The 54,823-nt window shown below is 62.3% G+C and carries 58 protein-coding genes and 7 pseudogenes (2 of these 65 cut by a window edge); 51 read left to right on the top strand and 14 right to left on the bottom strand.

Features of this window, described 5'->3' with window-relative positions:
• A protein-coding gene (gene rpoC / locus ACVDG8_RS01140; protein WP_447253042.1) for a DNA-directed RNA polymerase subunit beta' crosses the window boundary here: on the top strand, positions 1-3,410 show its 3' portion. 787 nt of this gene lie to the left of the window's left edge; the window shows 3,410 of its 4,197 coding nt (coding positions 788-4,197); its start codon lies off the left edge, out of view; the stop codon is at positions 3,408-3,410.
• Positions 3,411-3,490: 80 nt separating this feature from the next.
• Positions 3,491-4,153 (top strand): annotated as a pseudogene (locus tag ACVDG8_RS01135) (O-methyltransferase).
• A 24-nt stretch (positions 4,154-4,177) separates the two neighbouring features.
• Here ACVDG8_RS01135 and ACVDG8_RS01130 read toward each other — a convergent pair.
• The 3 genes and pseudogenes from ACVDG8_RS01130 to ACVDG8_RS01120 all read right to left on the bottom strand — a co-directional run bounded on the left by ACVDG8_RS01130 (position 4,178) and on the right by ACVDG8_RS01120 (position 5,819).
• Positions 4,178-5,106: pseudogene (locus ACVDG8_RS01130) on the bottom strand (Gfo/Idh/MocA family protein).
• A gap of 107 nt (positions 5,107-5,213) precedes the next feature.
• On the bottom strand, positions 5,214-5,495 hold the full coding sequence (locus ACVDG8_RS01125) for a transcriptional regulator (RefSeq protein WP_447253039.1): 282 nt from the start codon (positions 5,493-5,495) through the stop codon (positions 5,214-5,216).
• A 12-nt stretch (positions 5,496-5,507) separates the two neighbouring features.
• Positions 5,508-5,819 carry a hypothetical protein gene (locus tag ACVDG8_RS01120; protein WP_447253038.1) on the bottom strand — a complete coding sequence of 104 codons (312 nt, stop codon included), beginning with the start codon at positions 5,817-5,819 and terminating at the stop codon, positions 5,508-5,510.
• A gap of 136 nt (positions 5,820-5,955) precedes the next feature.
• Between ACVDG8_RS01120 and rpsL the strand changes: the two genes are divergently transcribed.
• The 38 genes and pseudogenes from rpsL to ACVDG8_RS00930 all read left to right on the top strand — a co-directional run bounded on the left by rpsL (position 5,956) and on the right by ACVDG8_RS00930 (position 34,272).
• On the top strand, positions 5,956-6,327 hold the full coding sequence (gene rpsL, locus ACVDG8_RS01115) for a 30S ribosomal protein S12 (protein ID WP_006202128.1): 372 nt from the start codon (positions 5,956-5,958) through the stop codon (positions 6,325-6,327).
• A gap of 9 nt (positions 6,328-6,336) precedes the next feature.
• Positions 6,337-6,807 (top strand): 30S ribosomal protein S7, encoded by a 471-nt coding sequence (gene rpsG, locus ACVDG8_RS01110; protein ID WP_112099612.1) that lies wholly within the window; start codon positions 6,337-6,339, stop codon positions 6,805-6,807.
• Between the two features lie 29 nt (positions 6,808-6,836).
• Positions 6,837-8,927 (top strand): elongation factor G, encoded by a 2,091-nt coding sequence (gene fusA / locus ACVDG8_RS01105; RefSeq protein ID WP_447253037.1) that lies wholly within the window; start codon positions 6,837-6,839, stop codon positions 8,925-8,927.
• Between the two features lie 65 nt (positions 8,928-8,992).
• Complete coding sequence (gene tuf, locus ACVDG8_RS01100) at positions 8,993-10,168, top strand: elongation factor Tu (RefSeq protein ID WP_447253036.1); 1,176 nt, start codon at positions 8,993-8,995, stop codon at positions 10,166-10,168.
• Between the two features lie 69 nt (positions 10,169-10,237).
• Positions 10,238-10,546 carry a 30S ribosomal protein S10 gene (gene rpsJ / locus ACVDG8_RS01095; protein WP_010909272.1) on the top strand — a complete coding sequence of 103 codons (309 nt, stop codon included), beginning with the start codon at positions 10,238-10,240 and terminating at the stop codon, positions 10,544-10,546.
• A gap of 61 nt (positions 10,547-10,607) precedes the next feature.
• Positions 10,608-11,324: a 50S ribosomal protein L3 gene (gene rplC / locus ACVDG8_RS01090; RefSeq protein WP_447253035.1), complete on the top strand. Its 717-nt coding sequence runs from the start codon at positions 10,608-10,610 to the stop codon at positions 11,322-11,324.
• The gene (gene rplD, locus ACVDG8_RS01085) at positions 11,324-11,944 is read left to right on the top strand and encodes a 50S ribosomal protein L4 (RefSeq protein ID WP_371012101.1); all 621 of its coding nucleotides are present in this window, start codon (positions 11,324-11,326) and stop codon (positions 11,942-11,944) included. Before rplC ends, rplD begins: the two co-directional genes overlap by 1 nt.
• Complete coding sequence (locus ACVDG8_RS01080) at positions 11,941-12,234, top strand: 50S ribosomal protein L23 (protein WP_371012100.1); 294 nt, start codon at positions 11,941-11,943, stop codon at positions 12,232-12,234. Before rplD ends, ACVDG8_RS01080 begins: the two co-directional genes overlap by 4 nt.
• Positions 12,235-12,256: 22 nt before the next feature.
• A complete protein-coding gene (gene rplB / locus ACVDG8_RS01075) occupies positions 12,257-13,090 on the top strand; it encodes a 50S ribosomal protein L2 (protein ID WP_027170366.1) in 834 nt (277 codons plus the stop codon).
• Positions 13,091-13,106: 16 nt separating this feature from the next.
• Positions 13,107-13,385: a 30S ribosomal protein S19 gene (gene rpsS / locus ACVDG8_RS01070; RefSeq protein WP_006205463.1), complete on the top strand. Its 279-nt coding sequence runs from the start codon at positions 13,107-13,109 to the stop codon at positions 13,383-13,385.
• A 2-nt stretch (positions 13,386-13,387) separates the two neighbouring features.
• On the top strand, positions 13,388-13,777 hold the full coding sequence (rplV, locus tag ACVDG8_RS01065; RefSeq protein ID WP_010909277.1) for a 50S ribosomal protein L22: 390 nt from the start codon (positions 13,388-13,390) through the stop codon (positions 13,775-13,777).
• A complete protein-coding gene (gene rpsC / locus ACVDG8_RS01060) occupies positions 13,777-14,505 on the top strand; it encodes a 30S ribosomal protein S3 (RefSeq protein WP_371012099.1) in 729 nt (242 codons plus the stop codon). The genes rplV and rpsC overlap by 1 nt, the downstream gene beginning before the upstream one ends.
• A 27-nt stretch (positions 14,506-14,532) precedes the next feature.
• A complete protein-coding gene (gene rplP, locus ACVDG8_RS01055) occupies positions 14,533-14,946 on the top strand; it encodes a 50S ribosomal protein L16 (RefSeq protein WP_371012098.1) in 414 nt (137 codons plus the stop codon).
• 14 nt (positions 14,947-14,960) lie between these two features.
• Complete coding sequence (gene rpmC / locus ACVDG8_RS01050) at positions 14,961-15,161, top strand: 50S ribosomal protein L29 (RefSeq protein ID WP_371012097.1); 201 nt, start codon at positions 14,961-14,963, stop codon at positions 15,159-15,161.
• Between the two features lie 4 nt (positions 15,162-15,165).
• Positions 15,166-15,405 carry a 30S ribosomal protein S17 gene (gene rpsQ / locus ACVDG8_RS01045; protein ID WP_140815876.1) on the top strand — a complete coding sequence of 80 codons (240 nt, stop codon included), beginning with the start codon at positions 15,166-15,168 and terminating at the stop codon, positions 15,403-15,405.
• A 74-nt stretch (positions 15,406-15,479) separates the two neighbouring features.
• Positions 15,480-15,848, top strand: a complete 369-nt coding sequence (rplN, locus tag ACVDG8_RS01040) for a 50S ribosomal protein L14 (protein WP_006205457.1) — start codon at positions 15,480-15,482, stop codon at positions 15,846-15,848.
• A gap of 12 nt (positions 15,849-15,860) precedes the next feature.
• Positions 15,861-16,175: a 50S ribosomal protein L24 gene (gene rplX, locus ACVDG8_RS01035; RefSeq protein ID WP_371012096.1), complete on the top strand. Its 315-nt coding sequence runs from the start codon at positions 15,861-15,863 to the stop codon at positions 16,173-16,175.
• On the top strand, positions 16,168-16,746 hold the full coding sequence (gene rplE / locus ACVDG8_RS01030) for a 50S ribosomal protein L5 (protein ID WP_371012095.1): 579 nt from the start codon (positions 16,168-16,170) through the stop codon (positions 16,744-16,746). The genes rplX and rplE overlap by 8 nt, the downstream gene beginning before the upstream one ends.
• Before the next feature lie 26 nt (positions 16,747-16,772).
• Positions 16,773-17,078: a 30S ribosomal protein S14 gene (gene rpsN / locus ACVDG8_RS01025; RefSeq protein ID WP_447253034.1), complete on the top strand. Its 306-nt coding sequence runs from the start codon at positions 16,773-16,775 to the stop codon at positions 17,076-17,078.
• A 12-nt stretch (positions 17,079-17,090) separates the two neighbouring features.
• Positions 17,091-17,489: a 30S ribosomal protein S8 gene (rpsH, locus tag ACVDG8_RS01020; RefSeq protein WP_371012093.1), complete on the top strand. Its 399-nt coding sequence runs from the start codon at positions 17,091-17,093 to the stop codon at positions 17,487-17,489.
• A gap of 89 nt (positions 17,490-17,578) precedes the next feature.
• The gene (gene rplF / locus ACVDG8_RS01015; protein WP_371012092.1) at positions 17,579-18,112 is read left to right on the top strand and encodes a 50S ribosomal protein L6; all 534 of its coding nucleotides are present in this window, start codon (positions 17,579-17,581) and stop codon (positions 18,110-18,112) included.
• A gap of 136 nt (positions 18,113-18,248) precedes the next feature.
• Complete coding sequence (rplR, locus tag ACVDG8_RS01010) at positions 18,249-18,611, top strand: 50S ribosomal protein L18 (protein ID WP_371012091.1); 363 nt, start codon at positions 18,249-18,251, stop codon at positions 18,609-18,611.
• Between the two features lie 151 nt (positions 18,612-18,762).
• A complete protein-coding gene (gene rpsE / locus ACVDG8_RS01005) occupies positions 18,763-19,326 on the top strand; it encodes a 30S ribosomal protein S5 (RefSeq protein ID WP_006333394.1) in 564 nt (187 codons plus the stop codon).
• Positions 19,327-19,350: 24 nt separating this feature from the next.
• Complete coding sequence (rpmD, locus tag ACVDG8_RS01000; RefSeq protein ID WP_006205449.1) at positions 19,351-19,548, top strand: 50S ribosomal protein L30; 198 nt, start codon at positions 19,351-19,353, stop codon at positions 19,546-19,548.
• Between the two features lie 22 nt (positions 19,549-19,570).
• Positions 19,571-20,044, top strand: coding sequence for a 50S ribosomal protein L15 (gene rplO, locus ACVDG8_RS00995; protein WP_447253033.1), 474 nt, complete (start codon positions 19,571-19,573; stop codon positions 20,042-20,044).
• A 191-nt stretch (positions 20,045-20,235) separates the two neighbouring features.
• Complete coding sequence (gene secY, locus ACVDG8_RS00990) at positions 20,236-21,576, top strand: preprotein translocase subunit SecY (protein WP_447253032.1); 1,341 nt, start codon at positions 20,236-20,238, stop codon at positions 21,574-21,576.
• Positions 21,573-22,163, top strand: coding sequence for an adenylate kinase (locus ACVDG8_RS00985; protein WP_447253031.1), 591 nt, complete (start codon positions 21,573-21,575; stop codon positions 22,161-22,163). The genes secY and ACVDG8_RS00985 overlap by 4 nt, the downstream gene beginning before the upstream one ends.
• 228 nt (positions 22,164-22,391) lie before the next feature.
• Complete coding sequence (rpsM, locus tag ACVDG8_RS00980) at positions 22,392-22,760, top strand: 30S ribosomal protein S13 (RefSeq protein WP_027170351.1); 369 nt, start codon at positions 22,392-22,394, stop codon at positions 22,758-22,760.
• 138 nt (positions 22,761-22,898) lie between these two features.
• A complete protein-coding gene (gene rpsK, locus ACVDG8_RS00975; protein WP_006205444.1) occupies positions 22,899-23,288 on the top strand; it encodes a 30S ribosomal protein S11 in 390 nt (129 codons plus the stop codon).
• Positions 23,289-23,392: 104 nt separating this feature from the next.
• Positions 23,393-24,403, top strand: coding sequence for a DNA-directed RNA polymerase subunit alpha (locus ACVDG8_RS00970; protein WP_040983001.1), 1,011 nt, complete (start codon positions 23,393-23,395; stop codon positions 24,401-24,403).
• Between the two features lie 104 nt (positions 24,404-24,507).
• The gene (gene rplQ, locus ACVDG8_RS00965; RefSeq protein ID WP_371012087.1) at positions 24,508-24,939 is read left to right on the top strand and encodes a 50S ribosomal protein L17; all 432 of its coding nucleotides are present in this window, start codon (positions 24,508-24,510) and stop codon (positions 24,937-24,939) included.
• A gap of 191 nt (positions 24,940-25,130) precedes the next feature.
• Complete coding sequence (locus ACVDG8_RS00960) at positions 25,131-26,624, top strand: DegQ family serine endoprotease (RefSeq protein WP_447253030.1); 1,494 nt, start codon at positions 25,131-25,133, stop codon at positions 26,622-26,624.
• Between the two features lie 103 nt (positions 26,625-26,727).
• Positions 26,728-28,038 (top strand): replication-associated recombination protein A, encoded by a 1,311-nt coding sequence (locus tag ACVDG8_RS00955; RefSeq protein WP_447253029.1) that lies wholly within the window; start codon positions 26,728-26,730, stop codon positions 28,036-28,038.
• Between the two features lie 172 nt (positions 28,039-28,210).
• Entirely contained in the window at positions 28,211-29,038 is an 828-nt protein-coding gene (locus ACVDG8_RS00950) for an aspartyl/asparaginyl beta-hydroxylase domain-containing protein (protein WP_447253028.1), read from the top strand.
• A gap of 246 nt (positions 29,039-29,284) precedes the next feature.
• On the top strand, positions 29,285-30,265 hold the full coding sequence (locus ACVDG8_RS00945; protein ID WP_447253027.1) for an RluA family pseudouridine synthase: 981 nt from the start codon (positions 29,285-29,287) through the stop codon (positions 30,263-30,265).
• 210 nt (positions 30,266-30,475) lie between these two features.
• Positions 30,476-31,392: pseudogene (locus ACVDG8_RS00940) on the top strand (DMT family transporter).
• A 23-nt stretch (positions 31,393-31,415) separates the two neighbouring features.
• A complete protein-coding gene (locus ACVDG8_RS00935; RefSeq protein WP_447253025.1) occupies positions 31,416-32,207 on the top strand; it encodes an ATP12 family chaperone protein in 792 nt (263 codons plus the stop codon).
• A gap of 175 nt (positions 32,208-32,382) precedes the next feature.
• A complete protein-coding gene (locus tag ACVDG8_RS00930; protein ID WP_447253024.1) occupies positions 32,383-34,272 on the top strand; it encodes an MFS transporter in 1,890 nt (629 codons plus the stop codon).
• A gap of 76 nt (positions 34,273-34,348) precedes the next feature.
• On the opposite strand, the gene ACVDG8_RS00925 is transcribed toward ACVDG8_RS00930, so the two are convergent.
• Complete coding sequence (locus ACVDG8_RS00925; protein WP_447253023.1) at positions 34,349-34,543, bottom strand: DUF2735 domain-containing protein; 195 nt, start codon at positions 34,541-34,543, stop codon at positions 34,349-34,351.
• Positions 34,544-34,856: 313 nt separating this feature from the next.
• Between ACVDG8_RS00925 and ACVDG8_RS00920 the strand changes: the two genes are divergently transcribed.
• A complete protein-coding gene (locus tag ACVDG8_RS00920) occupies positions 34,857-35,897 on the top strand; it encodes a glutamine synthetase beta-grasp domain-containing protein (RefSeq protein ID WP_447253022.1) in 1,041 nt (346 codons plus the stop codon).
• Between the two features lie 111 nt (positions 35,898-36,008).
• On the opposite strand, the gene ACVDG8_RS00915 is transcribed toward ACVDG8_RS00920, so the two are convergent.
• The gene (locus ACVDG8_RS00915; RefSeq protein ID WP_455707487.1) at positions 36,009-36,194 is read right to left on the bottom strand and encodes a P1 family peptidase; all 186 of its coding nucleotides are present in this window, start codon (positions 36,192-36,194) and stop codon (positions 36,009-36,011) included.
• A gap of 70 nt (positions 36,195-36,264) precedes the next feature.
• On the opposite strand from ACVDG8_RS00915, the gene ACVDG8_RS00910 reads away from it, so the two are divergent.
• Positions 36,265-36,690 (top strand): hypothetical protein, encoded by a 426-nt coding sequence (locus tag ACVDG8_RS00910; protein WP_447257437.1) that lies wholly within the window; start codon positions 36,265-36,267, stop codon positions 36,688-36,690.
• Positions 36,691-36,776: 86 nt separating this feature from the next.
• Here the strand turns inward: ACVDG8_RS00910 and glnA are convergent, their stop codons facing one another.
• Together glnA and ACVDG8_RS00900 are read right to left on the bottom strand one after the other, a co-directional pair.
• Entirely contained in the window at positions 36,777-38,186 is a 1,410-nt protein-coding gene (glnA, locus tag ACVDG8_RS00905) for a type I glutamate--ammonia ligase (protein ID WP_447253021.1), read from the bottom strand.
• A 49-nt stretch (positions 38,187-38,235) separates the two neighbouring features.
• Positions 38,236-38,574, bottom strand: a complete 339-nt coding sequence (locus tag ACVDG8_RS00900; protein ID WP_018428041.1) for a P-II family nitrogen regulator — start codon at positions 38,572-38,574, stop codon at positions 38,236-38,238.
• A gap of 347 nt (positions 38,575-38,921) precedes the next feature.
• Between ACVDG8_RS00900 and ACVDG8_RS00895 the strand changes: the two genes are divergently transcribed.
• Together ACVDG8_RS00895 and ACVDG8_RS00890 are read left to right on the top strand one after the other, a co-directional pair.
• Positions 38,922-40,445 carry an NAD(P)H-hydrate dehydratase gene (locus ACVDG8_RS00895; RefSeq protein ID WP_447257196.1) on the top strand — a complete coding sequence of 508 codons (1,524 nt, stop codon included), beginning with the start codon at positions 38,922-38,924 and terminating at the stop codon, positions 40,443-40,445.
• On the top strand, positions 40,442-40,648 hold the full coding sequence (locus ACVDG8_RS00890) for a hypothetical protein (protein WP_447253020.1): 207 nt from the start codon (positions 40,442-40,444) through the stop codon (positions 40,646-40,648). The genes ACVDG8_RS00895 and ACVDG8_RS00890 overlap by 4 nt, the downstream gene beginning before the upstream one ends.
• Positions 40,649-40,707: 59 nt before the next feature.
• On the opposite strand, the gene waaF is transcribed toward ACVDG8_RS00890, so the two are convergent.
• The gene (gene waaF / locus ACVDG8_RS00885; protein WP_447253019.1) at positions 40,708-41,733 is read right to left on the bottom strand and encodes a lipopolysaccharide heptosyltransferase II; all 1,026 of its coding nucleotides are present in this window, start codon (positions 41,731-41,733) and stop codon (positions 40,708-40,710) included.
• Positions 41,734-41,766: 33 nt separating this feature from the next.
• Positions 41,767-43,297 (bottom strand): annotated as a pseudogene (locus ACVDG8_RS00880) (acyl-CoA carboxylase subunit beta).
• A gap of 407 nt (positions 43,298-43,704) precedes the next feature.
• Here ACVDG8_RS00880 and ACVDG8_RS00875 point away from each other — a divergent pair.
• Positions 43,705-45,153 (top strand): DEAD/DEAH box helicase, encoded by a 1,449-nt coding sequence (locus ACVDG8_RS00875; RefSeq protein WP_447253017.1) that lies wholly within the window; start codon positions 43,705-43,707, stop codon positions 45,151-45,153.
• A 61-nt stretch (positions 45,154-45,214) separates the two neighbouring features.
• Here ACVDG8_RS00875 and ACVDG8_RS00870 read toward each other — a convergent pair whose 3' ends face one another.
• Positions 45,215-46,204, bottom strand: coding sequence for an alpha/beta hydrolase (locus tag ACVDG8_RS00870; protein WP_447253016.1), 990 nt, complete (start codon positions 46,202-46,204; stop codon positions 45,215-45,217).
• 69 nt (positions 46,205-46,273) lie between these two features.
• Positions 46,274-47,122 carry an SDR family oxidoreductase gene (locus ACVDG8_RS00865; RefSeq protein WP_447253015.1) on the bottom strand — a complete coding sequence of 283 codons (849 nt, stop codon included), beginning with the start codon at positions 47,120-47,122 and terminating at the stop codon, positions 46,274-46,276.
• A gap of 280 nt (positions 47,123-47,402) precedes the next feature.
• Here ACVDG8_RS00865 and ACVDG8_RS00860 point away from each other — a divergent pair.
• From ACVDG8_RS00860 to ACVDG8_RS00840, 5 genes and pseudogenes are all read left to right on the top strand, one after another.
• A pseudogene (locus tag ACVDG8_RS00860) lies at positions 47,403-48,436 on the top strand (cysteine synthase A).
• A pseudogene (locus tag ACVDG8_RS00855) lies at positions 48,436-49,180 on the top strand (alanyl-tRNA editing protein). The pseudogenes ACVDG8_RS00860 and ACVDG8_RS00855 overlap by 1 nt, the downstream one beginning before the upstream one ends.
• A 114-nt stretch (positions 49,181-49,294) precedes the next feature.
• Positions 49,295-50,146, top strand: coding sequence for a 3-mercaptopyruvate sulfurtransferase (sseA, locus tag ACVDG8_RS00850; RefSeq protein WP_447253013.1), 852 nt, complete (start codon positions 49,295-49,297; stop codon positions 50,144-50,146).
• Positions 50,146-50,709, top strand: a complete 564-nt coding sequence (locus ACVDG8_RS00845) for a GNAT family N-acetyltransferase (RefSeq protein WP_447257195.1) — start codon at positions 50,146-50,148, stop codon at positions 50,707-50,709. The genes sseA and ACVDG8_RS00845 overlap by 1 nt, the downstream gene beginning before the upstream one ends.
• Before the next feature lie 143 nt (positions 50,710-50,852).
• Positions 50,853-51,319 (top strand): annotated as a pseudogene (locus ACVDG8_RS00840) (DUF1203 domain-containing protein).
• 421 nt (positions 51,320-51,740) lie between these two features.
• Here ACVDG8_RS00840 and ald read toward each other — a convergent pair.
• Complete coding sequence (ald, locus tag ACVDG8_RS00835; RefSeq protein WP_447253011.1) at positions 51,741-52,859, bottom strand: alanine dehydrogenase; 1,119 nt, start codon at positions 52,857-52,859, stop codon at positions 51,741-51,743.
• A gap of 210 nt (positions 52,860-53,069) precedes the next feature.
• Here ald and ACVDG8_RS00830 point away from each other — a divergent pair, with 210 nt between their 5' ends.
• Positions 53,070-53,543 carry an Lrp/AsnC family transcriptional regulator gene (locus tag ACVDG8_RS00830; protein WP_371012060.1) on the top strand — a complete coding sequence of 158 codons (474 nt, stop codon included), beginning with the start codon at positions 53,070-53,072 and terminating at the stop codon, positions 53,541-53,543.
• Positions 53,544-53,624: 81 nt separating this feature from the next.
• Here ACVDG8_RS00830 and ACVDG8_RS00825 read toward each other — a convergent pair whose 3' ends face one another.
• Together ACVDG8_RS00825 and ACVDG8_RS00820 are read right to left on the bottom strand one after the other, a co-directional pair.
• On the bottom strand, positions 53,625-54,452 hold the full coding sequence (locus ACVDG8_RS00825; RefSeq protein WP_455707486.1) for a peptidoglycan-binding domain-containing protein: 828 nt from the start codon (positions 54,450-54,452) through the stop codon (positions 53,625-53,627).
• Positions 54,453-54,454: 2 nt separating this feature from the next.
• Positions 54,455-54,823: the 3' portion of a hypothetical protein gene (locus ACVDG8_RS00820; RefSeq protein WP_447253009.1), read on the bottom strand. Its footprint extends 258 nt past the window's final position; the window shows 369 of its 627 coding nt (coding positions 259-627); the start codon falls outside the window, past its right edge; the stop codon is at positions 54,455-54,457.

Genomic DNA, 54,823 nt, shown 5'->3' with positions numbered 1-54,823 from the left:
CCACGTCCGACCTGAACGACCTCTATCGCCGCGTCATCAACCGCAACAACCGCCTGAAGCGGCTGATCGAGCTGCGCGCGCCCGGCATCATCGTGCGCAATGAAAAGCGCATGCTGCAGGAAGCCGTCGATGCGCTGTTCGACAACGGCCGTCGCGGCCGCGTCATCACCGGCGCCAACAAGCGTCCGCTGAAGTCGCTGTCCGACATGCTCAAGGGCAAGCAGGGCCGGTTCCGCCAGAACCTGCTCGGCAAGCGCGTCGACTATTCCGGCCGCTCGGTCATCGTGACCGGTCCCGAGCTCAAGCTGCATCAGTGCGGCTTGCCGAAGAAGATGGCGCTGGAGCTGTTCAAGCCCTTCATCTACGCCCGCCTCGACGCCAAGGGTTTCTCCTCGACCGTCAAGCAGGCCAAGAAGCTGGTCGAGAAGGAGCGTCCGGAAGTCTGGGATATCCTCGACGAAGTCATCCGCGAGCATCCGGTGCTGCTGAACCGCGCGCCGACGCTGCACCGCCTCGGCATCCAGGCGTTCGAGCCGATCCTGATCGAAGGCAAGGCGATCCAGCTGCATCCGCTGGTCTGCACGGCCTTCAACGCCGACTTCGACGGCGACCAGATGGCGGTCCACGTGCCGCTGTCCTTGGAAGCGCAGCTTGAAGCCCGCGTGCTGATGATGTCGACCAACAACATCCTGCACCCGGCTTCCGGCGCGCCGATCATCGTGCCGTCGCAGGACATGGTTCTCGGTCTCTACTATCTCTCGATCGTCAACCAGAACGAGCCGGGCGAAGGCATGGTGTTTGCCGACATGGGCGAGCTCCAGCATGCGCTCGAGACCAAGGCCGTGACGCTGCACGCCAAGATCAAGGGCCGCTTCCGCACTGTCGATGCCGAAGGCAAGACGGTGTCGAAGATCTATGACACCACGCCTGGCCGCATGATCATCGGCGAGCTTCTGCCGAAGAACGTCAACGTGCCTTACGAGACCGCCAACCAGGAGATGACCAAGAAGAACATCTCCAAGATGATCGACACCGTCTACCGCCACTGCGGTCAGAAAGAGACGGTCATCTTCTGCGATCGCATCATGGCGCTCGGTTTCGCCCATGCCTGCCGTGCCGGCATTTCGTTCGGCAAGGACGACATGCTGATCCCGGACGCCAAGATCAAGCTGGTGTCCGACACCGAGGCTTTGGCCAAGGAATACGAGCAGCAGTACAATGACGGTCTGATCACGCAGGGCGAGAAGTACAACAAGGTCGTCGACGCCTGGGCCAAGTGCTCGGAAAAGGTCGCCGACGAGATGATGGCCCGCATCAAGGCGGTCGAGTTCGAGGACAACGGCCGTCAGAAGCCGATGAACTCGATCTACATGATGTCGCATTCGGGTGCGCGCGGTTCGCCCACCCAGATGCGCCAGCTCGCCGGCATGCGCGGCCTGATGGCGAAGCCCTCGGGTGAAATCATCGAGACGCCGATCATCTCGAACTTCAAGGAAGGCCTTACCGTGCTCGAGTACTTCAACTCGACCCACGGCGCCCGCAAGGGTCTGGCCGACACCGCCTTGAAGACGGCGAACTCGGGTTACCTCACCCGTCGTCTGGTCGACGTGGCGCAGGACTGCATCGTCAACTCCGTGGATTGCGGCACCGATAAGGGCCTCACCATGCAGCCGATCGTCGATGCCGGTCAGGTCGTCGCGTCGGTTGGCCAGCGCGTGCTGGGCCGCACCTCGCTCGACGACATCAACCATCCGGTGACCGGCGAGCTGCTGGTCAAGGCCGGTACGTTGATGGACGAGCGCGACGTGGAGCAGATCGAAAAGGCCGGCGTGCAGTCGGTTCGTATTCGCTCGGCACTGACCTGCGAGGTCAGGATCGGCGTCTGCGCGGTCTGCTACGGACGCGATCTTGCCCGCGGCACCCCGGTCAACCAGGGCGAGGCCGTTGGCGTCATCGCGGCGCAGTCCATCGGCGAGCCGGGCACCCAGCTCACCATGCGTACCTTCCATATGGGCGGTACCGCACAGGTGGTGGACTCTTCGTTCCTCGAAGCCTCGTATGAAGGCAAGGTCGAGATCCGAAACCGCAACGTGGTGCGCAACTCCGACGGCCAGCAGATGGTCATGGGCCGCAACATGGCGGTGCTGATCCTCGATGAAGCCGGCAAGGAGCGCGCCACTCACCGTGTCACCTATGGTTCGCGTATCTTCGTGGACGATGGCGACAAGGTGAAGCGCGGCCAGCGTATCGCCGAGTGGGATCCCTATACCCGCCCGATCCTCACCGAAATCGAGGGCAAGGTGGCGTTCGAGGACCTGGTCGACGGCATCTCCGTTCAGGAAACGGCCGACGAGTCGACCGGCATCACCAAGCGTGAGGTCATCGACTGGCGTTCGACGCCGCGCGGCAGCGACCTGAAGCCGGCGATGATCGTTCAAGACGCCAAGGGCAAGGTCGGCAAGCTGTCGAAGGGCGGCGATGCGCGCTTCCTGCTCTCGGTCGAGGCCATCCTCTCGGTCGAGCCGGGCGCGCATGTCCGTCCGGGCGACGTGCTGGCGCGTATCCCGATGGAAAGCGCCAAGACCAAGGACATCACCGGTGGTCTGCCGCGTGTTGCGGAACTGTTCGAGGCTCGCCGTCCGAAGGATCACGCCATCATCGCCGAGATCGATGGCACGATCCGCTTCGGCCGCGATTACAAGAACAAGCGCCGCATCATCATCGAGCCGCATGACTCGACGCTTGAGCCGGTCGAGTACCTGATCCCGAAGGGCAAGCCGTTCCATCTTCAGGACGGCGACGTCATCGAGAAGGGCGACTACATCCTCGACGGCAATCCGGCGCCGCACGACATCCTGGCGATCAAGGGCGTGGAAGCGCTTGCTTCCTACCTCGTCAACGAAATCCAGGAGGTCTACCGACTGCAGGGCGTGTCGATCAACGACAAGCACATCGAGGTGATCGTTCGCCAGATGCTGCAGAAGGTCGAGATCACCACGCAGGGCGACTCGACCTATATCCCGGGCGACCACGTCGACGTGATCGAGCTGGAAGAGGTCAATGATCGCCTGGTCGAGGACGGCAAGAAGCCGGCCGAAGGCCTGCCGGTGCTCCTGGGCATCACCAAGGCGTCGCTGCAAACGCCGTCCTTCATCTCGGCCGCCTCCTTCCAGGAGACGACCAGGGTGCTGACGGAAGCCGCGGTTGCCGGCAAGACCGACATGCTGCAGGGCCTGAAGGAAAACGTCATCGTCGGCCGTCTGATCCCGGCTGGTACGGGCGGCACGATGAGCCAGATAAGGCGCATCGCCACCTCGCGCGACGAGCTCATCATCGACGAGCGCCGAAAGGCCTCTGGTGTCGAGGTCGCCGAGCCGATGCTGACCGACATGGTCAACGCCGCGCAGTAAGCGGTATGAAATGAGAAAACAAGAAAAGGGGCCCGCGCGGCCCCTTTTCGCAACCTGGCTTTCATGAACGAGGAAGAACCATGAGCAGCAAGACCTGGACAGAAGTCGACGACTACATCGTCTCATCGCTTTTCGAAGCCGATCCCGTGCTTGACGCGGTGATCAAGGCCAATCGCGACCAGGGCCTGCCGGCGATCGACGTCTCGGCCGCGCAAGGCAAGCTCTTGTCGTTGCTGGTGCGCATCCGCGGCGCCAGGAAGGTGCTCGAGGTCGGAACGCTCGGCGGCTACTCGACCATCTGGATGGCCAGGGGCTGCCGGACGACGGCAGGATCGTCACGCTGGAGCTCGATCCGCACCACGCCAAGGTCGCGCGTTCGAACTTCGAGCGGGCAGGGGTTGCCGACAAGGTCGACCTGCGCATCGGCCCGGCGCTGCAATCGCTCGGCATCCTGGAGAGCGAAAAGGCCGGACCGTTCGACCTGATCTTCATCGACGCCGACAAGCCCAACAACGCAAACTACCTGTCCTTGGCGATGCGACTGGCGCGCTCCGGCACGGTTATCATCTGCGACAACGTCATCCGCGACGGCGCGGTGATCAGGCAAGACGGCCGCGACCCTTATGTCGAGGGCGCGCGCCGCGTTTTCCTTCATCGGCGGCGACAAGCGGCTGGACGGCACGGCCATCCAGACCGTCGGAGCCAAGGGCTATGATGGGTTTGCCATCGCGATCGTCGATTGAGCGGCCCGCCTTCTTCGCGATGACTTAATCGAAGAACGCCTCGACCACATTGCGCTTGCCCAGCATGAAGGCATCCGCAACGTGCTGCAGCGGCGCGAGATCGACGTCGGAAATGCCGGCGCGGACGATCTCGGCGAAGCGCTTATAGAGCATCGGGTATTCCGCTTCCGGCTCGTCATGGGCGAGCTTGCCGTCGATGGAGAGCTTCGAGCCGCCCCCGGAAAGCTGCATCCGGCCCTTGTCGGTCTCGGCCAGGATGTCCCAGCTTTGCGGGCCGGTCTGCAGCCAGTCGAGCTCCATCGTCACCGGTAGTCCGGTCGAGGTGCGGAAGACGACATGCGCAGCAACGGGCGCAGCTCTGTTCTCGGGAAAATCGAGCACGGCCGAGGTGATGAACATCGGCGGCAGGATGTGGGTCACGATCGAAAGCGCGTTGATGCCAGGATCGAAGACGCCGAAGCCCCCGGCTCCCAGATCCATTCCTGGTTCGGGTGCCAGCGGCGCACGTCTTCCTTCCAGTTGATCGCAGCCGAGCTGATCTTGGCCGAGGCGAGGAAGGCGCGCGCGGCCTCGACAGCCGGTGCATAGCGTGAATGCCAGCTGGCGAAGAGCGAGACGCCGCTCTTTGCTGCAAGCGCCTTCAGGTGCTCGACCTCGCTGACAGTGGCGCCCGGCGGCTTTTCCAGGAAGACATGCTTGCCCGCTTCGAGCGCGGTGCGCGCGGCATCGTAGCGGAACTTCGGCGGCATGCAGAGCGAGACCGCATCGAGGCTAGGCTCCGCGGCAAGCATCGCCTCGATCGTCGGGTAGTTGGGAATCCCGTCGACCTTGCCGTGCCGGCTGGCCGCCGCGGTGAGCTGAAAGTCGCCATCCTTGGCGACCGCAGGCAGGTGCTGGTCGCGCACGATCTTGCCCACGCCGACGATACCGAGCTTGATGGGACTGCTGGTCATGGGAGCTCCAGGTGATGCAAGAGTGGGCGTTCTAGGCAGGAGAATCTTGTCCGGCAAGCCGGCGGGGCGTTATCGCGCGCGGGTGCGAAACGCGCGCGGGTGCGAAATCAGATCGGCTCGTCGAAAGTGACGATCGAGACTTCGCCCTCGAGCGCGCCCTGATAGGCCGACAGATGCGGTTCCTCGTCGGGCACGCCGTCCATGTCGCCGATCTGGTCGAGCTCGGCTTCAGCGAATCCTTCCGCCGCGAGCGATTCGAGCGCGCGCCGTACGGCCGAATCATCGTCGGGCGCCACCAGCATCACATGGACGCCTTCGGACTTGCCGCCTTTCTTCTTCCAGACCCGTCCGGTGATGATGGTCACCGGTCGTTCTTCGTTGTCGTTCACAGGTCGATTCCTTCATTGCCGGGAAATTGCCCCGCATAACCGGCCTTTTGCCATGAAGCCGGCAAGGAGGACAGTCGAAAGCCGGTCACTTTCTTCCTCGTCCTTGAAAAAAGGCGCAAGAAAATTACATGCGTTTTCCGCATGGCTGCCAAGACCCGAACCGAGCGCAATATTTGGCGTTCCGGGGTTGACGGTTGGTAGGGTTGCGAGTAGAAGCCGCCCAGTCAGAACCGATGTGAGGCTTTCCTGTCCGAAGCGACACGCTTTGGAGTTTGCCTCAAACAGGGTTCGTTTTACGAGCGAAAAGACATTTCCGGCGCGCATGAAGCGGCTTCCGCTTCCTCTGCATTTGTTCGGGCAGGACCGCGAGGCGCGGTGTTTTGCCCGAATTTGCGTATGGAAAAGACGCTTTGAGCGGCCCTGACAGGGCAGACACGGAATTGAGAGACAAGAGGGTTTAATGCCTACCGTCAACCAGCTGATCCGCAAGCCGCGCCTGGCGCCGGTGAAGCGAAACAAGGTCCCGGCCATGCAGCAGAACCCGCAGAAGCGGGGCGTCTGCACGCGCGTCTACACCACGACGCCGAAGAAGCCGAACTCGGCGCTGCGCAAAGTGGCCAAGATCCGCCTGACCAACGGTTTCGAAGTGATCGGCTACATCCCCGGCGAAGGTCACAACCTTCAGGAGCACTCGGTGGTCATGATCCGCGGCGGTCGCGTCAAGGATCTGCCGGGCGTCCGCTACCACATCATCCGCGGCGTGCTCGACACGCAGGGTGTGAAAAACCGCAAGCAGCGTCGTTCGAAGTACGGCGCCAAGCGTCCGAAGTAAGGGTTTCCCATGTCCCGTCGTCACAGTGCAGAAAAGCGTGAGATCAATCCGGACCCCAAGTTCGGCGATCTCGTCGTCACCAAGTTCATGAACGCCGTCATGTATGACGGCAAGAAGTCGGTTGCCGAGACCATCGTCTACGGCGCGCTCGACCAGGTTCAGTCGAAGACCAAGCAGGAGCCGGTCACCGTCTTCCATCAGGCGCTCGACAATGTCGCGCCGCATGTGGAAGTGCGCTCGCGTCGCGTCGGCGGCGCCACCTACCAGGTTCCGGTCGACGTGCGCCCCGAGCGCCGTCAGGCGCTGGCCATCCGCTGGCTGATCGCCGCGGCCCGCAACCGCAACGAGACCACGATGGTCGATCGCCTCTCGGGCGAGCTGATGGACGCGGCCAACAACCGCGGCACGGCTGTCAAGAAGCGTGAAGACACCCACAAGATGGCAGAAGCCAACCGCGCCTTCGCGCACTACCGCTGGTAAAGCGCGAACAGGACTGAGAGGCAGCTACGATGGCCCGCGAATACAAAATCGAAGACTACCGCAATTTCGGTATCATGGCGCATATCGACGCCGGCAAGACGACGACCACCGAGCGCGTCCTCTATTACACGGGCAAGTCGCACAAGATCGGCGAAGTGCACGACGGCGCTGCCACCATGGACTGGATGGAGCAGGAGCAGGAACGCGGCATCACCATCACCTCGGCCGCGACCACGACCTTCTGGAAGGGCCGTGACGGCAAGATGCGCCGCTTCAACATCATCGACACCCCCGGACACGTCGACTTCACCATCGAGGTCGAGCGTTCGCTGCGCGTCCTCGACGGCGCCATCGCGCTGCTCGACGCCAACGCCGGTGTCGAGCCGCAGACCGAGACCGTGTGGCGCCAGGCCGACAAGTACCACGTGCCGCGCATGATCTTCTGCAATAAGATGGACAAGATCGGCGCCGACTTCTACCGCTCCGAGGAAATGATCGGCTCGCGCCTTGGCGCCCAGGCCGTCGTCATGCAGCTGCCGATCGGCGCCGAGACCGAGTTCAAGGGCGTTGTCGACCTCGTCGAGATGAACGCGCTTGTCTGGCGCGACGAGACCCTGGGCGCTGCCTGGGACGTCGTCGAGATCCCGGCCGACCTCAAGGAAAAGGCCGAGCAGTACCGCGAGAAGATGATCGAAGCCGCCGTCGAGATGGACGAGACGGCGCTCGAGAATTACCTCGAAGGCAAGATGCCGTCGAATGACGAGATCCGCGCGCTGATCCGCAAGGGCACGATCGCCGTGAAGTTCTACCCGATGTTCTGCGGCTCGGCCTTCAAGAACAAGGGCGTGCAGCCGCTGCTCGACGCCGTTGTCGAATACCTGCCGTCGCCGATCGACGTGCCGGCCATCAAGGGTGTCGACGCCAAGACCGACGCCGAGATCGAGCGTCATGCCGATGACAATGAGCCGCTTTCGATGCTGGCGTTCAAGATCATGAACGACCCGTTCGTCGGTTCGCTGACCTTTGCCCGCATCTACTCGGGCAAGCTCGCCAAGGGCGTCTCGGTCGACAACACCGTCAAGGGCAAGAAAGAGCGCATCGGCCGTATGCTGCAGATGCATGCGAATTCGCGCGCCGACGTCGAAGAGGCTTTTGCCGGCGACATCGTCGCGCTTGCCGGCCTCAAGGACACGACCACCGGCGACACGTTGTGCGATCCGCTGCATCCGGTCATCCTCGAGCGCATGGAATTCCCCGATCCGGTCATCCAGATCGCCATCGAGCCGAAGACCAAGAACGATCAGGAAAAGATGGGCCTCGCCCTTCACCGCCTGGCCGCCGAGGATCCGTCCTTCCGCGTCAAGACCGACGAGGAATCGGGCCAGACCATCATCTCCGGCATGGGCGAGCTTCACCTGGACATCATCGTCGACCGCATGCGTCGCGAGTTCAAGGTCGAGGCCAATGTCGGCGCGCCGCAGGTGGCCTATCGCGAGACGATCACCCGCAGGCACGAGCAGGACTACACGCACAAGAAGCAGACCGGCGGTACCGGCCAGTTCGCTCGCGTCAAGATCGTGTTCGAGCCGAATTCCGAGAGCGAAGAGTTCGTGTTCGAGTCCAAGATCGTCGGCGGTGCTGTTCCGAAGGAATACATCCCCGGCGTCGAAAAGGGCATCAACAGCGTCATGGGTTCCGGCCCGTTCGCAGGTTTCCCGATGATCGGCGTCAAGGCGACGCTCATCGACGGCGCCTTCCACGATGTCGACTCCTCGGTGCTGGCGTTCGAAATCGCGTCGCGTGCGTGCTTCAAGGAAGCCGCGCCGAAGCTCGGCGTTCAGCTGCTGGAGCCGATCATGAAGGTCGAGGTCGTGACGCCGGAAGACTATGTCGGCGGCGTCATCGGCGACCTCAACGGCCGTCGTGGCCAGATCCAGGGCCAGGAAGCGCGCGGCGTTGCCGTCGTCATCAACGCGATGGTGCCTTTGGCCAACATGTTCAAGTACGTCGACAATCTGCGTTCGATGTCGCAGGGCCGCGCCCAGTACACGATGCAGTTCGACCACTATGAGCCGGTTCCGACCGCGGTCGCCCAGGAAGTCCAGAAGAAATACGCGTAACTCGAGCGGGTTGCACGAGACCTTAATTCAAGCCCCGCACGGGCAAGCAGGAATGGAGAGATCACATGGCAAAAGGTAAATTCGAGCGCACCAAGCCGCATGTGAACATTGGCACGATCGGCCACGTCGATCATGGCAAGACGTCGCTGACGGCGGCGATCACGAAGTATTTTGGCGAATACAAGCGCTATGACCAGATCGACGCGGCGCCCGAAGAGAAGGCGCGCGGCATCACCATTTCGACGGCGCATGTCGAGTATGAGACGGCTGCCCGCCACTATGCCCATGTCGACTGCCCCGGCCACGCCGACTATGTGAAGAACATGATCACCGGTGCCGCCCAGATGGACGGCGCGATCCTGGTTGTCTCGGCCGCCGACGGCCCGATGCCGCAGACCCGCGAGCACATCCTGCTTGCCCGTCAGGTCGGCGTGCCGTCGATCGTGGTGTTCCTGAACAAGGTCGACCAGGTCGACGACGCCGAGCTGCTCGAACTGGTCGAGCTCGAGGTTCGCGAGCTTCTGTCGAAGAACGAGTTCCCCGGCGACGACATTCCGATCGTCAAGGGTTCGGCGCTTGCCGCGTTGGAAGATTCCAACAAGACCATCGGCGAGGACGCGATCCGCGAGCTGATGGCTCAGGTCGACGCCTACATCCCGACGCCGGTTCGTCCGCTCGACAAGCCGTTCCTGATGCCGATCGAAGACGTGTTCTCGATCTCGGGCCGCGGCACGGTCGTGACCGGCCGCGTCGAGCGCGGCATCGTCAAGGTTGGCGAGGAACTGGAAATCGTCGGCATCCGCCCGACCACCAAGACGACCTGCACGGGCGTCGAGATGTTCCGCAAGCTGCTCGACCAGGGCCAGGCCGGCGACAACATCGGCGCGCTGCTGCGCGGCGTTGACCGTGAAGGCGTTGAGCGCGGCCAGGTTCTGGCCAAGCCCGGCACCGTCAAGCCGCACAAGAAGTTCGTGGCCGAAGCCTACATCCTGACCAAGGACGAAGGTGGCCGTCACACGCCGTTCTTCACCAACTACCGTCCGCAGTTCTACTTCCGCACCACGGACGTGACCGGCATCGTGACGTTGCCGGAAGGCACCGAGATGGTCATGCCTGGCGACAACATCACCGTCGATGTCGAGCTGATCGTGCCGATCGCCATGGAAGAGAAGCTGCGCTTCGCCATCCGTGAAGGCGGCCGCACCGTCGGTGCCGGCATCGTCGTCACCATCAAAGAGTAATTTGGACTTAAACCGATCTGTCGCGGGCGCGGGAGCTGCCCGCGCCGCGCCAGAACAAGGAATTGACGCATGAACGGACAGAATATCCGCATCCGCCTTAAGGCGTTTGACCACCGCGTGCTCGACGCCTCGACGAAGGAAATCGTGTCGACGGCCAAGCGTACCGGCGCAAACGTTCGCGGGCCCATTCCGCTGCCGACGCGGATCGAAAAATTCACGGTCAACCGGTCGCCCCACGTCGACAAGAAGAGCCGCGAGCAGTTCGAGATGCGCACGCACAAGCGGTTGCTCGACATCGTCGATCCGACCCCGCAGACCGTCGATGCTTTGATGAAGCTCGATCTGGCCGCCGGTGTCGACGTCGAGATCAAGCTCTAAGGGAACGAGAGCGCGGTAAGGGGCGGTGCCCCTGGCCCGGAACTCTAAAGGAATTGAACCGATGCGTTCAGGTGTGATTGCAAAGAAGGTGGGAATGACCCGCATCTATAACGATGCCGGCGAACACGTTCCCGTCACCGTTCTCCAGATGGAGAACTGCCAGGTCGTGGCTCAGCGCACGCAAGAGAAGAACGGCTACACCGCCGTCCAGCTCGGCGTTGGCCTTGCCAAGGTGAAGAACACGTCGAAGGCGCTGCGCGGCCATTTCGCTGCCGCCTCCGTCGAGCCGAAGGCGAAGCTCGCCGAGTTCCGCGTCTCCGCCGACAACATGATCGATGTCGGCGCCGAGATCACCGTCGAGCACTTCGTCGCCGGCCAGAAGGTCGACGTCACCGGCACCTCGACCGGTAAGGGTTTCCAGGGCGTCATCAAGCGGCACCACATGGGTGGCGGCCGCGCCACGCACGGTAACTCGGTCTCGCACCGCACGCACGGTTCGACCGGTCAGCGCCAGGACCCCGGCAAGGTGTTCAAGGGCAAGCATATGGCCGGCCACATGGGCGACACCCGCGTCACCACGCAGAATGTCGAGGTTGTCTCGACTGACGCCGATCGCGGTCTGATCCTGATCCGCGGCGCCGTCCCCGGCGTCAAGGGCGCCTGGATCCTGGTTCGCGACGCTGCCAAGGTTGCGCTGCCGGCCAACGCGCCGAAGCCCGCCGCGATCCGTGCCGCCGCCGCCAAGAATGAAGCCCCGGCCACCGAGGGAGCGGAATAATGGACATCAAGATCACAACGCTGGGCGGCAAAGACGCCGGCAAGGTGGAACTCTCCGAGGAGATTTTCGGCCTTGACCCACGCGAGGACATCCTGCAGCGCGTCGTGCGCTGGCAGCTCGCCAAGAAGCAGCAGGGCACGCACAAGGCCAAGGGCCGCGCCGAGATCGCGCGCACCGGCGCCAAGATGTACAAGCAGAAGGGTACGGGCCGCGCTCGTCACCACTCGGCTCGCGCTCCGCAGTTTCGCGGCGGCGGCAAGGCGCACGGCCCGGTCGTTCGCAGTCACGAGCATGAGCTGCCGAAGAAGGTTCGCGCTCTGGGCTTGAAGCATGCTCTCTCGGCCAAGGCCAAGAGCGCGTCGATCATCGTCATCGACGAGCTGAAGCTGACCGAGGCCAAGACCAAGGCGCTGATTGCGAATTTCGCGACGCTGGGCCTGACCAACGCTTTGGTCATCGGCGGCGCCGAGCTTGACAAGAACTTCAAGTTGGCGGCGACCAACATCCCGAACATCGACGTGCTGCCCATCCAGGGCATCAACGTCTACGACATTCTGCGCCGCGGCACGCTGGTCCTTTCGAAGGCCGCCGTCGAGGCTCTCGAGGAGCGCTTTAAATGACCGACCTTCGTCATTACGACGTGATCGTCTCGCCGGCGATCACCGAAAAGTCGACCATGGCTTCCGAGAACAACCAGGTCGTCTTCAACGTCGCCAAGAAGGCGTCGAAGCCGGAAATCAAGGCCGCGGTCGAAGCGCTGTTTGGCGTCAAGGTCACGGCTGTGAACACGCTCGTCCGCAAGGGCAAGATCAAGCGCTTCCGCGGCACCGTTGGCCGCCAGGGCGACGTCAAGAAGGCGGTAGTGACGCTGGCCGATGGCCAGTCGATCGACGTCGCGACGGGTCTCTGAGCAAGGCCGCGAGGACAGAACAATGGCACTTAAGAAATTCAACCCGGTAACGCCGAGCACCCGCCAGCTGGTCATCGTCGACCGCTCGGGCCTCTACAAGGGCAAGCCCGTCAAGGGCCTGACCGAAGGCCTGACCAAGTCGGGCGGCCGCAACAATTACGGCCGCATTACGGCCCGCTTCATCGGCGGCGGTCACAAGCGTTCGTACCGCATCATCGACTTCAAGCGTAAGAAGTACGATGTCGTCGGCACGGTCGAGCGTATCGAATACGATCCGAACCGCACCGCCTTCATCGCGCTGATCAAGTATGACGATGGCGAGCTGTCCTACATCATCGCCCCGCAGCGCCTTGCCGCCGGCGACAAGATCGTGGCCGGCGAAGCGGTCGACGTGAAGCCGGGCAATGCGATGCCGCTGGCCTCGATGCCGGTCGGCACGATCGTCCACAACATCGAGCTGAAGCCGGGCAAGGGCGCCCAGGTCGCCCGTTCGGCGGGTGGCTACGCCCAGCTCGTCGGTCGCGACCAGGGCATGGCGATCCTGCGCCTCAACTCGGGTGAGCAGCGTGTCGTTCACGGTTCCTGCATGGCCACGGTCGGCGCCGTGTCGAACCCCGACCACGGCAACATCAACGACGGCAAGGCCGGCCGCACGGTTTGGCGTGGCAAGCGCCCGCACAATCGCGGCGTGACCATGAACCCGGTCGACCATCCGCATGGCGGTGGTGAAGGCCGCACCTCGGGTGGCCGTCATCCGGTCAGCCCATGGGGCAAGCCGACCAAGGGCAAGAAGACGCGGTCCAACAAGGCGACCGATAAGTTCATCCTGCGCTCGCGCCATCAGCGCAAGAGCTAAGAAGAGGTAACGCCAAGTGACTCGTTCTATTTGGAAAGGCCCCTTCATCGACGGCTACCTTCTCAAGAAGGTAGACAAGGTTCGTGAAGGTGGTCGCAATGAGGTGATCAAGATGTGGAGCCGTCGCTCCACCATCCTGCCGCAGTTCGTCGGCTTCACCTTCGGTGTCTACAACGGCCAGAAGCACGTCCCGGTCTCGGTGAACGAGGACATGGTCGGCCACAAGTTCGGTGAATTCGCTCCGACCCGGACCTATTACGGTCACGGCGCGGATAAGAAGGCGAAGAGGAAATAATCATGGGCAAGGCCAAAGCTCCGCGCAGGCTTGCTGACAACGAAGCGCGCGCCGTTCTGCGCACGATCCGTATCAGCCCGCAGAAGCTGAACCTGGTTGCCGCGCTGATCCGCGGCAAGAAGGTCGCGACCGCGCTCTCCGACCTCGAATTCTCGGCCAAGCGGATTTCCGGCACGGTCAAGAAGACGTTGGAATCGGCGATCGCCAACGCGGAAAACAATCACGACCTCGACGTCGATGCGCTGGTGGTGGCGGAAGCCTATGTCGGCAAGTCGATCGTCATGAAGCGTTTCCACGCTCGTGGCCGCGGTCGCGCCAGCCGTATCGAGAAGCCGTTTTCGCACCTCACGATCGTCGTTCGTGAAGTCGAGGAAAAAGGGGAGGCCGCATAATGGGCCAGAAAGTCAATCCGATCGGGCTGCGTCTCGGCATCAATCGTACCTGGGATTCGCGCTGGTTCGCGAACACCGGCGAGTACGGCCAGCTGCTGCATGAGGACATCAAGATCCGCAAGTATCTTGAGAAGGAACTCAAGCAGGCCGCGATCTCCAAGGTCGTGATCGAGCGTCCGCACAAGAAGTGCCGCGTCACCATACATGCGGCGCGTCCGGGCCTGATCATCGGCAAGAAGGGCGCCGACATCGAGAAGCTTCGCAAGAAGCTGACCGAGATGACGAAGTCCGAGACGCACCTCAACATCGTTGAAGTGCGCAAGCCGGAAATCGACGCCACGCTGATCGCGCAGTCGATCGCCCAGCAGCTTGAGCGCCGCATCGCGTTCCGCCGCGCCATGAAGCGTGCCGTTCAGTCGGCCATGCGTCTCGGCGCCGAAGGCATCCGCATCAACTGCTCCGGTCGTCTCGGCGGCGCCGAAATCGCGCGCATGGAGTGGTACCGCGAAGGCCGCGTGCCGCTGCATACGCTGCGCGCCGATGTCGACTACGGCACGGCCGAGGCCAACACGGCTTACGGTATCTGCGGCGTCAAGGTGTGGGTGTTCAAGGGCGAGATCCTCGAGCACGACCCGATGGCTTCCGAGCGTCGCGCCACCGAAGGTGATGCAGCGCATGGCGGCGGCGGTGGTGAGCGCGAACGCGGTCGCCGTCGCGAGAACGCCTGAGACATTTGAGAATTTGGAGTTAGAACGATGCTGCAGCCAAAGCGCACAAAGTTCCGTAAGCAGTTCAAGGGCCGTATCCACGGTACCGCCAAGGGCGGCACCAACCTGGATTTCGGCGGTTTCGGGCTGAAGGCGCTTGAGCCGAACCGCGTTACCGCGCGCGAGATCGAGGCGGCCCGCCGCGCGATCACTCGCGAGATGAAGCGCGCCGGCCGCGTCTGGATCCGGGTGTTCCCGGATCTGCCGGTCACCTCGAAGCCGACCGAAGTGCGTATGGGTAAAGGCAAGGGCGCCGTCGATTATTGGGCGGCCCGCGTCAAGCCTGGCCGCATCATGTTCGAGATCGACGGCGTCAGCGAGGAGATCGCGCGTGAAGCGCTGCGTCTCGGCGCCGCCAAGCTCTCGGTTAAGACGCGCTTCGTACAGCGCATCGCAGAATAAGGACGGGCTGAACCATGAAAGCCGAAGACATCCGGACCAAGACCCAGGATCAGCTGACCGACGACCTGGCGGCCCTCAAGAAGGAGCAGTTCAACCTGCGCTTCCAGAAGGCGACTGGCCAGCTCGAGAAGACCGCGCGCGTGAAGCAGGTCCGCAAGGACATCGCGCGCATCAAGACCATTGCCGCGCAAAAAGCCGCGGCCAAGAAGGGTTAAGACCATGCCAAAGCGCATCCTGCAGGGCACCGTCGTCAGCGACAAGAACGAGAAGACGGTCGTCGTCAAGGTCGAGCGTCGCTTCACGCATCCGGTCATGAAGAAGACCGTGCGCATGACCAAGAAGTACAAGGCGCACGACGAAACCAACGCCCACAAGGTTGGCGATGAGGTGTTCATCCAGGAATCGAAGCCGATTTCCAAGGACAAGCGCTGGATCGTCATCACCTCGGACCAGGCGTAAACAACGAATTTTGGACAGACCGGGGAGGGGGCGTCGCGCGCCTGTCCCGTTAGAAAAGAAGAAGGCGGCCAGTCATGATTCAGATGCAAACAAACCTCGACGTCGCGGACAATTCCGGCGCCCGTCGTGTCATGTGCATCAAGGTGCTGGGCGGTTCGAAGCGGAAGTATGCCTCCGTCGGCGACATCATCGTGGTGTCGATCAAGGAAGCCATTCCGCGCGGCCGCGTTAAGAAGGGCGATGTGATGAAGGCGGTCGTGGTTCGCACGGCCAAGGACATCCGCCGCCCGGACGGCAGCGTGATCCGTTTCGACAAGAACGCGGCCGTTCTCGTCGACAATAAGAAAGAGCCGATCGGCACGCGTATCTTCGGGCCGGTTCCGCGCGAGTTGCGCGCCAAGAACCACATGAAGATCATCTCGCTCGCGCCTGAAGTGCTGTAAGGAGCCGGACCAATGCAAAAGATCAAAAAAGGCGACAAGGTCGTCGTGCTTGCCGGCAAGGACAAGGGCCGTTCGGGCGAAGTCCTGTCGGTTCAGCCGAAGGAAGACACCGCGCTGGTGCGCGGCGTCAACATGATCCGTCGTCACCAGAAGCAGACCCAGTCCCAAGAGGGCGGGATCATCACCAAGGAAGCGCCGATCCACCTGTCGAATATCGCGCTGGCCGACCCCAAGGATGGCAAGCCGACCCGCGTCGGCTTCACCACCCAAAAGGACGGCAAGAAGGTGCGCGTCGCCAAGCGTTCGGGAGAAGTCATCAATGGCTAAGGCTGCAAGCAAGCAGGCAACTGCAAAGAACGAGCCCCGCCTCAAGAAGGTCTACAACGAGACCATCCGCAAGGCGATGCAGGAGCAGTTCGGCTACGACAACGACATGCAGGTTCCGCGCATCGACAAGATCGTGCTGAACATGGGTGTCGGCGAAGCGACCGCGGACTCCAAGAAGCCCTCGGTCGCCGCCGAGGATCTCGCGATGATCGCCGGCCAGAAGGCCGTCGTCACCCGCGCCCGCAACTCGATCGCGGGCTTCAAGGTGCGCGAGAACATGCCGATCGGCGCCAAGGTCACGTTGCGCAAGGAACGCATGTACGAGTTCCTCGACCGCCTCGTGAACATCGCGCTGCCGCGCGTTCGCGACTTTCGCGGACTGAACCCGAAGAGCTTTGACGGCCGTGGCAACTACGCCATGGGCATCAAGGAACACATCGTGTTCCCGGAGATCAACTACGACAAGGTTGATCAGGTCTGGGGCATGGACGTCATCGTTTGTACGACGGCGAAGACGGACGACGAGGCCAGGGCATTGCTCAAGGCTTTCAACTTCCCCTTCCGCCAGTAACGGCAGCGAAAAAGGAAAAATCTGAAATGGCAAAGACCAGCTCAGTCGAGAAGAACAACAGGCGCCGCAAGCTTGCCGACCAGTACGGTCCCAAGCGCGCTGCGCTGAAGGCGATCATCATGGATCAGTCGAAGCCGATGGAAGAGCGCTTCCGCGCTCAGCTGAAGCTCTCGGCAATGCCGCGCAATTCGGCAAAGATCCGCATCCGCAACCGTTGCGAAGTGACGGGCCGCCCGCGCGCCTATTACCGCAAGCTCAAGCTTTCGCGTATCGCGCTTCGTGATCTCGGCAATAACGGCCAGATCCCGGGCCTGGTCAAGTCGAGCTGGTAAGGAGACACTGAGATGTCATTGAGCGATCCCCTCGGCGATATGCTGACCCGCATCCGCAACGCCTATGGCCGCAAGAAGTCGACCGTTTCGACTCCGGCCTCGCGTTTGCGTACCCGTGTTCTCGACGTGCTGAAGTCGGAAGGCTACATCCGCGATTACAGCCAGACCGACTTCGACAACGGCAAGTCCGAAATCGAAATCGAGCTGAAGTATTTCGACGGTGCGCCGGTCGTGCGCGAAATCGCCCGCGTCTCGAAGCCGGGCCGCCGCGTCTATGTGTCGGCCAAGTCGATTCCGCATGTCGCCAACGGCCTCGGCATCGCCATCCTTTCGACACCGAAGGGCGTGATGGCCGACCACGAAGCGCGCGAACAGAACGTCGGCGGTGAGATCCTCTGCCAGATCTTCTGATCTGGCAGCTGACCGCAAAGTGGAATCCGGTCTTCGGATCGTTCCCGAAGACAGAGACCTGAAACAAGAGAAGTGACGAGGACAACAAAATGTCTCGTATTGGAAAGAAACCCGTTTCGCTGCCGCAGGGCGTGACCGCGACCGTCAACGGCCAGACCGTGACGGCGAAGGGCCCCAAGGGCGAGTTGAAGTTCGTGGTCAATGACGAAGTGCTGGTCAAGATGGAAGGCAGCGAGATCGCTGTCCAGCCGCGCGACCAGACCAAGACCGCACGCTCCAAGTGGGGCATGTCGCGCACGCAGATCGTCAACATCCTGCAGGGCGTCAAGGACGGCTTCGAGAAGAAGCTCGAGATCACCGGTGTCGGCTACCGCGCGGCGTTGCAGGGCAAGAACCTGCAGCTGGCACTTGGCTTCAGCCATGACGTCGTCTACGAGACGCCGGCTGGCATCACGATCACCGTGCCGAAGCCGACGGAAATCACGATAACCGGCATCGACAAGCAGCAGGTCGGCCAGGTTGCAGCCGAGATCCGCGAGTATCGCGGTCCCGAGCCTTACAAGGGCAAGGGCGTGCGCTATGCCGGCGAGCGCATCGTGCGCAAGGAAGGCAAGAAGAAGTAATAGCTTGGCCCCGAAAAGTTGCAGACTTTTCGGAAGAGGCCTAGTCGGAGAATACAACGCCGCGGGGCGCAACCGCGGGAGGCTCGGCCTACCGCACAGGGTTAGCCCCGTTTACTGAAGGCAAGGAACTGACATCATGGCTAGCCCAAAAGAAACCATCCAGCGTCGCGCGCAGCGCGTCCGCCGCCAGCTCAAGAAGGTCGCCGGCGAGCGTCCTCGGCTTTCGGTGCACCGCACCTCGAAGCATATCTACGTCCAAGTCATCGACGACGCGAACGGCCACACGCTGGCTGCCGCCTCGACGCTTGAGAAGGACCTCAAGGGTTCGCTCAAGACCGGCGCCGACACCGCTGCCGCGGCCGCGATCGGCAAGCTGATCGCCGAGCGCGCCACCAAGGCCGGCGTCAAGGAAGTCGTCTTCGACCGTGGCCCGTACATCTATCACGGCCGCGTCAAGGCGCTGGCCGAGGCTGCCCGCGAAGGTGGTCTGAGCTTCTAATGGCTTGATCCCGAAAAGTTGCAGACTTTTCGGACAAGATCAGGCAAAGGAAAATAATTCGCCCCCGGCGACCGTTTCCCGTTTTTTCGGGGCACAGAGGCGCCGGATCTTATCATCAACCGTGCTTCCGGAAAAAAACAAGGAACAGGATATGGCACAGGAACGTAGGGATGGCGGCCGCGGCCGCGATCGTGAAGAACGCGATGACGGCATGGTGGACAAGCTCGTCCACATCAACCGCGTCGCCAAGGTCGTCAAGGGCGGCCGTCGCTTTGGTTTTGCAGCACTCGTCGTCGTCGGCGACCAGAAGGGCCGCGTCGGCTTCGGTCACGGCAAGGCGCGCGAAGTGCCGGAAGCCATCCGCAAGGCGACCGAATCTGCCAAGCGCGACATGATCTTCGTGCCGCTGCGCTCGGGCCGCACGCTGCATCACGATGTCGAAGGCCGCTGGGGCGCGGGACGCGTCCTGCTGCGCGCTGCCAAGCAGGGTACCGGCATCATCGCCGGTGGTCCGATGCGCGCCGTCTTCGAGACGCTCGGCATGCATGACGTGGTCGCCAAGTCGATGGGTTCGTCGAACCCCTACAACATGGTCCGCGCCACCTTCGACGCGCTGAAGAGCCAGATGCATCCGAAGGATGTGGCCGCCGCTCGCGGCATCAAGTACTCGACCCTTCAGGCCCGCCGCGGCACCGCCGTTGCGGCTGAAGAATAGTCGATCTGACCAGGGATTTTGACCATGGCCAAGAAAGCTACCAAGACCATCACCGTTGAGCAGATCGGTTCGCCGATCCGCCGCCCGAAGGAACAGCGCGCAACGCTGGTCGGCCTCGGCCTCAACAAGATGCACAAGCAGCGCACGCTGGAAGACACCCCTTCCGTGCGCGGCATGATCGCTGCCGTCCAGCACCTCGTCCGCGTCGTGGACGAGGGCTGAACAGAAGCGCAGGAGAACTCAGATGAAACTCAACGATCTGCGTGACAAGGACGGCGCGACGCACTCCAAGAAGCGTCTTGGCCGCGGCATCGGTTCCGGCTCGGGCAAGACAGCCGGTCGCGGCGTCAAGGGCCAGAAGGCGCGCTCGGGCGTCGCCATCAACGGCTTCGAGGGTGGCCAGATGCCGCTCTACCGGCGCCTGCCGAAGCGTGGCTTCAACAACATCTTCGCCAAGAGCTTCACGGTCGTGTCGCTGGCCCGTATCCAGGCCGCCGTCGACGCCAAGAAGCTCGACGCCAAGGCGACCGTGACGGCCGAGACCCTGGTTGCCGCCGGCGTCATCCGCCGCGTCAAGGACGGCGTGCGCGTGCTGTCCGACGGCGAGCTCAAGGCCAAGCTCTCCTTCGACGTCGCCGGCGCCTCCAAGGCCGCGATCGAGAAGATCGAAAAGGCCGGCGGTTCGGTGAAGTTGCCCGAAGCGGCCGCCGCCGAGTAACGGCGATTTGAAGCGCGGCCGGCCCGAATGCATTCGCATTTGCCGCCGAACCGCGCTTTGCTCCGTTGAATTGAGCGGCCGCGTCAACGCGGCCGCTTGCATGTTTACAGTCCGGAGCTTATCTCGTGAGCTTCGGTGACACGCGCCGCCTGAGCTGCGGACATCGAGCGTGACCTAGCGGAGAATCAGGCATGGCTTCGGCTGCTGAACAACTAGCCTCCAATCTGAATTTTGCGGCCTTCGCCAAGGCCGAGGATCTGAAGAAGCGCATCTGGTTCACGATCGGTGCGCTGCTCGTCTATCGCCTCGGCACCTACATCCCGCTTCCCGGCATCAACCCCGACGCCTTCGCCCAGGCCTTCTCCTCGCAGAGCAAGGGCGTGCTCGGCATGTTCAACATGTTCGCCGGCGGCGCCGTGCAGCGCATGGCGATCTTTGCGCTGGGCATCATGCCCTACATCTCCGCCTCCATCATCATGCAGCTGATGACGTCGGTCATTCCGTCGCTGGAAGCGCTGAAGAAGGAAGGCGAGCAGGGCCGCAAGATCATCAACCAGTACACGCGCTACGGCACCGTGCTTCTGGCGCTGGTCCAGGCCTATGGCATTTCGATCGGCCTCGAAGGCGGCGCCGGCATCGTCAACGATCCGGGCATCTTCTTCCGGCTCTCGACCGTCTGCACGCTGGTCGGCGGCACCATGTTCCTGATGTGGCTCGGCGAGCAGATCACCGCGCGCGGCATCGGTAACGGCATTTCGCTGATTATCTTTTCCGGCATCGTCGCCGGCCTGCCACGGGCAATCTCCGGCACACTGGAACTTGGCCGCACCGGCGCCTTGTCGACTGGCCTGATCCTGGCGATCATCGTGCTCGCCATCATCGTTATCGGCCTGATCGTCTTCTTCGAGCGCGCGCAGCGCCGCCTGCTGATCCAGTATCCGAAGCGCCAGGTCGGCAACCGCATGTTCCAGGGCGACACCTCGCATTTGCCGCTGAAGCTCAACACGTCGGGCGTCATTCCGCCGATCTTCGCGTCTTCGCTGCTGCTTTTGCCGGCAACTGTCGCCGGCTTCTCGCAGTCGACCAACCTGCCGGGCTGGGCAAGCACCATCCTGGCCTCGCTCGGCCACGGCCAGCCGCTCTACATGATCTTCTACGCGAGCATGATCGTCTTCTTCGCCTTCTTCTACACGGCGATCGTCTTCAACCCGAAGGACACTGCCGACCAGCTCAAGAAGCATTCCGGCTTCATCCCGGGCTATCGTCCGGGCGAGCGCACCGCCGATTACATCGACTATGTGCTGACGCGCGTCACCGTCATCGGCGCCATCTACCTAGTGCTTGTCTGTCTGCTGCCGGAGTTCCTGATTTCGGCGACTGGCGTACCTTTCTACCTCGGTGGCACATCGCTTCTGATCGTGGTCAGTGTCACGCTCGACACGGTGGCGCAGATTCAGGGTCACCTGATCGCGCACCAATATGAGGGCCTGATCAAGAAGTCGAAGTTGCGCGGGGGGAAGAGGAGCAGATGAGGCTGATATTGCTTGGGCCGCCAGGGGCGGGCAAGGGGACGCAAGCACAAAGACTGGTAGAAAAACACGGCATACCCCAGCTCTCGACGGGTGACATGCTGCGTGCAGCAGTCCAGGCAGGAACCGAAGTCGGCAAGCGCGCCAAGGCGGTGATGGACGCCGGCGAGCTGGTGTCCGACGCCATCGTCAACGCGATCGTCGCCGAGCGCATCGACCAGCCCGACTGCGCCAATGGTTTCATCCTCGACGGCTATCCGCGCACGCTGGTGCAGGCTGACGCGGTCGAGGCCATGCTCGCCGAGCGCGGCATTGCCCTCGACACCGTCATTGAGCTCGTCGTCGACGACAAGGCGCTCGTGGGGCGGATCATCAAGCGGGCTGAGGATGCCAAGGCCGCCGGCCAGCCGGTGCGCAAGGACGACAACCCCGAGGTGTTCGAGGAGCGCCTGCGCGAATATTACAAAAAGACGGCGCCGCTGACCGGCTACTACTACGCCAAAGGCAAGCTCAAGACCGTCGACGGCATGGCCGGTATCGATGCGGTGACCGCGGAGATCGGCAAGGTGCTCGCGGCTGCGGTGAAGTAGGCCGCGGCAACAATTAAAGATTGCGCTTGACTGGAGAGAGCCGCTGGGGTATGGCGGCCCGTCTTCCTGTCAGGCATGGAGTTTGCTTGCCCCAAAAGGGCAGGGCATCCGTTTTGAACCAGGAAACTCCCGCAAGGGCCGGCCTCCACCGGACGCGGGGCAACTTTGACAGTGCCGGCCTGCCTTGTTTGTCAGGGTTGTCCGGCCCATATGGAGAAAGAGAAGAATATGGCTCGTATAGCCGGCGTCAACATTCCGACCAACAAGCGCGTCGTCATTGCGCTTCAGTACATTCACGGCATCGGCAAGAAGTTTGCCCAGGAGATCGTCGACAAGGTCGGCATCCCGGCGGACCGTCGCGTCAACCAGTTGACCGACGCGGAAGTGCTGCAGATCCGCGAGACGATCGACCGCGACTACCAGGTCGAAGGCGACCTGCGCCGCGAAGTCTCGATGAACATCAAGCGGCTGATGGACCTCGGCTGCTACCGTGGCCTGCGTCACCGCCGCTCGCTGCCGGTCCGCGGTCAGCGCACGCATACCAATGCGCGCACCCGCAAGGGCCCGGCCAAGGCGATCGCCGGCAAGAAGAAGTAATTAGGGCAGTAAGGGAGTAGGGCAGTAAGGCAATAGGATCGGCAGACATACTGCCCTACTGCCATATTCCCCTACTGCCTTCTCCCTGGTGTAGCCGCTGGCATTACGGCGGTGTAGAGATCAACTGAAAGGACTATTATGGCCAAGGAAGCCGCTCGTGTTCGCCGTCGCGAACGCAAGAACATCTCGTCGGGCGTCGCCCACGTCAATTCGACCTTCAACAACACCATGATCACCATCACCGACGCGCAGGGCAATTCGATTGCCTGGTCGTCGGCCGGTGCCCAGGGCTTCAAGGGTTCGCGCAAGTCGACCCCGTTCGCCGCCCAGATGGCTGCCGAGGACGTCGCCAAGAAGGCGCAGGAGCACGGCATGCGCATGCTCGAGGTCGAGGTCTGCGGACCCGGCTCCGGTCGCGAATCGGCGCTGCGCGCCCTGCAGGCCGCTGGCTTCACCATCACCTCGATCCGTGACGTGACGCCGATCCCGCACAATGGCTGCCGCCCGCGCAAGAAGCGTCGCGTCTAACAATTACTGAACGCCGCGCGAACGCTCCTGAGGGCGGTCCTCCACGGTATTTCCAGGCTGCCCGCCACGATTGGATGGTGGCGGGTCCAAGGAAGGAAGACACTATGATCCAGAAAAACTGGCAGGAACTGATCAAGCCGAACAAGATCGAGTTCTCGTCGAAGAAGAAGACGCTGACCACGCTCGTGGCCGAGCCGCTCGAGCGCGGTTTTGGCCTGACGCTGGGCAACGCGCTGCGGCGCGTGCTTCTGTCTTCGCTGCGTGGCGCGGCTGTGACCGCCGTGCAGATCGACGGCGTGCTGCATGAATTCTCGTCCATCGCCGGCGTGCGCGAGGACGTGACCGACATCGTCTTGAACATCAAGGAAATCGCCATTCGCATGGAAGGCGATGGTCCCAAGCGCATGGTCGTGCGCAAGCAGGGCCCGGGCGCCGTGCTCGCAGGCGACATCCAGACGGTTGGCGACGTCGAGATCCTCAACCCCGACCACGTGATCTGCACGCTGGACGAGGGTGCGGAGATCCGCATGGAGTTCACCGTCGACACCGGCAAGGGCTACGTTCCGGCCGAGCGCAACCGCGCCGAGGACGCGCCGATCGGCCTGATCCCGGTCGACAGCCTCTACTCGCCGGTCAAGAAGGTCTCCTACAAGGTCGAGAATACCCGCGAGGGCCAGGTTCTCGACTATGACAAGCTGACCATGACGATCGAGACCAACGGCTCGATCTCGGGCGAGGACGCGGTGGCTTTCGCCGCTCGCATCCTGCAGGACCAACTCGCGCTGTTCGTCAACTTCGACGAGCCGCAGAAGGAAGTCGCCGCCGAAGCCGTCACCGAGCTCGCCTTCAACCCGGCGCTGCTCAAGAAGGTCGACGAGCTCGAGCTTTCGGTGCGTTCGGCCAACTGCCTGAAGAACGACAACATCGTCTATATCGGCGACCTGATCCAGAAGACCGAAGCCGAGATGCTGCGCACCCCGAACTTCGGCCGCAAGTCGCTGAACGAGATCAAGGAAGTCCTGGCGGCAATGGGCCTGCACCTCGGAATGGAGGTGCCGGACTGGCCGCCGGAAAACATCGAAGATCTCGCCAAGCGTTACGAAGACCAATATTGAGCATGAATTCCAAGGATCGGCGGCGTGAGCCGCTCGATCCGACGGTCATGCGGAAAACCATCAGGGGCCATGGCCTCTTGAACAACTGAAGAAGGAAAAGAGCCATGCGCCACGGTTTCAAAGGCCGTCGCTTCGCCCGCAGCGTAAGCCACCGCAAGTCGATGTTCGCCAACCTCGCCGTGTCTCTGATCGAGCACGAGCAGATCGTCACCACCCTGCCGAAGGCGAAGGACCTGCGTCCGATCGTTGAGAAGCTGGTGACGCTCGGCAAGCGCGGCGACCTGCACGCCCGCCGCCAGGTGATCGCGCAGATCGGCAATGAAGGCGTCGTCAAGCGCCTGTTCGAAACCATCGCCCCGCGCTACGCCACCCGCAACGGCGGCTATTTGCGCATCATGAAGGCGGGCTTCCGCAAGGGCGACAACGCCGCGATGGCGGTCATCGAGTTTGTCGATCGCGACACCTCGGCCAAGGGCGCCGCCGACCGCGCTCGCGTCGAAGCTGAAGGCGCCAACGAAGAAGCGGCGGCCGCCTGAGGCCAAGCGTTTCTTCAACGAGTTCAAGGGGCCTTCGGGCCCCTTTTGCTTTTTTGAGGCGCGGACCGTTGAGGGTGAATTTTCGACCTGGCGCGCACTCTTTTGCGCGACAAGGGCCGTATTTGCGTGCATTAGCCTTTCATTCTGCACAATCGTCGGGACAATGGCGCCCGTTCAGGAGGGATTCGAAAATGCACCTCAAACGGCTGTTTCTTGTTGCCATTTGCGCGCTCGCAGCCTTCGCCGCGGCGCCGGCCGTGCGGCAGGCGCTGGCAGAGAATGCCGCCAAGCCGGCCGATCCCGGTCTCTCCGATGTGCTGACCGACCTGCTGCATGGCGTCGAAGGCGAGAACGGCACGTCCGGTCCCGACAAGCGCGTGCCGTTCGGCCGCGAGGAGGTGCAGCTCTCCTTCGCGCCGCTGGTCAAGCAGACCGCGCCGGCGGTGGTCAACGTCTACGCTTCGCAGACCGCCAAGGTGACGTCGCCGTTCGAGGGCGATCCGTTCTTCGAGGAATTCTTCGGCCGCGCCCAGCCGCGCGCACAGTCCTCGCTGGGCTCCGGCGTGCTGGTCGACCCAAGCGGCGTCATCGTCACCAATTACCACGTCATCAAGGATGCCGATGAGGTGAAGGTGGCGACCGCCGACGGCCGTGAGTTCACCTCCAAGGTGATGCTCAAGGACGAAACGCTCGATCTCGCCGTGCTCAAGATTTCCGCCGACAAGCCGTTGCCGGTGATCGCCATCGGCGATTCCGACGCGCTCGAGGTCGGCGACCTGGTGCTTGCCATCGGCAACCCGTTCGGCGTCGGCCAGACCACCACCAGCGGCATCGTTTCGGCGCTTGCCCGCAGCCATATCGGTGTCTCGGATTCGGGCTATTTCATCCAGACCGACGCCGCCATCAATCCCGGCAATTCCGGTGGCGCGCTGATCAACATGGGCGGCCAGTTGGTCGGCATCAACACCGCCATCTACAGCCGCAGCGGCGGCTCAATCGGCATCGGCTTTGCCATTCCGTCGAACATGGTGCGCGCCTTCGCCGACGCCGCCAAGGCGGGGCTCGACTTCTTCGAGCGGCCCTATATCGGCGCCGAGTTCGAAATGGTGACGCCGCAGATCGCGGAATCGCTTGGCATGGAAAAGCCGACCGGCGCGCTGGTCTCATCGGTCGAGGGCGCCGGCCCGGCCGGTAAGGTCGGTCTGAAGCCGGGCGATGTTGTCCTGTCGCTCAACAACACGCCGGTCGAGAGCATCGAAGCGCTCGACTACCGCATGGCGACGCTGTCGATCGGCACCAAGGCGACCTTCGCTATCCTGACCAAGGGCCAGCAGGCGACGCTGGAAATCCCGCTGGAGCGCGCGCCGGAAGGCGCCAGGGCGGTCGAGGTCACGCTGCATGGCCGCAGCCCGTTCTCCGGCGCCAAGGTGACGGAACTGTCGCCGCGTCTCGCCCAGCGGCTTGGCCTGCGCACCGACCTCAAGGGTGTCACCGTGGTCGACGTCAACCGCGATTCGCCGGCCGCCGATTTCGGCTTCCAGGCGGGCGATATCGTGCGCGAGGTGAACGGCACCACCATCGACACCGCGGCAACGCTGGCGCAGGCTGCCCAGCAGGACACGCGCTGGTGGCGCTTTACCGTCGAGCGCGGCGGGCAGATACTGCGCCAGGTGTTGCGTTATTGAGGCAGTCTTCCCATTTAGAGCATGATCCCGAAAAGTGGGAACCGGTTTTCGGATAAGATCATGCTCTCAAATGAGCGGGATTGCGTTCCAACCAAAGATTTCTATGGCCGATCTGTTCAGTTCCGATGAGCCGGAGAAAGTGGCGCCTGGCCGGCCGCTTGCCGACCGCTTGCGCCCTAAGAACCTCGGCGAGGTCGTCGGCCAGGAGCACCTGACAGGACCCGACGGCGCGCTGACCAGGCTGATCGATTCCGGTTCGCTTGGATCGATGATCTTCTGGGGTCCGCCCGGCACCGGCAAAACGACCGTGGCGCGGCTGCTCGCCGGCGAGACCGATCTTGCCTTCGAGCAGATATCGGCGGTGTTTTCCGGTGTGGCCGACCTCAAGAAGGTGTTCGAGACGGCAAAGCTGCGCCGCAGCAACGGCCGCCAGACGCTGCTCTTCGTCGACGAGATCCACCGCTTCAACCGCGCCCAGCAGGACGGTTTTCTTCCCGTGATGGAAGACGGCACCGTCGTGTTGGTCGGCGCCACCACGGAAAACCCGTCCTTCGAGCTCAATGCAGCGCTTCTGTCGCGGGCGCGCGTACTCGTGTTCCGCTCGCTCGGCGAAGACAGCATCGCCAAGTTGTTGGCGCGAGCGGAAGAGACGGAGGGCAGGGCGCTGCCGCTCGACGACGAAGCGCGCGCGATGCTGATCCGCATGGCGGATGGCGACGGCCGCGCCTCGCTGACTTTGGCCGAGGAAGTCTGGCGCGCCGCCAAGAAAGCCGAAGTGTTCACTCCGGAAGGCTTGCAGCGCGTCATCCAGCGCCGGGCGCCGATCTACGACAAGGGCCAGGATGGCCACTACAATCTGATCTCGGCGCTGCACAAATCGGTGCGCGGCTCCGATCCGGATGCAGCGCTCTATTATCTCGCCCGCATGTTCGACGCCGGCGAGGATCCGCTCTATCTCGGCCGCCGGCTGGTGCGCATGGCGGTGGAAGATATCGGGCTTGCCGATCCGCAGGCGCTGGTCGTCGCCAACGCCGCCAAGGATGCCTATGATTACCTGGGCTCCCCCGAAGGCGAGCTCGCCTTCGCCCAGGCGGCCGTCTATCTCGCCACCGCGCCGAAATCGAACGCGGTCTACAACGCCTTCAAGGCCGCGACGGCCGCCGCCAAGGAATTCGGCTCGCTGCTGCCGCCGAAACACATCCTCAACGCGCCGACCAAGCTGATGAAGCAGGAAGATTACGGCGCCGGCTATCGTTACGACCACGACCAACCGGACGCATTTTCCGGCCAGGACTACTTCCCCGAAAAGATGGGGCGGCGGACGTTCTACGATCCGCCCGAGCGCGGCTTCGAACGCGATATCCGCAAGCGGCTGGACTACTGGGCAAAATTGCGCAGCGAACGGAACGGCTGAGCATTGAATTGAAGTGGAGTGAATTACTCCAAATATTTGTGTTGGCCGGCGGTCCGGAGCGTGTGACGGCATTGTGCCGGGAAACAAAAAATCCTATCAAGGCGCACGGCCGGCGGGGGTCGCCGTGATTTTGGCTCATGGAAATAGGATCGCGCATCCGCGCGTAACAAGAATGACAAAGCAAACCATCAAGACCCTTCGCAAGGCTGCGATTGCAGTCGTGGTTCTCGCGCTCGCTTTCTATTTCATCCCGATCCTGACCGCGATTTGGGTGGTCTGCGGCCTGATCGACGTGATGCGCAACGACCAGAAGGACCGCAACCTTTTCGAACGCTATTTCCTCGGCAACGGCCTGTTCACCTGGTTGCTGTCGCCGTTCAACCTGATCGTCGACTTGCTCTGCTACCGGAACCCCGGCGTGTGGAAGCCCGAGCAGTTCCCGGAAGACTATCAGCGCGAGATCAACGAGATTCTCGGCGTCTTCAAGGCGCGCCAGGACGAGATCATCACCGACATCGACGCCAATTTCGGCGCTGGCCGGCGCGGCATGTATGTCTACCAGTGGTATGGCAAGCACAAGATCGACAACGTCCCGGAATTCAACAAGGATTACAAATACATCAAGACGATCGCTGTCTCGGTTTTCAGCAAGCGTGAATCGACATCCTGGCATTTCGGCCCGCTGCGGCTCAGCCTACGCATCCTCTACAATTTGATCCCGGTGCAGGCGGAGATCTTCGTCCAGTGCGGCAGCAAGAAGAACTATTGGTTCGACAACCCGCTGTTCATCTTCGACGACACGCTGTTCCACCGCTCGGTCAACGAGTATGACGGCCGCCGCTACTGCGTCTTTGTCGACATCATCCGGCCGTCTCCGTTCCCCGGCCTGATCGCGGGCCTTCTCGCCATCGTCTCGGTCAGCGTCGAGCGCATCAATTCCATGTTCTACAAGAACTGGAAGATGATCGGCTCATCCAAGCCGAAGGCTGCCGCCAACTGATCCTGGCGATCGCCGCTTATTTCGACGGTTCGGCCGCTGTCCGGCCGAACCGTCGAAACCTTCTGTTGCAGCGTCGAAAAGCGCTTCCTGACACGCTCGACGATCCGCGCCGCGCCACCGCCGGCGGATCACTAACTGCATTGCAGCGACGACGATTGGGGCAATCGTCGCGCTAAGTTGGGTCTTTGGCTCGCAACCTGGCTGTCTTAGTGCTATGGCGCCGCTTTCAAATGGAAAAGCGAAGTCATGGCAGGCGTTGAACAGATCACGGTGGAGGCCGGCGAGGCGGGCATGCGGCTCGATCGCTGGTTCAAGACCCATTTCCCGGGCCTTGGCTTCGGCCACCTGCAGAAGTTGCTGCGCTCCGGCCAGATCCGTGTCGATGGCGGCCGGGTCAAGGCCGACAGCCGCGTCGAGCCTGGACAGGTGGTGCGCATCCCGCCACTCGAGGTGGACAAGAAGGGCGAGAGCGCGCTGACCGGCCACTCGATCCGTAACCAGGGCGATGCCGATGTCCTGGCCAAAATGCTGATCCATGAGGACCCGAAGGTCTTCGTCTTCAACAAGCCGGCGGGCTTGGCAGTGCAGGGCGGTTCCGGCGTCACCCGCAATGTCGACGACATGCTGGAAGCCTGGCGCAACCAGAAAGGTGAGAAGCCGCGCCTGGTTCATCGGCTCGACCGCGATACGTCCGGCGTGCTGGTCGTCGCGCGCACGCGCCTCGCCGCCATGAAGCTGTCGGAAGCATTCCGGGCGCGTGAGACGAAGAAGACCTATTGGGCGCTGGTCAAGGGCGTGCCGCCGAAGCGCGAGGACAAGATCTCGACCTGGCTGATCAAGGAGCCGACCGAGGATGGCGACCGCGTGCGCGTGGCGGCACACGGCGAAAAAGGCGCCGACCACGCCGTGTCGTTCTACCGCATCATCGAGCAGGCGGCGCAGACGATGACCTGGCTGGAAATGGAGCCTTATACCGGCCGCACGCACCAGCTTCGCGTTCATGCCGCCTATATCGGCTGCCCGATCATCGGCGACCCGAAATATTTCGAGGCCGATACCAACTGGGATTTCCCGGGTGGCATCCAGAACCGACTGCATCTGCATGCGCGCCGCATCGTCATTCCGCACCCGGACAAGGGCGTCATCGACGTCACCGCGCCGATGCCGCCGCATATGCGCCAGAGCTGGAACCTGATCGGTTTCGACGACGCCAGCGCGGAGGAGTGAATGAGAGAGTTCATTGCTCAACTCATCTTTTGGCTGCCCCTCATTGTGATTTTTATCGTCTGGCTGGCTTTCACCAGCGGCTCTGCGCGTCGGCAGAGATCGTCGGCAGAGATCGTTGGTCGAGATCGGCCGCGAGAACACTGAAGCAGTCAGGCAAAATACCGCGGCGCTGAAAGCCCTGCTGGCTAAACTGGAAAGTCAATCGAAGCAATGACCGCCACGACCGGATTGGATCGCCGTGATGCGGTTGATCTCGCGGCTGCGTCCATCATGGTCGGGCTCACTCTGTCCTGGGGCCTGAACTACGTCGCCGCGAAAATCTCCTATGCCGGCTTCGATCCTGTCTTCGTCTCGATCGCGCGTTCGATCATCGGCGGGCTCTGCGTGTTCGCCTGGTGCCGTCTGCGCGACATCAGGCTGTTCGAAGCCGACGGCACGCTGACCGCGGGCATCGTCGTCGGCGTGCTCTTCGGCGTCGAGTTCCTGTGCCTCTATATCGGGCTGGAATACACCACCGTTGCCCGCAACACACTGCTGGTCAACACCATGCCGTTCTGGGTGCTGATCGGCGGCCATTTCCTGCTCGGCGAGCGCATCAACACGCGCAAGCTCGCCGGGCTCGTCCTTGCCTTCTGCGGCCTTGCGGCGGTCTTCTCCGACGGTATCGTCGCCGGCACCGACGCGACGCTGACGGGCGACCTGCTCAGTCTGGGGTCAGGCATCCTGTGGGCGGCGACCAGCATCGTCATCAAACGCTCCAAGCTGGTTGAAACCAGCGCCGAAAAGCTTCTGCTCTACCAACTGGCCGGCGCCACCGTTGTCGGCATCCTGGTGCTGCCGTTTGCCGGCCCGCCGATCCGCAATGTCAGTGCCTTGGCGACGTGGGCGCTGCTCTTCCAGTCTTTCTATGTCGTCGCCGTCACCTATGTATTGTGGTTCTGGCTGCTTCGGCGCTATCCGGCGTCCGGCCTGTCGAGCTTCGCCTTCCTGTCGCCGGTGTTCGGCGTGCTGTGCGGCGCGGTCATTTTGGGTGAGGCGCCGACGGTCCGGATTTTGTGGCGCTGGCGTTGATCGCAGCCGGCCTGATCATCGTCAACCGCCCGGCGCGCAGGCAGCCCGCGCCCTAGTAGTCCACGGAATCGAGATCGATATGCGCGATATTCTTGAAGACCTCGAAGCCGGAAAACTGCTCTCCGATCCGGACCCGGTGCGACGTGCCCAGCTTCAGATGAAGACGCCGTTGCCGAAGCGTTTTTACAAAGATGTTTCGGTGGCGTCGGTGGAAAACGGCTTTGCCGTGCATCTCGACGGCCGTCCTGTGCGCACGCCGGGCAAGGCGGTGGTGGTGCTGCCGACCGAAAAGGCCGCAACCTTGGTGGCCGATGAGTTTGCCGCGCAGGGTGAGGTCATCGATCCGGTGACGATGCCGGTGATGCGTCTCGTCAACACCGCCATCGACGGCGTCGCCACCGATCCGCAGGCGGTGCTGGAGGATGTGCTGCGTTTTGCGTCATCCGATCTGCTCTGCTACCGCGCCGACGGTCCGCAAGGCTTGATTGATCGCCAGAACAAGCACTGGGATCCGGTGCTCGACTGGGCGCAAAGCAAACTTGGTGCCCGCTTCAACCTTGCCGAGGGCGTCATCCATGTCGAACAGCCGCGCGAGACGATTGCCGTGCTCGGCTCGCATCTTGCGCAGCGCGCCGAACCGATGCGGCTGGCCGCCATCCATGTCATGACCGCGCTGACCGGCTCGGCGCTGCTCGCGCTCGCCGTCGATTTCGGTGAACTCGATGGCGAAGAAGCCTGGACCGCCGGCCATGTCGACGAGGACTGGCAGATCGAGCATTGGGGCCAGGACGCCGAAGCGGTCGCCCGCCGTTCGGCGCGCAAGCGCGACATGATGGCCGCTGTCAACCTGCTCGAGGCGCTGAAGGCCTAACGCCTTCGCACTGCACCTAATACGAAAGTCATAATCCCATCGTCGCTCTGCCGTCGCCGGGTCCTTTCTGTCATTTTTTCACCTGTAGCTGCGTTTTTGAGTCCGCATTCGGAGGAAGGCGGACTGTCGCGCGCAGCCATCGAGGACAGACGGGATCCCACGGGAGGATAATTCAATGGCAATGGCATCGACCGCCGGCGGAACAAGCCGCGGCATGACGCGGGAAGAGAAGAAAGTCATCTTCGCTTCCTCGCTTGGCACCGTTTTCGAATGGTATGATTTCTATCTCTACGGCTCGCTGGCGGTTTTCATCGGCTCGACTTTCTTCAGCCCGACGATCCCGGAGGCGACACGCAACATCTTCGCGCTGCTTGCCTTCGCCGCCGGCTTCCTCGTGCGTCCGTTCGGCGCCTTGCTGTTCGGCCGCATCGGCGACCTCGTCGGTCGCAAATACACCTTCCTCGTCACCATGACGATCATGGGCCTGTCGACCTTCCTGGTCGGCTTGCTGCCTGGCTACGCAACCTTGGGCATCCTGGCTCCGGTGATCCTGATCGTCTTGCGCATGCTGCAGGGCCTCGCGCTCGGCGGCGAATATGGTGGTGCCGCGACCTATGTCGCGGAACACGCGCCGGACGATCGCCGCGGCTTCTATACGTCCTGGATCCAGACGACGGCGACGCTCGGCCTGTTCCTGTCGCTGATCGTCATCCTGATCGTGCAGGGCTCGCTCAGCAAGGAAACCTACGCCGCCTGGGGCTGGCGTATTCCGTTCATTGTCTCCTTCCTGCTGCTCGCCGTTTCGATCTGGATCCGGTTGTCGCTGTCGGAGTCTCCGACCTTCCAGAAGATGAAGGAAGAGGGCAAGGGCTCCAAGGCGCCTCTGACCGAAGCCTTCGGCCAGTGGAAGAACGCCAAGATCGCGCTGCTGGCGCTGCTCGGCCTCACCGCCGGCCAGGCCGTGGTCTGGTACAATGGCCAGTTCTACGCGCTGTTCTTCCTGCAGAACGTGCTCAAGGTCGATCCGCAATCGGTCAACATCATGATTGCGATTGCGCTCGCGCTCGGCTCGATCTTCTTCGTGGTGTTCGGCTGGTTGTCCGACAAGATCGGCCGCAAGCCGATCATCATGGCCGGCCTCGCGCTTGCCATCGTCTGCACCTTCCCGCTGTTCAAGGCGCTGACCAAGGCGGCCAACCCCGCCCTTGCCGCCGCCCAACAGAACACGCGCGCCACGGTGACGACCGCGCCCGGCGATTGCAAGTTCCAGTTCAACCCGGTCGGCACCGCGAAGTTTACGACGTCCTGTGACATCGCGACCTCGTTCCTGACCAAGAACTCGGTACCTTACGACGTCGTTTCGACGGCAGCGCCTGGAACGGCGGCCACGGTCAAGATCGGCAGCGAAACGGTGGCATCCTACGACGCCGCCGCGGCCGGCGACCAGGCCAAGGCCAAGGACGCGGCCTTCGTCAAGGCGGTCAACATGTCGCTGCAGGACGGCGGCTATCCGCTGAAGCGCGCGGCGATCAAGGTACCCGACCAGAAACTGGACGGCTTCATCGCGGCCAATCCGGAGCTGAAGCTCGACGCAGCGGCAATCCGCGGCGGCGAGAAGGCGACGGTTCCGACCGATAAGGCGATCAACGACAAGCTGCTGACCAAGGATGAGGCGGCCGGTGCGCCGGAGGTTACCGTCTACAACATCCCCGGTGGCGGTCCGTTCGCCATGGTCGCCGATCCAGCGCAGGTCAACTGGCCAATGACGATCGGCATCCTGTTCATCCTGGTGATCTTCGTGACCATGGTCTATGGCCCCATTGCCGCGATCCTGGTCGAGATGTTCCCGACCCGCATCCGCTACACCGGCATGTCGCTGCCCTATCACATCGGCAATGGCTGGTTCGGGGGTCTGTTGCCCGCGATTGTGTTCGCGTTCAGCGCCTACAAGGGCGATATCTACTACGGCCTTTGGTACCCGGTGGTGATCGCGGCCATGTCGCTTGTCATCGGAATGATCTTCGTCAAGGACACGCTGGGCACCAACCTGCACGCCAAGGACTAGCCGGTTGGCCGATGTAACAAAAGCCCGGCGCGAGCGCTCGCGCCGGGCTTTTCATTGCGTGGACGAATAAAGCGGGTCAGCTCTCGCGCTGCTGGCTTTCTTCCTCGACGGCCGCTTCGTGGTACCAGCCGTCGAAGTCGGCATGCTCGCCGCGCAACGATGCCAGCTCTGCCGCGAATTTCGCCTTGGCGCCTAAATTTGAGGCAGGCTTGCGCCCTGCCAGCGGGAACATCAGGATCTTTGCCGATGGGCGCGGTTGCGTAACTTGCATTGGCTGCCCTCCTTGCTTTTTCAGGGGCTATCGATTCAGCTTTCCATCAAGATAGGTTCTGCGATTCCTTTAGGCAATATGCCTACGAAAAGATCATCTTTTGCCTATGATTTAAGCAAAACCGGCATCTGAACGATCCGGGCGCATTGCTGAGATGGCTCAGCAAAATCAACGCCTTGCCATGACCATTTTGCCGCACCCGTCGAAAGGCGAGTGGCATACGATTTGCTTTTTAACGATCGGCAGGCCGGCCCAGCCCGGCCATGCGTTGATGCCGCCCACTTGCGGCGTCCTAGCAACGAGAGGCACTGGAATGACCAAATACAAGCTCGAGTATATCTGGCTCGACGGATACGTCCCGACCCCCAGTCTGCGCGGCAAGACCCAGATCAAGGAATTTGCCGAGTTCCCGACGCTCGAGCAGCTGCCGCTGTGGGGCTTCGATGGCTCCTCGACGAACCAGGCCGAGGGCCACAGCTCCGACTGCGTGCTGAAGCCCGTCGCCGTCTATCCGGATCCGGCCCGCACCAATGGCGTGCTGGTCATGTGCGAGGTCATGATGCCCGATGGCGTGACGCCGCATGCCTCCAACAAGCGCGCTACCGTCCTCGACGACGAGGGCGCCTGGTTCGGCTTCGAACAGGAATATTTCTTCTACAAGGACGGCCGTCCGCTGGGCTTCCCCGAAGCCGGGTATCCGGCCCCGCAGGGCCCGTACTACACCGGCGTTGGCTACAAGAATGTCGGCGATGTCGCCCGCAAGATCGTCGAGGAGCATCTCGACCTGTGCCTTGCCGCCGGCATCAACCATGAAGGCATCAACGCCGAAGTGGCCAAGGGCCAGTGGGAATTCCAGATTTTCGGCAAGGGCTCCAAGAAGGCGGCCGACCAGATGTGGATTGCGCGCTACCTGCTGCTGCGCCTGACCGAGACGTACGGCATCGACATTGAATTCCACTGCAAGCCGCTCGGCGATACCGACTGGAACGGCTCGGGCATGCACTGCAACTTCTCCACCACCTACATGCGCGAAGTCGGCGGCAAGGCTTATTTCGAGGCGCTGATGGCCCAGTTCGACAAGAACCTGATGGACCACATCGCGGTCTATGGCCCCGACAACGACAAGCGCCTGACCGGCAAGCACGAGACCGCGCCGTGGAACAAGTTCAGCTACGGCGTCGCCGACCGTGGCGCTTCGATCCGCGTCCCGCACTCCTTCGTCAAGAGCGACTACAAGGGTTATCTGGAAGATCGCCGCCCGAATTCGCAGGGCGACCCCTACCAGATCGCCTCGCAGGTGCTGAAGACGATCTCCGAGGTTTCGACCGACGCCAAGGTTTCAGCCGCGGCCTGATTGGTTTGATGGCGTAGGCCACAGCCCACGTCAGACCATCGACGAAAAAGAAAGCCCCGGCGTGAAATGCTGGGGCTTTTTTGCGAGTCGATTGCAGGAATGGCCGGCCTGTCAGCCGGCGACGCCGCGCGCCTTGAGCGCCGCCAGCACCTTCGCACGCGGCAGGGCAGGCGTACGGTTGCCGTCACGGCCGATCATGTCGCTGTTGGCGACCAGCGCATTGAGCACGGCCTCCTCGGTCGCCTGCACGACGGCGGTGTAGAAATCGTCCATGCGGCCCCAGGGAATGAGGTCCATGTGGCTGTAGCTCTCCGCGGTCGGCACGCCGTTTGGAAAGCGCCCGTTCAGCCACCACCGGCAGCAGCCATTGCTGCGCCACTTCCGGTCTGTTGCGCGCCACCCAGTCGACGACGCTTCGCCATGGATCGCCACCATCGTGGTGGTGGTGCTGGCGGCGCTTGCCTGCTTCATCGACCTCAATTTGCTGCTGGTCGTCAGCGGCACCTCGCTGGTGGTGATCTACGCGCTGCTTTGCGTCGCCGTCTTTGCCGGCCGCCGCAACGGCACGACATCGGGCGGGCATTTCCGCATGCCGCTGTTCCCGGTGCCGGCGATCCTCGCCTTCGTGGCGCCGGTCTATGTCGCCTACCAGAACCTGCTCGACGCCGCCTTCGGGCGCCCGAGCCTGATCGCGACCTTGGCGATCATGGCGGTTGCGGCGATCTATTTCCTGGTGTTCCTGGCGCGGCGCGCCGACTGGACGCTGCATGGCCCCGACGAGCTTGCGGGATAGGCGTCAGCCCTCCGACGCCCTGTCCATGCGAGAACCCCGGCGAAAGCCGGGGTTCTTTTTGTCACCGATGAGAAGAAGTTCGGTCTTCACACCGAGTAATACATGTCGAACTCGACCGGATGCGGGGTCATTTCGTAGCGCATGACCTCGGCCATCTTCAGCTCGATATAGGAGTCGATCTGGTCGTCGTCGAAGACGCCGCCGGCCTTCAGGAAGCCGCGGTCCTTGTCGAGGCTTTGCAGCGCCTCGCGCAGCGAGCCGCAGACGGTCGGGATCTTCTTCAGTTCCTTCGGCGGCAGGTCATAAAGATCCTTGTCCATCGGCTGTCCGGGATGGATCTTGTTCTTGATGCCATCAAGACCGGCCATCAGCAGCGCGGCGAAGCCAAGATAGGGGTTCGCGCCCGGATCGGGGAAGCGGACCTCGACGCGCTTCGACTTCGGCGAGGAGCCGAACGGAATGCGGCACGACGCCGAGCGGTTGCGCGCCGAATAAGCGAGCAGCACCGGCGCTTCGTAACCCGGCACCAGGCGCTTGTAGGAGTTGGTCAGCGGGTTGGTGAAGGCATTGATTGCCTTGGCGTGCTTGATGACGCCGCCAATATAGAACAGGCAGTTCTCCGACAGTCCGGCATATTCGTTGCCGGCAAAGGTCGGCTTGCCGTTCTTCCAGATCGACATATGGACGTGCATGCCCGAGCCATTGTCGCCGAACACCGGCTTCGGCATGAAGGTCGCCGTCTTGCCATAGGCATTGGCGACCTGGTGCACGACATATTTGTAGATCAGCATCTTGTCGGCGTTGCGCACCAGCGCGTCGAACTTGATGCCAAGTTCGTGCTGGCCGGCCGCCACCTCATGGTGATGCTTTTCGACGCGCACGCCCATCTCGGAGAGCACGGTCAGCATTTCGGAACGCATGTCCTGGCACGAATCGATCGGCGGCACCGGGAAATAGCCGCCCTTGATGCGCGGACGATGGCCGAGATTGCCGGTCTCGTAGTCCGTGTCGTCGTTGGACGGCAGTTCGGTCGAGTCGAGCCGGAAGCCGGTGTTGTAGGGATCGGCCTTGTACTTGACGTCGTCGAACACGAAGAACTCGGCTTCCGGACCGACATAGATCGTGTCGCCGATGCCTTCCGCCTTCATGTAGGCCTCGGCCTTCTTAGCCGTGCCGCGCGGATCGCGGTTATAGGCCTCGCCCGAGATCGGATCGAGGATGTCGCACAGGATGACCATGGTCGACTGGGCGAAGAACGGGTCCATGTGGACGGTATCGGTATCCGGCATCAGCACCATGTCGGACTCGTTGATCGCCTTCCAGCCGGCGATCGAGGAGCCGTCGAACATGACGCCGTCGGCGAACATGTCTTCCTCGACCTCGACGACATCGATCGTCACATGCTGCAGCTTGCCCCGCGGATCGGTGAAGCGCAGGTCGACGAACTTCACGTCGTTGTCCTTGATCTGCTTCATGATATCTTTGGCTGTCGTCATATTGTTTCTTCCCTGTGTGATGGCATCTGGAATGGGTTGGAGGTTGGGGTCAGATGGCGTCGATGCCGGTCTCGCCGGTACGGATGCGCACCACTTCCTCGATGTTGGAGACGAAGATCTTGCCGTCGCCGATACGGCCCGTCTGCGCCGCCTTGCGGATCGCCTCGATGGCGCCTTCGACAGCCTCGTCGCCGAGCACCACTTCGATCTTCACCTTGGGCAGGAAGTCGACGACATATTCGGCGCCGCGATAGAGCTCGGTATGGCCCTTCTGACGTCCGAAACCCTTGGCCTCGGTGACGGTGATGCCTTGCAGTCCGGCCTCTTGAAGCGCTTCCTTCACTTCGTCCAGCTTGAATGGCTTGATGATCGCTTCGATCTTTTTCATGTAAAAAGTGGCCTCCACTGCCAAAGAGTCGGGTTGTGAGCCCCGCTTGCGCCTCCATCAAGCACGAAGCGTGCCAATCCAAGGCCTGAAAGGCAGGGTAGGGCGATTCCAACCCCACGCCGTACCGCGTTGCAAATTCGCGCCATCCACGGCGCTGGATGCGTCATGGACGCCTGAACCTCACGCATCGCCCCTCCCAAAACGTGCGCAAAAAATAGGCATAAAGCGCAATTCGCAGGCAGGCCTCCTCCCGGACACGTCCATCTTTGGCTGGCAATAGCGGACGCAACGGTTTGCTTCGAACCTGAAACTGGACAATGCTTGATCGCATGAAGATCGGCAATCCCATGCGCAATGAACTTCTTTCCCCAACCGAAATGGCCGAAGCCGACCGGCTGGCGATCGCGGCCGGCCCGCTCGATGGTTATGGGCTGATGCAACGCGCCGGCGAGGCGGTCGCGGCGATCGTCCTGGCGCGCTATCCGGCGGCGATAAAGGTGCATGTGCTGTGCGGTCCCGGCAACAATGGCGGCGATGGTTATGTCGTGGCGCGGCTGCTGGCCGAGGCCGGTATCGACGTCACGGTCTGGGCCGAGGGTGAGCCGCGGTCAGGCACTGATGCCGCGCTTGCCGCTGCCGAATGCACTCTGAAACGGCGGCCACTGTCGGCCTTCACAGCGGAGCCCCGCTCGTTGGTTGTCGATGCACTTTACGGCGCCGGGTTATCGAAGCCGTTGTCAGGCGATGCCGAGCGCGCTATCGAGATCGCGACCAGGCTCGACCTCCCGGTTGTCGCGGTCGATCTGCCGTCGGGCGTCTCAGGCGAAAGCGGCGATAGTCTTGGCGCGGCCTTTCGTGCTGCCGTCACCGTGACCTTCGCGCGCATGAAACCTGGCCATTTGCTTTTGCCCGGCCGCGCGCGATGCGGCGAGATCGTGGTCGCTGATATCGGCATTGGCGACGATATCATCGCTCGCGTTGCGCCGCGCACGTTCGAAAACAAACCGGCGTTCTGGCTCGGGGATTTTCCGGTCCCGGCAATCGATGCGCACAAATACAAACGCGGCCACGTCGGCGTCTTTTCCGGCGGGCCGTCGGCGACAGGCGCGGCACGGCTGGCCGCGCTTGCCGCCGCGAGAAGCGGGGCAGGGGCGGTGACCGTGCTGTCGCCAGGAAATGCCATGCAGGTCAATGCCGCGCATCTGACATCGATCATGCTGCGCAAAACGGATGCTATCGAGGACGTGCACGACTTTCTCGGCGATCGCAGATCGTCGAGCTTTGTCCTCGGCCCCGGCTTTGGTGTCGGCGACAGAGCGCGCGATTTCGCGCTCGCCGTGCTCGGCAGGACACGGCAGGAAGGCGGCGTCGAGGGATTGGTGCTCGATGCCGATGGCATCACGTCTTTCCGGAACCTCGGCTCGACGCTGTTCGATGCCGCCAGCAAACCGGATGCTCCAGCACTAGTCATGACGCCGCATGAGGGCGAGTTCGGCCGATTGTTCCCCGACATTGCGACCGATAAGGGCCTGTCCAAACTCGCCAAAGCGCGAGCTGCCGCGCAGCGCGCCAATGCGGTGATCGTCTACAAGGGGGCCGACAGCGTGATAGCCTCCCCGGAGGGTCGCGCGGCGATCAACAGCAACGGCGCCGCCTGGCTCGCCACCGCCGGCTCGGGCGATGTTCTGGCCGGCATCATCGCCGGCCTGCTTGCCCAAACCATGCCGGCCTTCGAGGCGGCCTGCGCCGGTGTGTGGATCCACGCCGAGGCGGGCAGCCGCTTCGGGCCGGGACTGATCGCCGAGGATTTGCCGATGACTATAGTTTCGGTGTTGCGCGATCTGGTCGAAAGCCAACCGAACCTTCGATGAGACGTCTTGCTGGCCCTTTCACCGCGCTCGTCATGGCCGTGTCCGTTGCGCGGTCGGCGCATGCCGCCGACCGACCCGTCACCATCGTCGATGATCCACGCATCCTCGCTGCACTCGACTTCGCGAAGGTCAAGGGCATCGGCTTCTGCTCGCCGACCTATTTCATTTTCCAGATGCGCATCGACAACCACGCGACGCCTTAGACAAAGGCGGCCCGTGCCGGCATAGGCGCAGGCTTCGGTGCGGCTCGGGACGAATAGCCTCAGGTGCCCCGCGCGCGATCGGCGGCCCGCAACGTGTCTTCAAGCGCTTCGAGCACTTGATCGACGCTGATGCCAAGCGTGCCTTCGACCCGGCTCGGTGTCGAAATCGGCGGCTCGACAAACCGCACGCCACGGTTCACCGGACAGCCCTCAAAAGCATGGTTGGCCCTGAAGATAAGCACGCTCGGAATGTTGAGCGCCGCGGCGGCATGGGCGGGGCCGCCATCCACGCCAAGGAACGCGGTGGAGGCCGCGATCTGGCACATGGCATCGATAAGCAGCGGCGTGGATGTCAAGTCGACGACTTCCGGCACGGCGGCGCGGATCGTTCGCGCCGCCTCGCGCTCGCGTGTCGCGCCGATGATCCAGACAGACCAACCGCGCTTCAAATAGTCCGAGGCGACAGCAATAAAGCGCTCGATCGGCCACACTCGTCGATCCTCGAAGGCGGAAGCGTACAGCGCCAGCACCGGCCTGGTCTGATCGATGCCGCTGCGGCGGCGCCACTCCTCGACGCGTTCCGGTGGAAGGATAAGCTGCGGTGCTGGCCAGCCCTCGACAGGCACGTCTGCGCTGGCGAGCGTGGCGACGGCGCAGACCTCCTCGTAGAGACGCGGATGCCTTTCGCCCAACAGCGGCAACTGACGCCACCAGTCGGCTGGAAAGCGATTGAGCAGGCCAAACTGGAATTCACGCGGGTAGCCGATGCGCTCGGGGATACGCGCCAGCCAAGGTATAAAGGCCGCCTTCGCTGTGTTGGTCAGCAGATAGGCTGTTCCGTAGTTCTCCGCGCGAAGGTCGTGGGCCAGGCGGCGACGGTCGGCCAGGCCGAGTTGGCGCTTCTTTTTGTTCAGCGTCCAGCTTTTGCGGACATGCGGCATCAGGCCGGCAAGCGGAGCGGCGATGGACGAGGTGACGACGTCGATCGGGCGGTCCGGAAACTTTTCGGCGATGATCCGGATCGCCGAATGCGAGCGGATGAAATCGCCGATCGCCGGAAAACTGACTACGAGGATAGGGCTCAAAGTGGGTCCTGTTCGATTGGTAAGAAGCCGCCCTTACAGCGGAATGTTGTCGTGCTTCTTCCAGGGGTTCTGCATGTCCTTGTTGCGCAGCATGCGCAGCGCGCGCGCACCCGGCGCCGGGTCGAATGCGGCATGATCACCTCGTCGACATAGCCGCGCTCGGCAGCAACGAAGGGCGACAGGAAGCGATCCTCGTAAGCCTTTGTATGGGCTGCGATTTTCTCCGGATCACGGATGTCCTTGCGATAGATGATCTCGACCGCGCCGCGGGCGCCATCACCGCGATCTGCGCCGTCGGCCAGGCATAGTTCATGTCGCCGCGCAAATGCTTTGAAGCCATCACGTCATAGGCGCCGCCATAGGCCTTGCGGGTGATCACGGTGATCTTCGGCACGGTCGCCTCGGCATAGGCAAACAAGAGCTTGGCGCCATGCTTGATCAGCCCGCCATATTCCTGCGCCGTGCCGGGCAGGAAGCCCGGGACGTCGACGAAGGTGACGATCGGGATCGAAAAACAGTCGCAGAAGCGCACGAAACGCGCCGCCTTGCGGCTGGCGTCGGAATCGAGCACGCCGGCCAGCACCATCGGCTGGTTGGCGACGAAGCCCACTGTGCGGCCCTCGACGCGGCCGAAGCCGGTGACGATGTTCTTGGCAAAGTTTTGCTGGATCTCGAAGAAGTCGCCTTCGTCGGCGACCTTCAGGATCAGCTCCTTGATGTCGTAAGGCTTGTTGGCGTTGTCCGGGATCAGACGGTCGAGCGACATGTCATGGTCAGTGACCGACTGGTAGCATTCGATTTCGGGAATCTCGGCGGTGTTGGATGCCGGCAAAAGATCGACCAGCCGCCGCATCTGCAGGAGCGCTTCAACGTCGTTGTCGTAAGCGCCGTCGGCGATCGAGGATTTGGTGGTATGCACGGAAGCGCCGCCAAGGCTTTCCGCCGTGACCGTCTCGTTGGTCACCGTCTTCACCACGTCTGGTCCGGTGACGAACATGTAGGACGTATCGCGCACCATGAAGATGAAGTCGGTCATGGCGGGCGAGTAGACGTCGCCGCCGGCGCAAGGCCCCATGATCAGCGAAATCTGCGGAATGACGCCGGACGCGAGCACATTGCGCTGGAAAATCTCGGCATAACCGCCAAGTGCCGCCACGCCCTCCTGGATGCGGGCGCCGCCGGCGTCGTACAGGCCGATGATCGGCGCGCGGTTGCGCAGCGCCATCTCCTGGACCTTGATCACCTTCTCGGCATGCGCCTCCGACAGCGAACCGCCGAACACGGTGAAATCCTTGGCGAAAATATAGACCGGACGGCCGTTGACCGTGCCCCAGCCGGTGACGACGCCGTCGCCGGCGATCTTGGTCTTCTCCATGCCGAAATCGGTCGAGCGGTGTTCGACATACATGTCGAACTCCTCGAATGAGCCCTCGTCGAGGAAGATCTCGATGCGCTCGCGGGCCGTGAGCTTGCCCTTCTTGTGCTGCGCCTCGATGCGGTCCTTGCCGCCGCCCATGCGGGCGACCTCGCGGCGGCGCTCGAGTTCCTTCAGCACGTCTTTCATCGATGGCCTCAAAACGGATTGGGTCGTTTGTGGTAATCGCGGGCAAGGGGGAGCGCAAGCGGCTCACACGCTCTCGTCTTGCTGCACTGCAACATGATACCCCTTGCATTCCGAGGCGAACTCAGCCATATGCAGCCCATAGGCGCTTGGGCCGGGAGATTCCGGCCTTCTCGACAAATGAGACTGGTTGCGTCTGTTTTCCCTCTTTCCGATATATCGGCCCTCATTCCGGTACATCACAAAGTGGCGAAAAGCCCCGTGGCATGATGCTCGCGGGCACGACAGCGCAGCCGAGTGGACGTTATCGTCCGCCCGCCTTGTCGTTTCATATGATTTTTTTTCGACGGCAGGTTGCGCCCTGCCGGCTTCGATGTTTGCGGCCACGGGTCGCGTGAAAGAAGACTATTTTGACCAACGAAAACACTTTGTCCGGTAAGGACACTGGGCCCGGCAACACCGCGGAACTCACCGGTTTCGCCGCGCTGGGAATTACGGGTGCGCTGCTCAAGGCCACCCACAACGCCGGCTTCACCGAGCCGAAGCCGATCCAGATGCAGGCGATCCCGCCGCAGTTGGAAGGCCGCGACATTTTCGGCATCGCCCAGACGGGCTCCGGCAAGACGGCCGCCTTCGCGCTGCCGATCCTGTCGAAGATCATCGCGCTCGGCACCAAGCGGCGCGCCAAGACGACCCGTGCGCTGATCCTGGCGCCGACCCGCGAACTCGCGGTGCAGATCGAGGACACCATCAAGATCCTCGCCAAGGGCGCGCATGTCTCGACGGCACTCGTGCTGGGTGGCGTCTCGCGCTTCAGCCAGGTGAAGAAGGTTGCTCCCGGCGTCGACATCCTCATCGCCACACCTGGACGGTTGACCGACCTGGTGCGCGAGGGCGACCTGATCCTCTCCGACACCAAATGGCTGGTGCTCGACGAGGGCGACCGCATGCTCGACATGGGCTTCATCAACGACGTCAAGCGCATCGCCAAGGCGACCGCGCCTGATCGCCAGACGGCACTGTTCTCGGCCACCATGCCGGACGAGATCGCTGAGCTCGCCAAGGGCCTCTTGAAGAACCCCGTTCGCATCGAAGTCTCGCCGCAAAGCACCGCGGCGGCCGAGATCGTGCAGGGCGTGGTCTTCGCCCGCACCAAGCAGAAGCGCCAAGTGCTGTCCAAGATGCTGGCCGACGAAGCGATGAAATCCGTCATCATCTTTTCGCGCACCAAGCATGGCGCCGACCGGGTGACCAAGGACCTCGAGCGCGATGGCTTCAAGGCGGCCGTCATTCACGGCAACAAGTCGCAGAATGCGCGCCAGAAGGCGCTCAACGATTTCCGCGAGGGCTCGGTGCACATTCTGGTCGCGACCGACATCGCGGCGCGCGGCATCGATGTCCCAGGCATCAGCCATGTCGTGAATTTCGACCTGCCGGACGAGGCTGAAAGCTATGTCCACCGCATCGGCCGTACCGGCCGCAACGGCATGGACGGCATCGCGATCACGCTGTGCGATCCGTCGGAAAACGCCAAGCTGCGCCAAGTGGAACGCATCATCCGCACCAAGCTGCCGATCGTTGCCGACCATCTCGGCAGCCCGGATCCGCAGCGTAATCCGGCTGAAAAGAACGAGCGTCATTTCGAGCCGGCGAACGACCGCGAGCATCATGGCGGCCGACGCGACGGGCGCCGTCCTGCCAATGGCGCCGGCAAGCAGCGCTTTGGCGGCAAGCCCGGTGGCGAGCGCCCGGCCGGCGCGCAGCCGAATGGCGAGCGCAAGCCGGACGGAACCAAGCGCTTCAAGGGCAACAACAAGCGCCGCTTCGGCGGCAAGCGCCCAGCCAACCGGGCAGCCTAAGTCCCAGCAGGGCAAGAGACCAAAAGGAACGGCCGGAGCATTGCTCCGGCCGTTTTTCATTTTATTGGCTTGATTGCTGTTGCATCAATGCCTTCACCCACACCACGATACGCTCGGTGAGGAAGGCCGTTGTCTGCGGCGACAGCGCATCGCCGGCGATGACGTGGTTGTCGGGATCGCCGGTGTCGTCAACCGGTACCAATTCGTGCGGGCCGCCCCAACGTCCTGCGATCTCCCGCGTGCGGTCGGGCCGCACGACCTTGTCGGAATCCGAAAAGATGAACAGGGCAGGGATCGTCGCCTTTTCGACCGGCGCCCCATAGGCAAGATTGGTGAGCGCCGCCATCGGCAGCAGCGCAGCCATCGGATACTTGGTGGTCCAGAGCTTTTCATGCAGCGCATTGTGCGGGGTAAAACTGCGCTCCTTGCCGCCGACAAGCTCGGCGATCTGCTTGCCCCAGGGCATGGTCAGGATCTCGGCGCCGGAGGCCTGGACGCCGAAATTCGGCGAGATGAAAGCGATTGCCGCGACACCATCGGAAGCGCCGGCTTGTGTGGCGGCCCAGGCCGCCAGCGAGCCGCCGGTCGAGGTGGAAATGACGATCACCTTGTCGCCGATCGCCCGGCCGATGGCCAATGCCTCCTCATAGTCGTTGATCCAGGCATTGACGCTGCCCCCGGCCATGGCGGCCCCGTCCTGACCGTGGCCGGTCAGGCGGGTGTAGTAGAGGTTGGCGTCCAATTCATCCGCGACATCGTCCGGCAAAGGACGGACCTCACCCTTCGAGGCGGAAAAGCCATGAACGTAGACGATGGCCAAGGGCGTCTTGGCATGAACCATCGGATTCACCCAGATGATCTCCTTGTCCAGCCCGTCGCGGATGTGAGGCACCGCCGCTTCTTCACGCGCCAGATAGGCTTGCGGATCGTCGCCGATTACCGAAGGGTTGAAACGGATGGTGGTGTCGACAGGCACGCGCGGGCCAAGGAAGAAGCCTGTGACCAGAATGATGGCAAGGCCAAGCACCGCAAGCACGATCCGTCGCCCCATCGCAAACTCCAAGCAATGATTCTCAACCTATGGCCGCCCCAGCAGGCAGGCAATCGCTGTTCCGCCGGCTTATCTCATCTGATCCGGGGACGAGCCTTTTTTCTGCGGCGGCTTGCGATCGAAAAACAACGGCCGCCCCCACCAGCTGGTGGTCAGGCCGATGACGAAGCGGCCGATCGGCCGCGGCAACAGGGCAAGCAGCTTCAAGGGCCAACTTATGTGGTAGGGGAAGGTGACTTCGAAGCCACCTCTTCTGATGCCCCGCGCCATGCGCCTCGAGGCACGGTGCACAGGCATCAGTCCCGGCATCGGCAGCTGATTTTTTTCCGTCAGCGGCGTGTCGACGAAGCCCGGGTTCATAACCTGAACGCGGATATTCATCTTGTCGAAGTCGTATTTGAGCGACTCGGCCAGGATGTTGATCGCCGCCTTGGTGCCGCCATAGGCGGCCGTGGTCGGCCAGCCGGAATAGGCGGTGACCGATCCGACCAGTACGACATGACCGCGGCCGCGCTCCCGCATGCGCTCCACCACGGGCACCACACCATTGACGATGCCGAAATAGTTGACAGCAAAGGAGCGGTGGAAATCGCGCACGACCAGTTTTTCGCCGGGGGTCGAAATGTAGTTGCCGGCGTTGAAGACGGCGAGCACGATCGGCCCCATATCCTGTTCGATCGCGGCGACCGTTTGCGCCATGCCGTGCTCGTCAGTGACGTCGCAAGGAAACGACTTCACATGCCCGGGCATCTGCGCAGTCTCGACGAGCAGCGTGTCGACAGGGTCGTCCGGCAGCGCGGTAACCGCGACAGCGTAGCCTTGATTGGCGAAATCCTTGGCCAACGCGCGACCAAGGCCGCTGCTGGCGCCCGTGATCCAGGCGACACCGTCCTTCGGATTGGCCCGGTAAAGTGTCATGTGATGCTCTGTGAATCTCCGGGCCTGCTTTAGAGCAATTCCAGGAAAAGTGTGAGCGGTTAAGTTCGGCGACTCCGCCGTAACCCTCCGTCCGGGATTGCGTTTAAACAAATACATGGAGCGCTGAAAAAATCGAATGGAAAGAGCACCTATGCGCTGCTTGCTGAAATGATCGCTCGCATTGCAGCGTCCGGAATGCGACTGGACCAGGCAAATTCTTACCTTGAAACCGCGGCGTCCGGTTTCTAGGGTCTCGACGCACCTACACAAGGAACCCTTGATGCCCCGCTCTGTGATCGAAGCTATCGGCAACACGCCTCTGATCAGACTCCACAAGGCTTCGGAAGCGACCGGCTGCGAGATTCTCGGCAAGGCCGAATTCATGAATCCCGGGCAATCGGTCAAGGACCGGGCCGGCCTGTTTATCATCCGCGACGCTGAACAGCGCGGGCTTTTGCAGCCGGGCAGCGTCATCGTCGAAGGCACCGCAGGCAACACCGGCATTGGCCTGACACTGGTGGCCAAGGCGCTTGGTTACCGCACAGTGATCGTCATTCCCGACACCCAGAGCCAAGAGAAAAAGACACGATCAAGCTGCTCGGCGCCGAGCTGATCGAAGTGCCGGCAGTGCCCTACAAGAACCCCAACAACTACATAAAGCTATCGGGCAGGCTTGCCGAGCAGCTGGCGCGGTCGGAGCCGCATGGCGCGATCTGGGCTAACCAGTTCGACAATGTCGCCAACCGCGACGGCCATATCCGCACGACGGCGCAGGAGATCTGGGCCCAGACCAATGGCAAGGTCGACGGTTTCGTCTCCGCCGTCGGTTCGGGCGGCACACTGGCCGGCGTCGCGATGGGGCTCAAGGGCAAGAGCAAGAATATCAAGATCGCGCTCGCCGACCCGCTGGGCGCCGCGCTCTACAGCTTCTACACCAGCGGCGAATTGAGGTCCGACGGAAGCTCGATCACCGAAGGCATCGGCCAGGGCCGCATCACCGCCAATCTCGAAGGTTTTACACCGGACTTGTCCTTCCAGATCCCGGACGAGGAAGCGTTGCCGATCGTCTTCGACCTGATCCAGGAAGAGGGGCTGTGCGTCGGCGGCTCGACAGGCATCAACATTGCCGGCGCCATCCGGCTGGCGCGCGAGCTCGGGCCTGGCCACACCATCGTCACCATGCTTTGCGACTACGGCACGCGCTACCAGTCGAAATTGTTCAATCCCGCCTTCCTGCGCGAGAAGAACCTGCCGGTACCGGGCTGGATGGAAGAGAAGGCCGACATTTCGGTGCCGTTCGAAAAGGTGGCGTGATGGCGCAAAAAACCGAAGCGCTGTTTCGCGACGACGCCTATCTCAAGGCGGCGGATGCCACGGTCGTCGCCATCAACGACCGTGGTGGCATCCTTCTCGACCGCACGATCTTTTATGCCACGTCCGGCGGTCAGCCGGGCGACACCGGGCTTTTCGAGCGCGCCGACGGCAGCCGGATCGCGATTGCCGCCACCATCACCGGCGAGACCAAGGAAGAGATCATCCATGTGCCGGCGCCGGAGCAGGCCTTGCCCGTGATGGGCGAAAAGCTGAAACTCGCAGTCGATTGGCAACGGCGGCACCTCTTGATGCGCATGCACACCGCCTGCCACCTGCTCACCGTCGTCTGTCCGTTTCCGATCACCGGAGCAGCGGTCGCCGAGGACGATAGCCGTGTCGACTTCGATATCCCGGACACCGGCTTCACCAAGGAAGATGTGACGGCCAGGCTGATGGAACTGGTGCGCGCCGATCATCCGGTCTTCACCCGACTGATCACCGACGAGGAACTCGCCGCCAATCCAGGCCTGGTCAAATCCAAGAACGTGCGACCGCCTGTCGGCACCGGCAAGATTCTGCCTGGTCTGCATCGGCGAGAATGCCATCATCGACAGCCAGCCTTGCGGCGGCACGCATGTGAAGAGCACCGGCGAAGTCGGCGAGATCCATATCGGCAAGATCGAAAAGAAGGGCCGCGAGAACCGGCGTTTCCGCATCCGCTTCGGGCCGATGCCGGCGAACTAGAGCAATTCCAAGTATGAAACGGTTTTCCGTCCGGAATTGCGCCAAAACAAACAGATAGAGCGGTTCGACGTTTCCGTGAAACGATGAAGCGCTCTAATCGGGCAGGAGAAAAGAATGGCGCAGGACAGTCCTTTTATCGTCGACGCCGACTGGCTTGAGAAGCGGCTGGGCGAGCCCGGCCTCACCATCATCGACGCCTCCTGGTATCTGCCGGCGCAAAAGCGCGACGCGCGCGCCGAATATGAGGCAGCCCATATCCCCGGCGCCCGCTTCCTCGATCAGGATGCTGTTTCCGATCCCGATTCCAAGCTGCCGCACACTTTGGCGTCGCCGCAATATTTTTCGCAGTATGTCGGCTCGATGGGGGTGTCGGCCGACGACACGATCGTCGTCTATGACGGTCCCGGCCTGTTTTCAGCACCCCGCGCCTGGTGGATGTTCCGCGTCATGGGCGTCTTCCAGGTCTACATCCTGAACGGCGGCTTCGATCGTTGGAAGGCGCAAGGGCGGCCGGTGACGGCGGAACCGACCAGGATCGCGCCCAGTGTCTTCTATGCCGATTTCGACGCAGGCCGGGTGGTCAGCCTCGATGAGATGCGCCGGGTGGTCGGCAGCGGCGCAAGCCAGATCGCCGATGCGCGCTCCGCCGGACGCTTTGCCGGAACAGATCCCGAGCCGCGTGCCGGCGTGCGTTCCGGCCATATGCCTGGCGCCCACAATGTCCCGATCACCGCGCTTGGCGAGAATGGCGAGTTGCTGTCCAAGGACCGCCTGCGCAAAGTGATCGAGGATGCCGGCATTGACCTGTCGAAGCCGGTGGTCACCTCCTGCGGATCGGGCATCACCGCCGCCGCGATCACGCTGGCGCTGGAGACGCTCGGCCACACCGACAACAGGCTTTACGACGGTTCATGGACGGAATGGGGCGGTCTCAGCGACACGCCGGTGGCGACGGGGAGTAAATGATGGAAAACGGTGCGCTGAAGGATATCGAGGTCACGGTCACATTCCTGGAGATGCACGCAGCGCCCGCTGTGTCCCCATCCGTCCCCTACAACCGCCAGATCGCGCTGCTGAAAACGAAAGACATCCCGCTGCATTTCTACCGCTATCTGATGGATCGCGTCGGGCGCAAATGGCATTGGGTCAATGTGCTGCGCTTGAGCGACGAGGAACTCGCAGCCGGGCTGCATCGCGAGGACCGCGACATCAGGGTGCTTTACCTCGACGGCGCACCGGCCGGCTTCTTCGACCTCAAGCCGCATCTGCCCGAAGAAGTCGAGCTCGCCTATTTCGGCATGATGGAGCACGCGTTCGGCCAGGGCATCGGCCGCTGGTTCCTGGGTGCTGCCATCTCGGCCGCCTGGGCGCATGGGCCGAAGCGCGTCACCGTGCAGACCTGCACGCTCGATCATCCGGCGGCGCTGCCGCTCTACCAGAAGCTCGGTTTCACGCCCGTGGCGCAGAAGAAGGAAGTCGTGCATCCGATGACCTTCGTCGAGCGTTCGGCAAGCGTGATGCGGCCCTAGCCACTCAATTCGGCGTGCCGGCCTATGCGTTCGATACTTCGGTTACGGTCAGGAATTTCTGCTTGCGCCGACGCAGCAGGAATCGGGTGGGAGGCGCTGCTCCCAAGGCATAGTTTCCGGTCATCGAAATCGGAGACCTTGCCATGTCGATCCAGTTCAAAGCCTTGCCGACCGAAACTGTTCGCGCCTTGCAGCGGGGAGGGCCCGACGCCTATGGCCGCACGCCTGAACACAGGGTTTCCGACGGCGACGGTGTGCCGTGCCGGCATTGCATGAAGAACGTTGCCGCGGGTGACTCTATCTCATCGTCGCCTACCGGCCATTTCCCGAACTTCAACCCTACGCCGAGACCGGTCCGCTCTTCCTGCATGCCGAGGAATGCGAGCGTGCCGCGGAAGTGGATGCACTGCCGGAGATGCTGGCGAGCAGCGATTATATCGTGCGCGGTTACGGCAAGGACGACCGCATCGTCTATGGCAGCGGCGCCGTCACGCCGACAGGCGAGATCGCCGCGCGGGCGCAGACGCTGTTTGCGCGTGACGACATCGCCTACATCCATGTCCGCTCGGCGCGGAACAACTGCTACCAGTGCCGTATCGACCGGGCCTGATCTCCCAAAAAAGGCCCGCCGATGGTCGGGCGGGCCGTTGGGAAGGTCTGCGACAGAAGCTGTTGGCGAGCGCTGTCCGGGCCGGCTGAGCCGGCACCGGCAAGCAGCTCAGGCCGCCAGGTAACAGTGAGGGTGTAGGCGTCTTCCCGACCGATCGAATGTGAAGCATTTCACATTCAGTGGATAATGCGGGCGGGATCGGGCCAGGCGCATCTCGTCATGACTGTCGTATTCTCGTCGTACTACTGCGCTACACAGTAATCGTTGATGATTAGCCGACCGCGGATGAACCGGCGGCAGGTCGCAACATCGAGGAAGCGGGGCTTTTGCTCCGCTTTTTTGTTTTTAGTTCTCCGGCGCAAGAAAAAGCCCGCCGGAACGAACCGGCGGGCGCGACAGGAGGAAAAGTTCTAGTCGACCGTCAGGCGGCGACCAGCACCACCTTCGGCTCGACCATTTCGTAGCCAAGCGCTTCGGCGACGGCGCGGTTGGTGATCTTGCCCTTATGGACATTGAGGCCGTTGCGCAAATGGTGGTCGTCGACCAGCGCCTTCAGGCCCTTGTCGGCAAGCTGCAGGCCGTAATGCAGCGTCGCGTTGTTCAGCGCATGCGCCGAGGTGACCGGCACGGCGCCCGGCATGTTGGCGACGCAATAGTGGATGACGCCGTCGACCTCATAGGTCGGGTCGGCATGGGTCGTGGCATGCGAGGTTTCGAAGCAGCCGCCCTGGTCGATGGCGACGTCGACCAGCACCGAGCCCTTCTTCATGCCCGACAGCATTTCGCGGGTCACCAGCTTGGGCGCCGCGGCACCAGGGATCAGCACGGCGCCGATGACGACATCGGCCGAGAAGCATTCTTCTTCCAGCGCCTCGACGGTCGAGTAGCGGGTGTGGACGCGGCCGCCAAAGATGTCGTCGAGCTGGCGCAGGCGCGGGATCGAACGGTCGATGATGGTGACGTCGGCGCCGAGGCCGGCCGCCATCTTGGCCGCATGCAGGCCGACGACGCCGCCGCCGAGCACGGTGACTTTGCCGGGCAGCACGCCGGGCACACCGCCGAGCAGCACGCCGCGACCGCCATGGGCCTTCTGCAGCGCGGTCGCGCCGGCCTGGATCGACAGGCGGCCGGCGACTTCCGACATCGGCGCCAGCAACGGCAAGCCGCCGCGATCGTCGGTCACGGTCTCGTAAGCGACGGCGGTGACGCCCGAAGCGAGCAGGCCCTTGGTCTGCTCCGGATCCGGAGCCAGGTGCAGATAGGTGTAGAGGATCTGGCCGTCGCGCAGCTGCACCCATTCATCGGGCTGCGGCTCCTTGACCTTGACGATCATGTCAGACTTGGCGAACACATCGGCCGCGGTCTTGGCGATGGTGGCGCCGGCAGCGCGATAGGCGTTGTCGTCAGCGCCGATGCCGGCGCCGGCGCCGGTCTCGACCAGCACTTCATGGCCGTGCGCGACATATTCGCGGACCGAGCCGGGCGTCAGGCCGACGCGGTATTCATGGTTCTTGATTTCCTTGGGGCAGCCGACGCGCATTTTGTTCTCCTGTACGGCCCTTTAAAGGGCACTCTCCCTGTCATTCGACATGCCGTCAGCCTCGAAACCGCCACGCGATTTCGGGCGACACGCAGTAAGCGCAGTCAACCATGAATCGTTCCGTATGTGTTTGCGAATGCACTTGCGGCAGGAGCCGGTCTTCGTTAATCGTTGCGTAAAAGGTCACCAAATTCGCAGGAATCACGAAGAATGCCGCTCGACAGGATTGATATCGCCATTCTGGAGACTCTGCAGAAGGATGGCCGGATACCCAACGCGGCGCTTGCCGAGAAGGTCGGGTTGTCGCAATCGGCTTGCTCACGCCGGCTCGATAATCTGGAGAAAGCCGGCACCATCCGCGGCTATCACGCCAGGCTTTCCAACGCAGCACTAGGCCATCAGATGACGGCGATCGTGCATATATCTTTGTCAGGCCAGTTCGAGAAGACGCTGTCGGATTTCGAGGCGGCGATCAAGCGCTGTCCGAATGTGCTGTCCTGCCACCTGATGTCGGGCGAATACGATTACATCCTGCGCATCGCGGCCAAGGATCTCGTCGATTATGAGCGCATCCACAAGGAATGGCTGTCGGCGATGCCGCATGTGACGAAAATCAACTCGTCCTTCGCGTTGCGCGAGATCGTCGATCGCACAGCAGTGGGATTGCGGCCGGAAATGGCCTGAATGCACAGAGCCTTGAGGCAACTCCAATGCCGAGGGCAAAAAGATAGAGGCGAGGCGCACCTCAATAGGAATCCATATCCCTCAAGTATTCGGCTTGACGACCAGATTCTCGAATGGAACGACCGCAACGTCAGGTAATGTGTAGCCTGCGCCTCCGGGCAGGCGACCCATCGTTTGCCATCCGACAATGCCGTCGGTAGGTAGCCCACGAGACTTTTGAAACTCGACGACTGCCTTCTTGGCAAACGGTGACAACCGGATTTCGCTGTCAAATGTTGCGTTGGGGTTCTTGGGTTTCAAAAACGTATCAATGGCATCGCTGTCGGGGAGCTGAGAGATGGCATAGCTCGCCGTTCCTGCAAGCGCTATCTCAGCGAAAGTGTTCGCCTCGTCCTTGCGACCTGCCGATCGATATTGGTTGGCGAGCTGCGAACTGAGCTTCGCGGCAGCCCCCCACTGCTCACTAGCGACCGCCTCTCTCAGTTCTGCGAAAACAGGTTCGTAGCCTTGGGGAACAACCCATCCATCGGGAATCTGTCCACTGAGAAAACGTTCTGTGTTCTTCGAAATTCCGGAGGGCGTAAGCAGAAACACGATCTGTCCGGTTATCCGACAAGACTCCCAACGCAGACGACCTTGCGGAAAGCGTATGGGAAGCAAAGCTTCCACTCGATATTGTACATCGGCCGAACAGACAGCCTCCGGTATGGCAGCCTTTCCTTCGTCATCCGTATCGGTAATCAATTGCTCCGAGGTCGAGGCAGTCTTCCTGTATATGTGAGCCGGCACCCCAACGGACGGTTTGCCGTTCGTCATCACAGCGATCGAAACAGTAATCGTTTTTGCTGACGCAACGTCACTTAAAATCACAAACAAAAGAGACGTTATTAAAGAAAGCCGCGAAATCATTATCATCCCCTAGTTATTTTAAGGTTGATATCCTGCGCCGCCTTTTGACTACCAGAGGTATTTGCATTCTTGTATGATATAAATATTATAACACAGCAAAGTACCCACAAAGCGGATACGATTCCCAAAAAATTGTTGGCAAGAATCGTGTCCAGGGACCAGCTTCTTACCAACTTTAAATCAATTTTTTGATCTTCCTTTTTACTTTGGAAATAGAGTACTGGTTCCACATCTTTCGACCTAAGAACAGCTCGTATTTCAAATGCCGTGCCGGCTGGCAGGTCGATCTTTTGAGCTATGCTGAGCGAATTAGGCAAGATGCCCTCGGTCATAGCCCAGGGTGGCACTTTCAACATCTGCGCATAGGTATT

It is taken from the genome of Mesorhizobium sp. ORM8.1 (assembly GCF_053005525.2).
This window is presented reverse-complemented; position numbering and strand designations above follow the sequence as displayed.

What these genes read in the sequence shown, in the direction of transcription:
- rplE (WP_371012095.1), top strand. Translation starts at nt 16,168, where the DNA reads ATGGCTAAGGCTGCAAGCAAGCAGGCAACTGCAAAGAACGAGCCCCGC.
- fusA (WP_447253037.1), top strand. Translation starts at nt 6,837, where the DNA reads ATGGCCCGCGAATACAAAATCGAAGACTACCGCAATTTCGGTATCATG.
- rplR (WP_371012091.1), top strand. Translation starts at nt 18,249, where the DNA reads ATGGCTAGCCCAAAAGAAACCATCCAGCGTCGCGCGCAGCGCGTCCGC.
- rpsN (WP_447253034.1), top strand. Translation starts at nt 16,773, where the DNA reads ATGGCAAAGACCAGCTCAGTCGAGAAGAACAACAGGCGCCGCAAGCTT.
- rpsH (WP_371012093.1), top strand. Translation starts at nt 17,091, where the DNA reads ATGTCATTGAGCGATCCCCTCGGCGATATGCTGACCCGCATCCGCAAC.
- rplN (WP_006205457.1), top strand. Translation starts at nt 15,480, where the DNA reads ATGATTCAGATGCAAACAAACCTCGACGTCGCGGACAATTCCGGCGCC.
- ACVDG8_RS00960 (WP_447253030.1), top strand. Translation starts at nt 25,131, where the DNA reads ATGCACCTCAAACGGCTGTTTCTTGTTGCCATTTGCGCGCTCGCAGCC.
- ACVDG8_RS00890 (WP_447253020.1), top strand. Translation starts at nt 40,442, where the DNA reads ATGAGACGTCTTGCTGGCCCTTTCACCGCGCTCGTCATGGCCGTGTCC.
- rpsM (WP_027170351.1), top strand. Translation starts at nt 22,392, where the DNA reads ATGGCTCGTATAGCCGGCGTCAACATTCCGACCAACAAGCGCGTCGTC.
- rpsJ (WP_010909272.1), top strand. Translation starts at nt 10,238, where the DNA reads ATGAACGGACAGAATATCCGCATCCGCCTTAAGGCGTTTGACCACCGC.
- ACVDG8_RS00915 (WP_455707487.1), bottom strand. Translation starts at nt 36,194, where the DNA reads ATGGACCTCATTCCCTGGGGCCGCATGGACGATTTCTACACCGCCGTC.
- secY (WP_447253032.1), top strand. Translation starts at nt 20,236, where the DNA reads ATGGCTTCGGCTGCTGAACAACTAGCCTCCAATCTGAATTTTGCGGCC.
- ACVDG8_RS00930 (WP_447253024.1), top strand. Translation starts at nt 32,383, where the DNA reads ATGGCAATGGCATCGACCGCCGGCGGAACAAGCCGCGGCATGACGCGG.
- rplO (WP_447253033.1), top strand. Translation starts at nt 19,571, where the DNA reads ATGAAACTCAACGATCTGCGTGACAAGGACGGCGCGACGCACTCCAAG.
- ACVDG8_RS00925 (WP_447253023.1), bottom strand. Translation starts at nt 34,543, where the DNA reads ATGCAAGTTACGCAACCGCGCCCATCGGCAAAGATCCTGATGTTCCCG.
- rplB (WP_027170366.1), top strand. Translation starts at nt 12,257, where the DNA reads ATGGCACTTAAGAAATTCAACCCGGTAACGCCGAGCACCCGCCAGCTG.
- ACVDG8_RS01080 (WP_371012100.1), top strand. Translation starts at nt 11,941, where the DNA reads ATGACCGACCTTCGTCATTACGACGTGATCGTCTCGCCGGCGATCACC.
- rplV (WP_010909277.1), top strand. Translation starts at nt 13,388, where the DNA reads ATGGGCAAGGCCAAAGCTCCGCGCAGGCTTGCTGACAACGAAGCGCGC.
- rplQ (WP_371012087.1), top strand. Translation starts at nt 24,508, where the DNA reads ATGCGCCACGGTTTCAAAGGCCGTCGCTTCGCCCGCAGCGTAAGCCAC.
- ACVDG8_RS00825 (WP_455707486.1), bottom strand. Translation starts at nt 54,452, where the DNA reads ATGATTTCGCGGCTTTCTTTAATAACGTCTCTTTTGTTTGTGATTTTA.
- ACVDG8_RS00935 (WP_447253025.1), top strand. Translation starts at nt 31,416, where the DNA reads ATGCGCGATATTCTTGAAGACCTCGAAGCCGGAAAACTGCTCTCCGAT.
- ald (WP_447253011.1), bottom strand. Translation starts at nt 52,859, where the DNA reads ATGCGCGTCGGCTGCCCCAAGGAAATCAAGAACCATGAATACCGCGTC.
- ACVDG8_RS01120 (WP_447253038.1), bottom strand. Translation starts at nt 5,819, where the DNA reads ATGCGCGCCGGAAATGTCTTTTCGCTCGTAAAACGAACCCTGTTTGAG.
- rplD (WP_371012101.1), top strand. Translation starts at nt 11,324, where the DNA reads ATGGACATCAAGATCACAACGCTGGGCGGCAAAGACGCCGGCAAGGTG.
- ACVDG8_RS00845 (WP_447257195.1), top strand. Translation starts at nt 50,146, where the DNA reads ATGGAAAACGGTGCGCTGAAGGATATCGAGGTCACGGTCACATTCCTG.
- ACVDG8_RS00920 (WP_447253022.1), top strand. Translation starts at nt 34,857, where the DNA reads ATGACCAAATACAAGCTCGAGTATATCTGGCTCGACGGATACGTCCCG.
- rplP (WP_371012098.1), top strand. Translation starts at nt 14,533, where the DNA reads ATGCTGCAGCCAAAGCGCACAAAGTTCCGTAAGCAGTTCAAGGGCCGT.
- ACVDG8_RS00945 (WP_447253027.1), top strand. Translation starts at nt 29,285, where the DNA reads ATGGCAGGCGTTGAACAGATCACGGTGGAGGCCGGCGAGGCGGGCATG.
- ACVDG8_RS00955 (WP_447253029.1), top strand. Translation starts at nt 26,728, where the DNA reads ATGGCCGATCTGTTCAGTTCCGATGAGCCGGAGAAAGTGGCGCCTGGC.
- rplF (WP_371012092.1), top strand. Translation starts at nt 17,579, where the DNA reads ATGTCTCGTATTGGAAAGAAACCCGTTTCGCTGCCGCAGGGCGTGACC.
- sseA (WP_447253013.1), top strand. Translation starts at nt 49,295, where the DNA reads ATGGCGCAGGACAGTCCTTTTATCGTCGACGCCGACTGGCTTGAGAAG.
- rpsG (WP_112099612.1), top strand. Translation starts at nt 6,337, where the DNA reads ATGTCCCGTCGTCACAGTGCAGAAAAGCGTGAGATCAATCCGGACCCC.
- ACVDG8_RS00865 (WP_447253015.1), bottom strand. Translation starts at nt 47,122, where the DNA reads ATGACACTTTACCGGGCCAATCCGAAGGACGGTGTCGCCTGGATCACG.
- rpmC (WP_371012097.1), top strand. Translation starts at nt 14,961, where the DNA reads ATGAAAGCCGAAGACATCCGGACCAAGACCCAGGATCAGCTGACCGAC.
- rpsC (WP_371012099.1), top strand. Translation starts at nt 13,777, where the DNA reads ATGGGCCAGAAAGTCAATCCGATCGGGCTGCGTCTCGGCATCAATCGT.
- glnA (WP_447253021.1), bottom strand. Translation starts at nt 38,186, where the DNA reads ATGACGACAGCCAAAGATATCATGAAGCAGATCAAGGACAACGACGTG.
- rpsK (WP_006205444.1), top strand. Translation starts at nt 22,899, where the DNA reads ATGGCCAAGGAAGCCGCTCGTGTTCGCCGTCGCGAACGCAAGAACATC.
- rplX (WP_371012096.1), top strand. Translation starts at nt 15,861, where the DNA reads ATGCAAAAGATCAAAAAAGGCGACAAGGTCGTCGTGCTTGCCGGCAAG.
- ACVDG8_RS00870 (WP_447253016.1), bottom strand. Translation starts at nt 46,204, where the DNA reads ATGGGGCGACGGATCGTGCTTGCGGTGCTTGGCCTTGCCATCATTCTG.
- rplC (WP_447253035.1), top strand. Translation starts at nt 10,608, where the DNA reads ATGCGTTCAGGTGTGATTGCAAAGAAGGTGGGAATGACCCGCATCTAT.
- ACVDG8_RS00830 (WP_371012060.1), top strand. Translation starts at nt 53,070, where the DNA reads ATGCCGCTCGACAGGATTGATATCGCCATTCTGGAGACTCTGCAGAAG.
- ACVDG8_RS00895 (WP_447257196.1), top strand. Translation starts at nt 38,922, where the DNA reads ATGCGCAATGAACTTCTTTCCCCAACCGAAATGGCCGAAGCCGACCGG.
- rpsL (WP_006202128.1), top strand. Translation starts at nt 5,956, where the DNA reads ATGCCTACCGTCAACCAGCTGATCCGCAAGCCGCGCCTGGCGCCGGTG.
- rpsQ (WP_140815876.1), top strand. Translation starts at nt 15,166, where the DNA reads ATGCCAAAGCGCATCCTGCAGGGCACCGTCGTCAGCGACAAGAACGAG.
- ACVDG8_RS00900 (WP_018428041.1), bottom strand. Translation starts at nt 38,574, where the DNA reads ATGAAAAAGATCGAAGCGATCATCAAGCCATTCAAGCTGGACGAAGTG.
- tuf (WP_447253036.1), top strand. Translation starts at nt 8,993, where the DNA reads ATGGCAAAAGGTAAATTCGAGCGCACCAAGCCGCATGTGAACATTGGC.
- ACVDG8_RS00970 (WP_040983001.1), top strand. Translation starts at nt 23,393, where the DNA reads ATGATCCAGAAAAACTGGCAGGAACTGATCAAGCCGAACAAGATCGAG.
- ACVDG8_RS00950 (WP_447253028.1), top strand. Translation starts at nt 28,211, where the DNA reads ATGACAAAGCAAACCATCAAGACCCTTCGCAAGGCTGCGATTGCAGTC.
- rpmD (WP_006205449.1), top strand. Translation starts at nt 19,351, where the DNA reads ATGGCCAAGAAAGCTACCAAGACCATCACCGTTGAGCAGATCGGTTCG.
- ACVDG8_RS00985 (WP_447253031.1), top strand. Translation starts at nt 21,573, where the DNA reads ATGAGGCTGATATTGCTTGGGCCGCCAGGGGCGGGCAAGGGGACGCAA.
- rpsE (WP_006333394.1), top strand. Translation starts at nt 18,763, where the DNA reads ATGGCACAGGAACGTAGGGATGGCGGCCGCGGCCGCGATCGTGAAGAA.